Source organism: Virgibacillus sp. L01, from assembly GCF_052246775.1.
In the GTDB taxonomy this organism is placed as follows: domain Bacteria; phylum Bacillota; class Bacilli; order Bacillales; family Amphibacillaceae; genus Lentibacillus.
On record NZ_JBQQCP010000004.1, the window covers coordinates 115,343 to 173,013 of the forward strand.

Here is a 57,671-nt window from a genome sequence, read left to right on the forward strand (position 1 = left end):
AGTTGTCCCGGACGACGCCGGGACAAGAGACTACAAAGAAGTTACTTCGCAGTTTATATAAACTACGTATAAGATTCAACCATTGAATATGAAAATGAACGTTCTAAACACTATCCTGTTATTATGTGTTTAAAGTGGAAAGTTTTAGTTTTGTCCCAGCCATTTAATTAGTTAGTTCTTCAGCAATTTCGTAATGGCTCATTGTACTTGTTAATTCAAAATCACCAAGTTGTACTTTTGTAGTATAACCTTCTTCTTCCATGTATTGGGTAAATTTGTCCTGGTTTTCGATAATTTTATTTTCAGCTAATATGCCGCTAATGGTAGAAGGTGCCATCCCTGATTCAACTGTTAGCGTATAAGTTACTGTACTGTTATTTTTTTCAGTAGTTGAGTCGTTTTCCTCTTCATTATTAGTATTTTCTTCTGCTTCAGTCTCCTGACTTTCATCGGAAGCCGAATCCTTCTGGTTTTCTTTTGTCTGGGAAGAATCGTCAGTTGATTTTTTATTCTCGTCTGACTTTACTGAAACAGAAATATATTCAGTCTCAGTCAGAACATGGTACCCTTCAGCCTCAACACTTTTAATCATGTCATCAGTTGACATATTTTCAGTGTTACTTTTGGGATCATTTGTAAAATAAAACATTACAAGTAAGAGGATACCAGCTGATAAGAGACCAAGTGCGAATGATCTAATTGGTTGTTTCATAATTTTCCCCTATCTCTCTATAAGTTTACTATTAATTATGTACGTTATCATTAGAAAAGTCATCGGTAAGCAGTTCTTCTTCTAATATCTTTATTTTCTTTTTCATTTGGTAATTATCCTGCATAGTTGAAATTGAAAACTGTTCTAATTCACTTTCCAGTTCGTCAAACTTGTCATTCATAAAAAAAGATAATACAAGTAACACCACAGCGATGACAATAATAGTAATTATCGCATACATCATTTTTTTCTTCCCTCCATTCATGTACAATTATATTTATAACATATAATTTAAAAAAGAGAAATCATCAATATTTTACAGCTAGATTCTTGATTGTTTCTCTAACATCTGCTATTATAATTAAGTCTGAATATATTAAAAGATGCCTATTAGAAAGCTTGGCTTATCGTCAAGCATTAGTTGCACTTATGCTGTAAGAGGGAATTTATACTTTCTTATCTGCCAAAGCAAGACTTTATAGTTTGGAGGGAAAATTTATGCGCGTAAATATTACTTTAGCATGTACTGAAACAGGCGATCGCACTTACATTTCAACTAAAAATAAGCGTACTAACCCGGAACGTTTAGAGCTTATGAAATATAGCCCACGTCTAAAAAAACACACATTGCATCGTGAAACAAAATAATTATTTATTGAAATAAAACTCTTGCCATTAAAGAAGGTAAGGGTTTTATTTTTTATCTTCAATTGTATATACTTTTTATAGGGGTGAGCAAATGGATAAAACAGAATTACGCAAGAATGCTATTTCCATGTTAAAGAGTATTTCTAAATCAGAGAGAAAGAATATCGAGGAGAAACTGAAACAAAACGTTGTTGAATCGGATGTTTGGAAGCAGTCAGAAGTTGTCGGTATAACAATTTCGAATGGGTTTGAGTGGAATACAAAGCCAATTATTGAAACTGCCTGGGATGAAGGTAAAGCTATATGTGTGCCAAAGTGTCGACCAAAAGAACGAAAGCTCGATTTTTATAGAATAAATACATATGAACAATTGGAAGTGGTTTATTATAATTTATTGGAGCCAATCCCTGAAGAAACGCAAAGAATAGACAAAGGTATCATCAACTTACTCATCGTACCAGGATTGTTATTCGATAGGAACGGCTTTCGAATTGGCTTTGGCGGAGGGTATTATGATCGGTTTTTAAGTGATTTTCCAAATAATAGAATATCCATGGCTTCCAATGCACAAATAGTAGAAGGATTACCGTCAGAACCGTTCGATATACCGGTAGATAAAATAATTACAGAAAGTGAATTTCTGCGATAAGGAGAGATATAATGTAATGGTATATTCGACACGCTATTCCCGGCAAATGTTATTTACCCCAATACGAGAAGCAGGACAGGAAAAATTGGCAAACAGCACCGTCCTCGTTGTTGGTGCTGGTGCGCTGGGTACTGTTATATGTAATCATCTTGTTAGAGCGGGTGTTGGTCTAGTGCGCCTGATAGACCGTGACTACGTTGAACTAAGTAATTTGCAGCGACAAATGCTGTTTGATGAAGATGATGCTAAAAAGGCAATGCCAAAAGCTATTGCCGCAAAAAATAAACTGGAAAAAATGAATAGTACTGTCTCAGTTGAAGCAATTGTAGGTAACGCTACAAATGAAAATATAACCGAATTAATAAAAGGGATTGATGTGGTATTAGATGGTACAGATAATTTTTCTACGCGTTATCTATTAAACGATGCGTGTTTTAAACATAATATTCCATTCTCATATGGTGGGGTTGTCAGTTCTAGAGGTATGACTGCGTTCTTTATTCCCAATGAGACACCTTGCTTGCGTTGTATTACAAACGAAGGAACCGAAAGCGGACAAACATGTGATACAGTCGGTGTGATTTCACCAGCAGTTGATGTGATTTCTTCTTTACAAACTACGGAAACACTAAAGTTTTTAACTGGTAATAAGCGTAATTTGCGAAATACACTAAAGACAGTTGACCTATGGTTTAACCAGCAATATGATATCAAATTATCAAATCCAGACCCAAACTGCCCTACATGCCAAAAGAATGAATATCCAGCTTTACAAAGAACAGCACAAGATAGCGAAATTGTATTATGTGGACGTGATACGGTTCAAATCCATCACAAAACAGGAATGGACTTGGAATTTTGCGAAAAGCAATTAGCTAAAGTAGCAACAGTGCAGCGAACACCATTTTTATTAAAGGCAACTATTAATGAAACTATTAATCTTGTCATTTTCACGGATGGACGTGTTCTCGTACAAGGTACTGAAGATCCTGTTCAAGCAAGAACCTGGTATGATCGTTATATTGGATCCTGATGCATAAAACTATAGCATGTTGAAAACAATTAATAACACAACATCATTAGCAGAAAAGGGTGGCAGGATGAGAATATTTTTAGTTCTTACATTTTTATTTACCGCAGCAACAATAGTTTTTAAATGGAGATATAGAATTGTAAATACTCTATTAGCGATTAGTTTCTTGCGACGGATTGCAGTTATGATAACAATGAACATGCCAGCAATACGTAACAAAATATTACCTGGCCTGTTCAGCCGACAACCAAACTAAATAGTATTTTTAAAAAAAGAAGCTGTTCTGCGACAGCTTCTTTTACTATATAATTAGAAAACTTAGCTTGTTGACAATACTTACGCTGTAAGAAGGTATTTAAACTTTCATAACTACTAAAAGAAAAATAAATTTATTTTTGGTAAGATGGTCTCAGGGAGGAAAGCGAATGTACCTATTTGAGCAATATACGTTTTATAAATTAGCACATAGCCTAGTTGAAAAAGATGACTTCGAGATACTGCATATAAATGAAAGTGGCCAGGAAATATGGCTTGAAAAATATGAAAATAGAACGTCACATGTGGTTCGATTATTACATAGAGGTTTTGACTGGAAAAATTATTTAAAAGGAGATATAAGAACTGCATTTCAAAAGGCAAAAGCCATGAGACGTTTTTTTCTGGGTAAACATATTGAAATTCATAATGTATATATTTCTACTAATTCACCGGTAGATGATTGGTATATACTAAAGAAACCAATGCAGTTAAATGAAAAGAACCCAATGAAAATGAAAGTATATTACTTGTCAGAGGCTGAAAAAGATGTTGAACTTTCTCGTCTGCAGGATGCGATTGGCAGTTCAAATGTAACAATCTCAGCTGAAGAGTCGGAACTGGATATGGAAGAAAAGGTTGAGTATTTTAGATCCCAATTGGATATTAATCTGAAAAACAAAAAAAATGAGGCGGAAAGTGTATTCTCAAATGGAAAACCATTTTTAACCTACTTTTTACTGGGCATTAATATTATAATTTTTTTATTGCTTGAACTGGATGGGAGCAGTCAATCTACAGAAACACTCATAAAGTTTGGAGCAAAATATAATCCCGCCATTATTGAAAAGGGGGAGTGGTGGCGAATTATTTCCTCTATGTTCCTCCATATCGGGTTTCTGCACTTATTTATGAATATGTTTGCTGTGTATTATCTCGGTACTGCCGTAGAACGAATATATGGTTCGATCCGATTTATTGTAGTATATTTGTTGGCAGGTATTGGTGGGGGTTTAGCTAGTTTTGCGTTCACCACTAACATCTCAGCAGGTGCTTCTGGTGCATTATTCGGGCTCTTCGGTGCACTATTATTCTTTGGTTTAATTCATAAAAAAATATTCTTTCAAACGATGGGTAGAAGCATGCTTTTAATAATTGGGATAAATCTCTTATTTGGATTCATGGTACCGCAAGTTGATAACGGTGCACATTTGGGGGGATTAGTAACTGGGTTTATCGCTTCAGCAATCCTCCATTTACCTGGGCTGAAAAAAATGTCCATGCAACTTCTTGCGCTTATTCTTTACGTAGTTATTATCTTAGGATTAATCATATTCGGTATCCAACATAACCTGAACAGTCCTTCTTATCAATTGATGAAAGTGGAACAGTTAGCTGCAGTTCAGGATTACGAAAAAATAGTTGAAATTACTACAACTGGGTTAAGGAATCCTGATGACCTTGCAGATGAATTATTGTTTCAAAGATCTTATGCTTATGTGAATCTAAACGAGGTGGATTTGGCAATAGATGATTTGGAAGATGCAATACAGACGAACGACGAGTTTGCTGAGGCGCATTTTAATTTAGCGGTTTTGTATTATAACAAGGGACAGGAAAAAAAAGCACAAGAACGCATTAAAAAGGCATATCAAATTAAACCGAATGGTGATAATATTAAAAAGTTATATGACCAGATTATTGATTAATGAACAGAACAGAAGTCCACATTACATCGCAGTCATATCTAACCCCCGTTAATTAAATATAAAATATGCTGGGACATAACTAAAAATTTCCATTTTAATTAACAGGATAGGGTGTATAGAATATTCTTTATTATTGGTTGGATCAAATACGTAGTTGATATATAATGCGAAACACTGTGATAAAAGTTGGGTGCAGTAACACCGCTACGGAAATACACATCGCGCACCTATGGCGGCTGTTGAGCCATCTTCGTGCCGACGCACTCAGATGTCTTATCTAGGCCTTCTGCGCATCATATAGATAATCAGCAACAAGATAAAACCGAACTAATTCGAATTCTATCTCAAGAATTTGAATCATAGTTCGGATTTTACTTTGACTAAAACACTTTTGGTTTGACTTCTTTTTATTGAAATTCAGGATATTGCTGAATCAGTCTTTCTTTTTCACCGTTTATTTCATATAAAACGATTAAGTGTTTATTCTGTTTGTCAAATAAGATTAATGGCACGTAACTTTTTAATTTATTTTTTTCTATGTTCTTAGCATTTATAATATAATTTTTATAAATACCTTCCCAAAGTTGGCCAATAATTTGATCTGTTTGTTTTTGGGTCAGTGATGGAAGAGGTTGATCATTATATTTGTAAAGCTTTGTAAGTGGAACGGAACGATATGATTCACCAGCAATATCAAAGTGACGGATTAGCAATTTCCATGAATATAACAGTTGTTGTTGTGTTGTATGGTCAAGTAATGTTGCCCACTCGGTTTCATATTTATTTTTAGCTTTTTTAAAGGATTCTAATGCAGTATTTGGTGAATCGATTACATATAATTGATCATATGTCATTTTGTGAATGCTTTTAATCTGGTCGTCTGGATAGTGAATCTCCCCATGATGATAAGAAATAGCTTGAAAGTAACTGCTATCCTCTCCAGTAACTTTTTCTTTTGTCTGGATACTATCGGTATCTTCTATCCATTTGCTTCGAATCCCTCTTAACATACCATTATTAAATAACAATGAAGCATCTTGCCTCAGATATATTTCTTTATCACTTTTTGAATCACTTTCCCAGATTATCTCATAGGAATCATTGGTTTTCTCAGCTATCATTTCAAGACGGGTACTTGCTTTTTCAAAGCTTGTCTTTTCATCCATCGGAAAAAACGTAATGGTTGGAACAGTCTTTTCCTGCATGATGTATACAAATACCGGCAAAAAAATAAAAAAGATTACGATGTAAATTAAAAGTCGTTTTTTCATGTCTCTTATCACCCTTTTTGATTTCCACTTAAGATAAAATGTATGAGCTTGGACAACTGTTTATGCTTATTTGAGAATAGAATAAAGGTCTTGTAACAAACTATTTATAGTTTATACTTGAGGGTGAAAAATTTATGGAGAGAGAGAAACAATCGTTATTTTCCTCGTTTCAAAAAAATGTTGATTATATGAAAAACAGGTTGGCTGTTGATAAAAGCTTTGATGTAATTTATTTGGATTTAGAGTATGCAGGAAGAAAAATGGCTTTATTTTTAATTGACGGATTTGCTAAAGATGAGATTCTGCACTATATTATGAAGCTATTGGCACAGCTGGAACCCGAGCAATTGGAACCTGACCCATTAACAAAACTTTTTAAAACATATATCCCCTATATTGAAATAGGTCGGCTTAAAGATTTAAACAAGATTGCTGATCAAGTACTTGGTGGTCCAGCAGCATTAATTGTCGAAGGTATCGATGAAGTTATCATGATTGATGCAAGGACATACCCTGTAAGGGCCCCGGCCGAACCAGATTTGGAAAGGGTTGTGCGCGGTTCCCGAGATGGTTATGTTGAAACGATTGTTTTTAATACTGCTCTCACAAGGAGAAGGGTACGCGACCGATCGTTACGAATGGAATACCTGCAAATAGGCAGAAGATCCATGACAGATATTTGTGTTTGTTACCTTGATGATATTGCAGATCAAGATCGTGTTGAGAAATTGAAAGAAGTATTAAAGATGATAGATACAGATGGATTACCAATGGCTGAGAAAACCATAGAGGAATTTATCAGTGGACGACACTGGAATCCATATCCAACTGTCAGGTATACGGAGAGACCCGATACAGCAGCAGCACATTTGTATGAGGGACATGTACTCATTATTATTGATGGTTCACCAAGTGTAATGATTACACCAGCGACATATTGGCATCATTTGCAGCATGCAGAAGACTACCGGCAAAAACCAATGGTTGGTGCATATTTAAGATTTGTCCGATTTATTGCGGTTTTTGTATCAATTTTTATATTGCCGCTTTACTATCTTTTTTCTGTTAGTCCGGAATTTTTACCGACTGGTTTGGAATATATCGGTCCGTCGGAAGCTGGAACCATTCCGTTGATTGTACAATTTTTAGTGGCTGAGTTAGGAATTGATATGTTAAGGTTGGCAGCAATTCATACGCCATCGTCTTTAGCAACGGCACTTGGGCTGGTTGCAGCTATATTAATGGGGCAGGTGGCGGTAGAAGTTGGCCTATTCTCAAGTGAAGTTGTTCTTTACTTAGCAGTGGCAGCGATAGGCACTTATGCCACACCAAGTTATGAATTGAGTTTAGCAAACCGATTGATCCGAATGTTTTTGTTATTAGTAACAGCATCTTTTGGAGCAATTGGATATGCAGTTGGGATTACCCTATGGATTCTGTACTTAGTACGAATGAATTCGTTCAAAACTGCTTACTTTTGGCCGTTCCTTCCTTTTTCTTATCGGGCTTTTCGTGATGTATTCCTGCGATCACCGATGCCATTGAAAAATAGAAGACCAGCATTTTTACATCCAAAGGATCCAGATCGTTAAATAGTTTCGATCTGGTTTTTTTGTTGTTCCTTATTTCACCATTCTTTGGTATAATTAGAAATGGTGATTTAAATGGAAACCATTTATGATATACAACAATTATTGAAAAGGTTTGGAACGATTATATACATTGGTGATCGATTAGCAGATCTTGAACTAATGGAAGCCGAAGTCAAAGAACTGTATCAAGCACAATTTATTGAAACAAACGAATACCAGATGGCCTTATTACTCCTTAGACAAGAAGCATCACGGGTACGAGATAAAAAAGGAGAGGGTTTCTAATGGGTCAAAACATTATAGGTGTAGATGTTGGTGGCACAACGATAAAAATCGGCATAATAAATGAAGCAGGGAATATTCTAGATAAGTGGGAGATTCCAACTAATGTTACCAACAATGGGACTTCAATTCTGACAGATATTTGGAACTCTGTAAGGCATAAGATCGATTCAGGTCAATTAAACGAAAAACACATTTCTGGTATCGGACTGGGCGCACCAGGTTTTATTCACGAAGATTCAGGAAGTGTATATGAAGCAGTAAATATCGGATGGAAAAATATGGAAATAGCCAGAGAACTAAAAGCAATATCGGGTTTACCTGTATACGTACAGAATGATGCAAACATTGCAGTACTTGGTGAAAATTGGCTAGGTGCAGGTGAGCAAGCAAGAAATCTGATCGCTGTTACCCTGGGGACAGGAGTAGGAGGCGGAATAATTGCCAACGGCACTATTTTAAATGGTGAAAATGGAACAGCTGGTGAGATTGGTCATATTACCGTTGAAGAAAATGGCTATCTATGTAATTGTGGCCGCAGAGGTTGCTTAGAAACAATTGCATCAGCAACTGGCATGGTTCGACAAGCTAAGAATAAAATTGAAATAAATCCAAAAAGCCATTTAGCATCCTTTTATCAGAAGAATGGAAGTTTAACTACAAAGGATATTTTTGAATTAGCAAATCATGGTGATACCTTAAGTACAGAAATTATTGACTATACCGCTGATGTTCTCGGATTAGTAATTGCAAATCTTGCAACAATAATAAACCCCTCTAAGATTCTTGTGGGCGGTGGTGTATCAAAAGCCGGAGAAGATTTTATAAATAGTATAGATTTTGCTTTTCGTAAATATGCCTTGGAAAGAGTAAGTGAAATTTGCGAAATAAAAGTTGCTCAGCTAGGGAATGACGCTGGAATAATTGGAGCGGCCTATTTGGTTCAACAAAAACTAAATAATACTGTATTTTAACCTTTACATTTTAAAGGTCTTCTATTAATATAATAATTTGTTAGCTAATTTAAGAAGATGTAAATTCTATGAAACTTTTTGATACAGAAAAACGTCATATAATAGTGTAGGCTATTTGCTACGTTTTAAAAAAGTAGTTACGGGTATTGGATGAAATGAATATGTATAGTTAGTGTAAAATGATAAATGTATCATTGTAGGAGATGATTTAAAATGAATTTTAAACGAATTAAAATGCCTTTATTTATAATTGCAACTTTATTATTTGGGTTAAAGACTTATTTTATATATCGATTTTTATTTAGTATTGAACTGGAAAATACGATGCAGGAATTCATCCTGCTCATAAATCCATTTGTTTCTGCTTTTTTATTCTTTTCAATAAGTGTATGGTTTAAAAAGCAGTCCCGACAAATGAAATTCTTGCGTTATACAGCATTAATCGGAACACTCATCGTATATTTTAACGTTGTTTTCTACCGTTCCTTTACTGACTTTATAACAATTCCACAGTTATTCCAGGCAAGTAATATGGGGGACTTGGGTTCAAGTATTTTTACGTTGATTGAAGTATACGATATTTTGTTTATTGTCGATGTAGCAATTATTTGGTATCTAAGTAAGAAAAAACCAGAGGCTATGACTGTAAGCTACCCAAAAAGTGGAAGAGTGTTTGCATTAGCAATGTCATTAATGTTACTTGCAGGAAACTTTTTCTTAGCTGAAATGGAAAGACCTCAATTATTCACTCGTGCATTTGACCGTGAATATTTAGTGAAAAATATTGGGTTATTTAATTATCACGTTTATGATTTAGCTGTACATTCAAAAGTTAAAACGCAGCGTGTCTTTGCAGATGGTAATCAACTGCCTGATATAAAAGAGTATGTAAATGAAAATGTCCAAAGTGATAGTAAATCACCGTTACATGGTATTGCAGAAGATAAAAATGTTATCTTTATCTCTGCAGAATCTGTGCAAAACTTTGTAATAAATAATAAAGTAAATGGTGAAGAGATAACACCGTTTTTAAACAGTTTAGTTAATGATGAAAGTACCTATTATTTTGAAAACTTTTATCATCAGACACAACAGGGAAAAACATCTGATTCTGAATTTCTGACCGAAAATTCACTATATCCATTATCGAGAGGTGCAGTTTTCTTCACTCATGGTCAGAATGAGTATAATGCAATGCCAGAGATCTTGAACGAAGAAGGATATTACACGTCAGTTTTTCACTCGAATAATAAAAGCTTTTGGAATCGGGATCAAATGTATGACAGCTTAGGATTCGATCACTTTTATGGTGAAGAAGCATATGAAGTCAATAAAGAGAATTCGATTGGATGGGGTCTGAAGGATAAACCGTTCTTTGAACAGTCCATCAAGTATTTACAGACAATGGAAAAGCCGTTTTATTCTAAGTTTATTACACTAACAAATCACTTTCCATTTGAATTAAGTAAAGAAGATAGCTCTATTGATAAATATGACTCAAATTCCGCTACGCTGAATAATTATTTTCCAACAGTCCGGTATACAGATGAAGCGATTGAAAAATTCTTCAAGCAGTTAAAGGATGCTGGATTATACAAAGATTCTGTCATTGTAATTATGGGAGACCACTATGGTATAAGTGAAAACCATAATAAAGCTATGAGCCAATATTTGGGTAAAGAAAAGATAACACCTTACGATCACGTTCAATTACAGGAAGTACCAATGTTCATTCATATACCAGGACATGAAGATGGAAAAGTTATGTCGCAAGTGTCTGGTCAAATAGATATAAAACCAACATTATTACACATGCTGGGCGTTTCAACAAAAAATGATGTATATTTTGGAAACGACATGTTCCGGAAAGATCGCAAGGGTTATATAGCATTGCGAAATGGAGATTTTATAAGTCAGAAATATGTTTCTACAAGCGGGATCTGCTATAATCGGAAAACCGGTGAGCCAGTTGAAACTAATGAGAATGCAACTGCTGAAAGTAAAGCAGAGTCCGCATGTAAACCTATTAAGGATAAAGTAGAAAAAGAATTAGGTTACTCAGATGAAATTATTTATGGGGATCTATTCAGATTTATGGACTTTTCAAAAAGTAAATAAGTAAATAAAAAAGCTGATTCCATTGTGGATCAGCTTTTTAAATTGCCTAGAAGACTATAAATTATAAGTGTAGTGGATAATTGGACTTCCGAACTACCATTGGTGGTGTTTAGTCAGATTGCTGCTATTCCCATACATCTTGCCTTTGTTCATAAATAAAAAAACTAACTACTAGAGTTAGTTTTAATTGACAATCAGATTTTTCTTTTATTACATAAGTGCTACTTGCTATTTGCTTTGAAGGCCTGAACTTCGTGTTAGGAGTTATTAGAAGGCAAAATATGCTATCTTAAATCTCTTTAACAAGATGGCAAGTTGACTAAATTATATACCGGCTATTTCGGTAATGATGGTTGCAACCGAGAAGAAGCCAAAAGTTAGTGCGGAAATGGCAGAGAAACCAAGCGCGAATACATTTTTAATTTTCAGTTGACGGATTACTGATACTACTGATAACAGAGTAACAAGTAATAGGATTACTGCTAAAATCATTATTAAAATATCCTCCTTGTGAACTTTCTTTGATTGTGATAATTACTATTAGTTCATTAATTTATTATTATGTAACAAGCTGTTTCCTATTCTTATTTTATAGTATAAAATGGGTTTTGTCGAGTTATATTATAGTGAATTTCGTGAACAACTATTTAATGGAGGGTTGATAATGATTTTTAAAGGAATGTCCTTAGGTCCATTAGGAACGAACTGCTATATCGTACACAATAATAACGATGCAATAGTCATTGATCCCAGTGGTGATCCCGAGGAAATTATAACGTATTTAAATAATGAGAAGCTTACACCAAAAGCAATTTTGCTAACCCATGCACATTTTGATCATATTGGTGGAGTTGATAAAGTCAGAAGCTACTATGACATCAATGTATATATTCATGAAGAGGAAGCAACTTGGCTTGAGAATCCAAAGTTAAACGGATCGCTATTATTTACTGGGAACGAGATAAAAACGAAAAGTGCTGAGCATTATTTAGTTCCAAGAAATTTGCAGTTAGGGACAATACAGTTCGAAATAATACATACGCCGGGACATTCACCAGGAAGTGTTAGCTTCATATTTCATAAGCAAGAACACATTATTAGTGGTGATGTATTATTTAACCTAGGAATAGGCAGGACTGATTTGCCTGGTGGAGATATTAAGCAGCTTGAGCAAAGTATACGTAACAAAATGTACACGTTGCAGGATTCTTATATTGTTAGTCCTGGTCATGGACCAGAGACTACAATTGGTGAAGAAAAGCAGAACAATCCTTTTTTCTCAGACAAATAGGATTGAACACATGCATAGTTAAATATGCGGTTTAAAACAACAAAAAGCCCTTCATATAAGAAGGGCTTTAGGGGGGATGTGCTCTGCTCTTTTGTTGGTTAGGGATAAAAGTTAAGCTACTATATTTACTATAAATGGATTTTAACAACATGTCAATAGTGTAAACTAAAAAAACTGATTTCTTAATAGTGTTATATGAATGTTGTTGTCCTAATACGTTTTACTAAGAGTTCTTTGTGTAGTTCGGATTAGCCGCGGGCAACTCTTTTGCTTCATCGAAAGTAAAAGAGGTAGAATAAAAAACCCTGCATTATTATATGTAAGCAGGGTTTTTATTTTAATGCCCGAATCCAGGCACTAATATAAATTCTGAATACCAAGTAAATCCAACCATAAATACTGTACAATAAGCTCCGAATAAATACATATACATGCGTTCTGATAATTTCAGATAACTTACTGTTAGGAAAAATGCTGTTTGAACAAGGAATAGTATTGCTGTTTTTTGCATGTCTCCAACATAAAACATTACTGTGAAAATACCCGTCCAAAAAGCAAGGACACGAAACATTCGATCCATATTTTCCCCCTCCTTTTTAGGTAACCTTATCATTGTTATTATAAACGACGATTTGGATATTGTAAATAAATCTTATTAAACATTTGAAAGTTTTGCCACATACGTGCAATTTTCGCAACCATTGAACATATTTTCATTTTCTATTAAATCTACGTTTGTAAATAATGCTTCAAACATACCCTTTAGAAAATTATTGTGGAGGTTACATACCATTGTGTGGCTAGTAGATGCTACTTCTTTGAAGGGACAGTTTTTTATCTGAAAAGTTATACTGCTATTGTCAGGATTATATTGAAAGTCCGGGTACATCCCAAGCATTGTGCCAGCATCTTCTAATATGTTCATTTTTTGCTCTTCTGTAAATTCCTCAATAAAAGGTCCATTGTGATACCGTTCAATTACTTTGCTCCCATATTTATATCCAGTCTGATATAAAGCATGTATTCCGGCTTCTCCTAATTCAACAAATGACTCTATTGCAATTGAAGACAGTAGTTTATAATCTTGATGTGGAAAGTTAAGCTCAATCACTTCATCAGATAGCCGATATACTCTGCTGGGCCGTCCGCCTTTCCCAGTTTTCTTCGAGTAAGATTCTACAGTATTTATATCTTCCAGCTTTGACAGGTGAAGCCTGGCTACGTTTGGATGGTATCGAACAATTCAGCAACCTCAGTAACACCAACTTGATGATGGTTTTTTATTAAATACTGGTAAATATTAAATCTGGTTGGGTCACTTAGCACGTTCGTTACTTTAAGTGTTTGTTCCACAGATAATCACCTCACTATGTTTGTTACTTTAATTATAGTGAAAAGTATAACGAATTGTGTGAAATCGATAATTTGTTAAAAAATGTACACAACTTAATTGTAGTTATTATGACACATTTTAAAATAATTATTCTAACCATAGTCTATTGGATATCAGAAAAGTAGCGTTGGAGTCTGTTTTAATACTGAAAAGCAGATGATATTCTTTTTCATTTAAGGCAATATACTCAACGTCTACATCGCCATATGGAAAGTGGTAATGTATTGGGTTATCCAAATCATTTCCAAGCGATACTTCTTCCTTAAATGATGTTCGTGCCATTTGAAGTAATGTTTCTATTTTAAGTTGGTTTGTTTGATTATGGGTTATTTGTATTTCGTCCTGGTACATATTAATACTCGCAGTAATTATAATGAACGAAATTGCGATGATAAATAGGACGTAAGGGAGGATAAACCCTTTACTACTACCGGTAAATAATAATTGTCTTTTCAAATTGCTCACCTTTTGCAGATGTGATTGTGACGTGAAAGCCGTATACAGTAGACTTAAAATTAACTGCTTGTACATCGCGTAAAAAAACCTCATGTCCTTTAGAATCAACTTTCCTTCTAATCAGACTTTGATATTTTTCAATTGTAACAACTGAACCATTGGTCTGATGGAGAGTGATCTTGGTTGGTTCGATTTTTATATCGGTTGATTCTATTACTTCATCTCGTAAAAAGTAAAAAAACTGCTGGATGGAAAGTTCATCATAATTAGATGTAAAACTAACCCCTTTTAAAAGGTACCCGGTAAAAGGGATAATTATAAATAAAAGGGAAATCGTTAGGATAACTGATAGGAAAGAAAATGCGTTTTCATTTTTCAGAATATCCATACAGGCAAATCTGATTTGTTTTATTTTTAACATTCTCCCATGTTACACATCCTTTCAAAAATTGGTTTTCAGTTGAAAATTTATAATTGAGTGTTGTAGCATTAATTTCTTTGGAATATTTAATTGGAATGCTATTGTGACCACCCCACAAATATGGTTGCAGTTCATCATGCAATTTATTGGCAAATAGTCGTTTTTGGTGCAGTACTTCTCTCTCATGTATCAATGTATTTGTAATTGGGATAAGGGTTGAAATCATTACCATTAGGAGGGTCGTAGCTACAAGGGATTCAATTAGAGAAAAACCTTTATTGTTTAGCAATGTAGCACCTTCCTTTTCCGAGTGGACAAATAACCTTATACTTGTTATTTTTTGTATTTATCATAATATTTCCAGGTTCTACAATAATTCCCCTGTCATTAAATTCTATAGCTGACATAATCCGTTGATCTATTTTCCACCCTTCAGGAATTTTCCGCTCCACCAGAGTTTTAATATTTTGATCTTTTGTTATGATATAACTTTCATTGCCAGTAAAAGTTAAACGAAAGTAATTTCTTATGCCGTATGATTCGGATTGCATGTATAGTAAATCCATTTGTAATGTATCCATGAAATTATCTTCTTCCTGTTTTTCAAGAATCGAGAAATGTAATGGGGCACTAAGAATCAGTAATACAGACCAAACGGAAAGAACGAACAGAACTTCTATTAAGGTAAATCCGTTTTTAAACTGCATCAGGTTCCGCTGAGGATACTGACAATTGCTTTATCGTCTGTGTTGATGGTTATGTGCAAGTCATTATCGTCAGGGCATTTCTTTTGATCTCCTGTTATATAGCCTGCAGTTTCCAAAGCCTCGAGGTCTACTGGATAACTGTTTGTTTCGATATAATAAGCATCAACCTGTGCTTGGACTACAGTTACCAAAGCATTACACCCTTTATCGTACACTTCTTTGCTCTTGTCACTTAGATTAGGGACCATTAGAATAATCAGTACAGAGATAATCATGAGAACAATGAGCATTTCTATTAAAGTAAAACCTTTTTGATTTTTGAACAAAATTTCCAACTCCTTATATTGTTTTAATTAACTGAAACATAGGCCACATCAGGGTGACGTATATAAAGATAATGAAGATTGCTAATATGATAAAAAAAGCTGGCTGCATATAGGTAATAACTTTCATGGTTTTCCGATGTATTTCTTCTGTTTGTAATTCTGCATAGATTGTTAAGTCTTTCTCCAGTGCATTCACGTCTGCATTTTTTTGGAAAATTATTGACAGCTGTTTATCGAGTAATGGCAAGTTCGCCAATAGGCTTGTAATATAAACTCCACTTGATAACTCTTTGGTCATTAATGAAGCAAAATGTGCAAGGACCGGCTGTTTATCTTGCAGTGAAATATTCGACAGTATTTCCCTGATTGACATCCCTGTTTTTAATAATGAACTAACATGTGTTGCAAATAAAAATGAAATTTGCATTCTTTTATACTGATAATAAATAGGTATTACACGATAAAATTTAATTTGTTTTTCAATACTGACTTTGTGCTTAATGACTTGCCAGATAACAAGAAACAGAACTGTCATTAATGCTAAAACAGTTAAAAATCTTCCTAATAAATCAATCAATATCACAGAGAACATGACAGTTGAAGTTGTTTCGGTACTGTTATTGAATAGATCCATAAAGGAAGGGAGAACGGATTGTTTAACAAAATAAAGCAGTAATGCAAATATGAACAATAAAATTAAAGGATAGCGTGTTGCTTCCTGAAATTTTTTAACATAAAGGACGCGTTGTTCATACATAGATATACATTTCTCAATGTTTGCTTGTAGATTGCCATTAGCCCGAACAAAGTATAAGTAGGATGTGATGATTGGGTTGAAGTTCTCTTTCTCTAATGCTTGATCAAGTGTACTGCCAGACTTTAGGGAATTAATGACGGAAGTGGAAATAGGCTTCAGTTGTTTGTCCCAGCTGATAATTTCAAGAGCAGATATTAATGGATAGCCGTTTGTCAATAATCTTTCCAAGCGTTTTAAAAAACGTAATTGTATTTCCTTTTTGGGTGCTTTATTTCCCAGTTGAGAAATACGTTTCATCAGAGATAAATCCATAAGCAAATGCCTTCTTTCGTAAGTGATGAAATGTATGAAATTGTTCCAAGGAACTAATATCAATACCGTTCAACGTCTTTTCCAGCAGACTTCCATCCAGCAACTCGATTACTGCTGCTCGCCTAGTAGTAGTTTTATTGACTTGAACTGGAAGTAACTGTAATGCCGCAACCGAAATAAGCGATTGTTTTAAATCAGAGCGTTTTAAACCCATCTCCAGTAAACGATGAATTGTTCCCAATGCATTATTGGCGTGTAATGTACTGAGGACTAAATGACCAGTTAAGGAAGCGTCGAAAGCAAACTGTGCAGTAAAAGTGTCTCTAATTTCACCCACCATTATGATGTCGGGGTCATGCCTTAGAGCAGCTTTTAATCCAGTCTGATAGGTGATCCCTGCTTTTTCATTTACTTGGACCTGCAGAATATCATTTATATCCTTTTCAATTGGATCTTCCAAAGTAATGGTCTGATAAGATTTCTCGGTTAAAATGGTTTGAAGTAAGGCGTATAGTGTTGTTGTTTTACCGCTTCCTGTTGGACCTGTAAACAGAATAATGCCAGAGCGATTTGCAATCCATTCTTTAAGTTTCTTTAGTTGGTTTGGAAAAAGAAAGAGTTGTTCTAGGGTAAGGTTTTCTTCCTGCGGGAGAACACGGATGGCAAGGCTTTCTAAATGGTTAACGGGAAGCGTGGATAATCGTAAGGAATAACGACTAGTAATTGTATCATGTTCAATTGTTCCGTTCTGTGGTTTACGAACTTCACCTATATCCATTCCTGATGTAAACTTATAATAAGTTAGCAACAATTGGTACTGATTGATGGGTATCGTTTTGTGTAGGATTCTTTTTCCGAATATACGGAAATAGATGTCTGCTTGATCATGAAAAGGGTAGAAATGAATATCCGAAGCATTGGCAGTAATAGCAGAATGAAGAAGCTTTTCTGAGAGTTTTGAAGCTGTGCTCAATAATATGTCACCTCCTAATATTAGACTATATTCGACACAGTTTGCCAAACTCCTTCTTTTTTAAAAAAATAATTTTTAAGGCGGGTTATAAATATGAAAACACTTTACTTAATTGGATTTATGGGAAGTGGAAAAAGTACAATCGGTGAGATGTTAAGTAATATGCTATGTCTGCCACACATTGATACTGATCATATGGTGGAGGAAGTATATGAACAAACAATCGCTTCTATTTTTCAAAACTATGGTGAAGATACGTTCCGGGTATATGAGTCTGAAGTTCTGAAAAAAACGTCTCAACGAAACCACATCATATCAACAGGTGGGGGAATTGTGGAACAGAAAGAAAATACTCAATATATGAATGATACTGGATGTGTCATTTACTTGAAAACTTCTTTTGAGGAAATCGCTAAGCGGTTAGAAGATGATCAATCAAGACCATTATGGAGTCAGAATTTACAGGAAAAGAAAACTTTATTTAATAGGCGAGAAAAATTATATGAGAGAAGCGCAGACAAAATAATTTATACGGATAATAAGTCAACTAAAGAAATTGTTGAAGAAATTAAGGAGTTATTCGTATGAATTTATAAAGGAGTTATTTTATAAATACTTATAATCACCGCTATTTATCTGAACATTTTTTGAACTAAAGTTTCACCATTCGATACTACTTTCATTGATTTTCACTGCAGGCGGCGGCTCCCTGCGGGAATAACATGATTTCTTGAGACGCCGGAGTGCGATAGTACGATGTTCAATCCATGCTCGGAGGTAAAGAAGACACTGTGAAAGCTTTCGCCTGCAGGGGAAACCAACAGGCCTGGCACATTTGCAAATCGTTTTGATTCATTATTGAATGATAAAATTGCTTCAAAAGAATAAATTTATGCAGGTTGTAAAAAATAATAATAACTACATGAAATGAGGAGGATTTTATGTCCGGAAATGAATATGTGAAGTTTATGACAGAACAGTTTACAGCATATATTGACACTCCAGCGGAAGAAAAGAAATTAAGAAGGACACAGAACAAAACAGAGCCTCCGGTTTATTCGACCAAGTGGCTAGGTGTTTTACCATTTGCTTTCAAGTTATTATTTAAAAAGACCTGATAACAGGCAAGTCTTCCATATTTGCCTGTTATCAATTAATGGTATTTTCAGCTAAGTAAAATATTCCCCCATTTATCACCTTAAAGGTAATACGTGGACTATACCTCTCATTAATTTCTCTTATTTCCTTGTCCATTTCTTGTTGTGTATTTTCCTCATCCTCTTTTGCACTGTAAAAGTGGGTTAGTAATTGAATTTCTTCCTCCATTGTTTTTAATGATTCCTCTGCCCAATCGTGTGTCTGATTATGAATATAGCTTTCAAGAACAGATTCAATTCTGGTAAAGCCACTTTTTATTCTGATTATCGGTGAAATGGTGTAGCAGTAATCTGAGATTGTCATTTGTAATGATTTTTCTTCTAATAGACCCATCATATCTGTTTTCATGGAACCGTTGACCAAGTGCAGACCAATAGAAAAGATCTCATCTCTTTTCTGTTTACCTTGATAGCTGATTTTAATGTTCGTGACAAGCCATGGAAATAAAGCCGTTTTCTGATTGGCGTCAATACGTTCAAATAGTTTGGTATATGTTTCTTCCTGTCTTAGCTTATTGAGAATTTGTTGTAATCGTGGGCTTCCAAAATGAATCCATTCCCCTTTTTCATCCCTTTTTTCAGGGTTTGTGATCAACGTAAGCTGCATTGGGTCTCCAGGGTTACCAATCTTTTTAATATAATGCCAATAAAATGGCCGGTTCATTAAAGCGCGATCCATATTCTCTGTTAACTGTACAGTGAGAACACCTTCATTGTTATAGACAAATTCACAGTGATTTGCTGTGAAATAAGACTCTAAAAAGTGGTGTAAATTTTTAATTGCCATATTGCTGCTCCTTCTGTTCTGTTTGATCATGTGTTAATTTTATGATTGAAGAAAGGTTGTCCAATTTTATTCTTGCCTCACCAGTAGAAGAGGACTCAGAAAAAATGGATTGTATTTCCGATTCAATGTCATTTATATTCAGTTCGGCCAAAATGCTGTCTAATTGGCCAATAACTTGTTCAAATAAATTTATCTTTTCATACAAAAGCGTCATAATATGTTCCTCGACGGTGCCACGGATGGCTAAATTGTAAATATGAACATCATTTTGCTGACCGTATCGGTGTATCCTGCCAATCCGCTGTTCTAGTCGCATCGGATTCCATGGCAAATCATAATTAATTAGATGGTTGCAAAACTGCAGGTTAATCCCTTCGCCTCCAGCTTCAGTTGCGATCAGAACCTGTGCGCGATTCTCAAATAATTGCTTCATCCAATCTTTTTTCCCTTTTTTGAATCCACCTCTAAAAGGTACTGATGTAATATCGTTCTCTTTCAGATACCATTGCAAGTATAATTGTGTAGCACGGTATTCAGTAAAGATTATTACTTTTTCATCGCCTAACTGTTTGATAACTTCTACTGCTTTTTCAGCCTTCACATGCTGCGGCAGCTGTTCAATTTTATCTGTGATTGGTTTTATTACCTCTTCTCTTTCGTTGCTTGTTATCATCTTCTGCAATGATAAGAAGCATGCTTCTCGTGATGAACAGAGCTCTCTAAGTAATGTAATTTTTGAGAATGTAGCAAAGACTTCGGTTACACTTTGCAGGTGTGAATAAACATCTTGTTCTTCTTTTTTAAAATCAATCCATATCGTCTCGATTTTTCTTTTTACCTTATCAAATTCCGTATTTTTTCGTGTATTTCGAATCATTACTTTCTGGACTAATTGTTTCAGGTATTTATCCTGCTTGATTTTTTTACGATCCTTTCCATATTGTTCCAGGAAGCTGTCGTAATCGCCTAGATGACCTGGCTTTAAAATCGAAACCAAATTGAATAGTTCCACTAAACGATTTTGGACTGGTGTAGCAGTTAATAATAAACAATATTTCTTCTTTAACGATCGAACGAACGCAAAGTTTTTAGTTTTGTGGTTCTTCAATTTATGGGCTTCGTCAATTAATATAAAGTCATAGTCAATATCAAGTATATGTTCGCGATGTGGAGAACGCTTAGCTGTGTCAATTGATGTAATCATGATTTCAGTCTGATCCCATGAATAATTTTTTCGGTGTGGAATTGCTGGAATATAGAATTTTTCATTTAATTCTTTGGCCCATTGATTTACCAGGGAAGCAGGAACGAGTATGAGTACTTTTTTTACAAGTCCTCTCAGCATATATTCTTTTAAAATAAGACCAGCTTCTATTGTTTTTCCAAGCCCGACCTCATCAGCTAAAATTGCTCGACCACTCATTTCTTCGATAACTTGATTAGCGCAGGAAATTTGGTGATCAAGGAATTCCATATGTGGTAAATAATCTAATGATTTTAATCCTTCAAACGATGGTGCCATAGTAGTTAACTCGGCTTGATAAGTCATCTGGAAGAGTTCCCAGGAGGAGAGGGTGCCTTCCTTTTCTAGCGTTTTTTCAAATTCATCTATGAAAACAGAATCTTTTTGAAGTTCTATGCGGTCCATAACATACTTCCTTTTAAAAGAGTAATCTTATCCCTACTTTTCACATTGTTCATATGCTATAATGAGACTAATAATAAAGTAGATATTTCTTAGTTACTGATACATAGTATAACCAAAATAACTAATTTCATTATGCGAATGAGTACAAGGGGAGAGCTTACTTTACGTAACGCCGAAGGAGCAAACATTGTGTGAATCTCTCAGGCAAAAAGACTCTTGTATGACGCGACTCTGGAGAGTGTTTACTATCGTAAACCACCAACGAAGCAAGTGCTGTTAGGAATTTGTATCCGGTTCCAAGGCACGCAACTTTCAGGTTGAAGGACAGAGATTTCCCTGTATATCAGAGAAATCTCTATTTTTATGTAGAAAATTTAAAGGAGTGGATGGAATGAGTGAGCTGAAGAGAACCCCATTGTTTCCTGAATATGAAAAGGCAGGAGGAAAGACAGTCGATTTTGGCGGCTGGGACTTACCGGTACAATTCAAGGGAATAAAACATGAACACGAAGTTACCAGAACAAAAGCAGGGTTATTTGATGTTTCGCATATGGGCGAAATTTTGGTTAAAGGTCCAAATAGCAAATCTTTTTTAGAGAAGGTAACGACCAATGATGTTTCCTCATTAACTCCAAAGCGTGCACAATATACATTTATGTGTTATCACGATGGTGGAACAGTTGATGATTTTATTATTTACATGCTTGAGGAAGACCACTATTTATTAGTTATGAATGCAGCTAATACAGAAAAAGACTTTGATTGGCTAACAGAAAACAACAACACAGGGGTTTCTATTGAAAATGTATCATCTGAGTATGTACAGTTAGCACTTCAAGGGCCACAGGCTGAAGTTATTCTCCAACGCCTGACGGATACTGATTTAAGTGAAATAAAGTTTTTCCGTTTCGAAAACCCTGTTTATTTCTCTACAATTGATTCAGATGCAATTGTTTCAAGGACTGGGTATACAGGAGAAGATGGGTTCGAGATCTATATCGACGCTGAACAGGGAAGTAATCTGTGGAACTTGATACTTGAAGCAGGCAAAGATAATGGTGTGGAACCAATTGGCCTTGGCGCAAGAGATACACTTCGTTTTGAGGCTAAACTAGCATTATACGGTCAGGAGCTCTCAAAAGACATCACACCAATTGAAGCCGGTATGAAGTTTGCGGTTAAAGTCAAAAAAGAAGCAGACTTTATTGGAAAAGAAGTGTTGAAGCAGCAGGCAGAAAATGGACCTGACAGAAAGCTTGTTGGAATTGAAATGATTGATAAAGGTATTCCTCGTACGGGGTATCAGGTGTACGACGAAGAATCTAAAGTAGGATTTGTTACTTCTGGAACACAGTCACCTACATTACAAAAAAATGTGGGGCTGGCCCTAGTGAAAAGTGAATTTGCTGAACTAGGTACTGAGCTGTTTGTTCAAGTACGCAAACGAAAACTAAAGGCAGAAATTGTTAAAACACCATTTTATAAACGGGATAAATAGGGAGGGTTTTTTACATGGAATTTCGTTATTTACCAATGACTGAAACAGATAAAAGGGAAATGCTTGAAACGATTGGTGTCGGATCATCTGAAGAATTATTTTCAGATATACCAAGTCAGGTTCGTTTTAAAGGTGAGTTAAATCTTAAAAAACCGGCAAATGAAGCACAGTTGAAAAAGGAACTTGCAGGTATGGCCAAGAAAAACGCTAACCTGATAGAATATAGTTCATTTCTGGGCGCTGGTGTTTATGATCATTTTATTCCATCAGTCGTTCATCATGTGATTTCAAGATCAGAATTTTATACGGCATATACGCCTTACCAGCCAGAAATTTCACAAGGGGAACTGCAAGCAATTTTCGAATTTCAGACAATGATATGTGAGTTAACTGGTATGGGGGTTGCCAACTCATCCATGTATGATGGCGGCACAGCATTGGCAGAGGCTGTAAACTTAAGTGCTGGTCAAACAAAGCGCAAGAAGATTCTTGTCTCAAAGGCAATCCATCCTGAGTCAAGATCTGTCATTGATTCATATGCAAAAGGACCAAACCTTGAAATTGTTGAAATTGATCATCATAATGGGCGGACAGATTTACAGCAACTAAATAATGAATTGGATGAAAATACTGCGAGTGTCGTATTGCAGTACCCAAACTTCTTTGGTCAAGTTGAGCCACTGCATGAAGTGAATGAAATGATCAGTCAACAAAAGAAAACGATGTTTATTGTCTCCAGTAACCCGTTATCACTAGGATATTTAACACCTCCAGGTGAGTTTGGTGCGGATATTGTTGTAGGAGATACTCAAGTATTTGGCATACCTGCACAATTTGGCGGTCCACATTGTGGTTATTTTGCAACAACTCATAAATTAATGCGTAAAGTACCTGGACGATTAGTTGGCCAAACAACAGATGAAGACGGGCAGCGTGGGTTTGTACTCACACTGCAGGCAAGAGAGCAGCATATTAGACGTGATAAAGCCACATCGAATATATGTTCAAATCAAGCGTTAAATGCACTTGCAAGCTCTGTAGCAATGAGTTCAATTGGCAAGAATGGAATCAAAAAAATGGCTGTATTAAATATGCAAAAAGCGCGTTATGCGAAGGAAAAATTAAAGGAAACTGGTATTGAAGTAATATCAGAGGGGGCATTTTTCAATGAATTAGTTATAAAACTCCCTGAAAATATTGCAATTGTAAATGAAAAGCTCTTAGATAAAGGCATAATTGGTGGGTATGATCTTGAACAAGCCTATCCTGACTTGAAAGGTCATATGCTAATTGCAGTAACAGAAATTCGTACAAGAGAAGAGATCGATACTTTTGTAAAAGAATTGGGGGATATTCATGGCTAATACAGACTTTCCGTTAATTTTCGAACGTAGTAAGGAAGGAAGAACTGGTTATAGTTTTCCAGAATTTGATGTTCCGGAATTTGATCTAGAAAGCGAATTTGAGGGTTCTTATATTCGTAAAGATGCACCAGATTTACCTGAAGTAAGTGAACTGGAAATCATGCGTCATTATACAGCTTTATCAAAACGAAATTATGGTGTGGATTCCGGATTTTATCCACTGGGTTCTTGTACGATGAAATATAATCCTAAAATAAATGAAGATGTAGCAAGACTTGACGGATTTAGTCATATTCATCCACATCAGGATCCAAAAAGTGTGCAAGGTGCAATGGAAATGATGTATGATCTGCAGACGTCATTAAGAGAAATTACTGGAATGCATGAAGTTTCCTTGCAGCCTGCAGCAGGAGCTCAGGGTGAGTGGACTGGATTGATGATGATTCGTTCATTCCATGAAGCAAATGGCGATTATAATCGGACAAAAGTAATTGTACCTGATTCGGCACACGGAACAAACCCGGCATCAGCCAAAGTAGCGGGTTTTGATGCTGTTACAGTCAAAACAAATGATAAAGGTTTGGTAGATTTAGAAGATCTTAAAAGAGTTGTTGGTGAGGATACCGCAGCCTTAATGCTAACAAATCCGAACACATTGGGTTTATTCGAAACAGAGATCCTGGAAATGGCTGGAATCGTTCATGGTGCTGGAGGTAAGTTGTACTATGATGGAGCAAACCTAAATGCAATTATGGGATATACCAGACCTGGGGATATGGGATTTGATGTTGTTCATTTAAACCTGCATAAGACCTTTACCGGCCCACATGGTGGCGGTGGACCAGGATCAGGGCCAGTTGGTGTTAGCAGTGAATTGGCTGCATATTTGCCAAAGCCTTTACTTGTTAAAAAAGATGATTTATATACGTTTGATTATGACCGTCCTGAATCAATCGGGCGAGTTAAACCTTATTATGGGAATTTTGGTATTAATTTACGTGCATATACGTACATTCGCACGATGGGGGCTGAAGGGCTCAAAAAGGTTAGTGAGTACGCAGTTGTAAATGCTAACTATATGATGCGTAAACTGGAGAAGGAATACGTGCTACCATACCAGCAGCATTGTAAGCATGAATTTGTTATATCAGGTAAAAAACAGAAAAAACTAGGTGTACGAACATTGGATATTGCCAAACGCTTGCTTGATTATGGCTATCATCCACCTACAATCTATTTCCCGTTAAATGTGGAAGAGGCATTAATGGTTGAACCTACAGAAACGGAATCAAAAGAAACGCTGGATGGCTTTATCGATACAATGATACAAATTTCCGATGAAGCGAAAAATGATCCGGAATTAGTCCAGGAAGCACCTTTTAATACGGTTGTAAAACGTATGGATGAAACAACAGCCGCTAGAAAGCCGATTTTACGATATACTAAATAATAAGAACGGATGAGGTCATAACCTCATCCGTTCTTAATCTTTCCTGTCCATTTCTTAAAGCCGCCTTTAAGCTGATTTAAATCTGTGTAACCTTTTTTATGCAGCAGCTGAGCAGCTCTTGCTGATCTGGAACCACTTTGGCAATAAAGGTATAATGGCTTATCTTTGCGCATTTCTACAAGTCGTTGCTTCATTTGTGTCACTGGAATATTTCTGGCCCCAAGAATATGACCTTTCTTGAATTCCTGTGGTTCTCTTACATCAATTAGCTGTGCCTTGCGATAACCTTCACGAAACTGATCTTCGGTTAATATGGTGACGACGTTTTTTTGTCTGAAATAACGGAATACTCCTACCGCGACTAAAACGACAATTCCGATTACTAAAAATTCCATTGCTTATCCCCCGTAACTTTCATTTGTGTCTATTCTATTATATTGTGGTTTCGTTATTTTTTCAAAGTTTTTTTCTTGCAGTTACAAAAGAAAGGTAGGTCTTTTTACTTAATTTTATATTGCCTGGCTTTATTAAAATTCCTAAATCGCTGTTGTGCAGTACCAAAACTATGTTTCATTTAGTAGGATTTTGAGACTTTAAGTGGTTTAAATAAAAAAGATTAGGAATGCTGGATTTTTAGTAATTTCCTTAATATATCTCTATTTTACTTCATATACAATTGCTTATTGATGATTGACAAATATATATTTATTCGTTCAATTTTCAATATATAGTGTTTATTTTAAAATATGAATACTATATATTGTTTTTAGTATAGCAATTATGATATCTTATAGTATAACAAATAAATAGTTAAAGGAGCGATCAAAAAATGTCGATTGCTGTTGAAAGCGGAAAAGGTATAGATATTAACATGCTGAATGAAGATATCAAATCGTTTCCGCAAGTACATCCAATAACTGATGATATGAAAATCACACACAAAGGTGTATCCCGTTTGGTTATGCTTGATCGATATGCTTTTAAGGACACGGAAAAGAAGACGTTGCAGGAGGGAGACTTTGTCGTATTAACTGTGAAAGCAGATCCTAAATTTCCTGCACGTGGCCTAGGGTATGTTAAATCAATAGATTGGACACATAAAGAAGCAGATATTCAAGTAGATTCACAGTTTGTATCTGTACTGGATAATGAGCAGGAAGCTTCTACAGGTATTGTAAAACGTTCACTAGATGTAATAGATAAACCGTTGGAAGTTTATTATGAACAAATTGCCAGGAGAAATGCCACAGGACTCTCCAGTGTTGAAACGACAGAAGGAAAGCAGAAAGAGTGGTTTGAAAAGTTTACCGACGAGTTAAGCTCGTTGAATTTTATTCCAGCTGGACGCGTGTTATATGGTGCAGGTGCTAACACTGATGTTACGTACTTTAACTGTTATGTCATGCCTTACATTAAAGATTCTCGAGAAGGTATATCTGACCATCGTAAGCAGGTAATGGAAATCATGAGCAGAGGTGGTGGAGTTGGAACCAACGGATCAACTCTGAGACCTCGTAACACGTTAGCAAGAGGTGTGAACGGAAAGTCATCAGGATCAGTATCTTGGTTGGATGATATCGCAAAACTTACACATCTGGTAGAACAAGGTGGATCAAGACGTGGTAAACATAAGTGCCTCGTCTATAAACTAACCTCGTGAATTGCTGGGAACTCTTTAATGACTTGCTGGCTACAACGTAACTGGAAACGGTAAGCGTGAATGCTAAAAAACAGCAAGTGGAAAAAGACAATCAGCAGCCAATCTTCGTATAGAAGAAGGTTCAACGACCATCGAAAGCACGTCTCAGACGGAAGTGAGTAGAGTAGAAATCAAGTGATTTCGAAGCGCGAGGACACATTTAAATGTGTAAGATATGGTCTGAACTCTAAGGTAACTTAGAGAGTTGGTTTAACGAATCAACGTAACAAATTGGCTCAAATGATTATGTTGGTAGATTCTCACCCTGATATTATTGAATTTATTATCTCGAAAATGCAGAATCCGAGAATTCTTCGCTATCTGATCGAAAATACCGAAGATGAACAAATTAAGCGTCTGGCACAGGAAAAACTGCAGTTCACTCCATTGACGGAGACAGAAGTAGATTTGTATCAAGGTATATTGAACTATAATACAATGCCAGGACAAGGTGGCTTTACAGATGCTTCTATCCGTGAAGCGGAAGAAAAGTTAGTAACTGGGGGAACCTATTCTGTCCATAACCCAGAGTTCTTAACAGGAGCGAACATTTCTGTCTGTATAACCAAGGAATTAATGGATGCAGTTGAAGTTGATGATACGTATGATTTGCGTTTTCCTGATGTTGAAAATTATACAAAAGAAGAAATGAAGGCATATAACGAGAACTGGGACAAAGTTGGCGATGTTCGAAAATGGGAAGAAATGGGCTATGGTGTACGTGTTTATCGTCGAGTAAAAGCTAAAGAACTCTGGAATCTGATTAATATTTGTGCAACATACTCAGCAGAACCAGGAATATTCTACATTGATAATGCTAATGAAATGACAAATGCAAAAGCGTATGGTGACCAAGTAGTAGCAACAAATCCATGTGGGGAACAACCACTTGCGCCATATTCTGTTTGTAATCTTGCGGCAGTTAATTTGGCAGAAATGGCTAACAAAGATACGAGCACTGTAGACTTTGAAAAATTGAAACAAACCGTTAAAACCGGAGTGCGTATGCAGGATAATGTAATCGATGCAACACCATACTTTTTAGAGGAAAATAAAAAGCAAGCACTTGGCGAGCGTAGAGTTGGGCTAGGTGTTATGGGGATGCATGACCTTCTGATCTATTGCGAAACAGAGTATGGATCATCTGAAGGCAATGAGTTGGTTGACCAAGTTTTCGAGGCTATTGCAACTACTGCATATCGAGAATCAATTGAGATAGCTAAAGAAAAAGGGAGTTTTCCATTCCTTATTGGGAAAACGGATGAAGAAACAAAATTGCTGCGTGAAGCATTTATTAATACCGGTTATATGAAGAAAATGCCTGAAGATATTAAAAAAGGCATTCTTGAAAATGGTATTCGCAATTCACATCTTCTGACTGTGGCTCCAACTGGTTCCACAGGCACGATGGTCGGTGTGAGTACGGGATTAGAACCATATTTTTCCTTTTCTTACTATAGAAGTGGTAGGTTAGGGAAGTTTATTGAAGTTAAGGCCGAAATTGTACAAGAATACTTGGATAGGAACCCTGACCAAGATTCAGAAAACCTGCCTAAATTCTTTGTAACAGCGATGGACCTAGCACCAGAAGCGCATGCGGATACTCAGTGTGTTATCCAGCGTTGGGTTGATAGCTCGATTTCCAAAACAGTGAACGCACCAAAAGGGTATACCGTTGATCAAGTAGAAAATGTATACCACAGACTCTACAACGGTGGCGCTAAAGGTGGGACTGTTTATGTAGATGGTAGTCGGGATTCGCAGGTTCTGACACTTAAAGCTGAAGAGAGCTCAGAAGGTGAACAGACTGAACTATTCCAGGAAACTGAAAAGCCTAAAGTTGTGCTGATGGATACTATACAGGAATTAGATAAAACTAACGTTATGATTGGCTCCGAAGTTGGTGATACTTGTCCTGTGTGCCGGGAAGGCAGCGTAGAAGATATTGGTGGTTGTAATACATGTACAAGCTGTGGAGCTCAGCTTAAATGTGGTTTATAAATTGTTTAAGAGAAGAATCAACTATAAGTTGGTTCTTCTCTTTTGATTTGGCAGTTAAGTTTGTCTAACTTTCGGACTTAGAGGTAAATTGCAACAAAATGAGGAAAAACACATGAACACTATACACAGCTACGGGAATACAACTAGCTTTCACCACTCCGGGAACAAAGGTAACATCTGCCCAAGCTGATGTTTCACAGTATCTTCTCAGGCGCTGGCATTTACTCAGTTTTCCTGGAAGCAAAAACAGTTTCAACAAACAGGAAGCTCTAGCACCGGCGTTGGTAACAGGACTTGCGCGACAAGAGGCCAAATTCGCGCGTCAAGGCAGAAACTCGCACAACAACGCGTAAGAGTCTTTTGCCGGGCCGGTGATCCATAGGAGTCTCGACTTCACTGTGTCACAGCTTATAGATTTTTGCCAGTTATGAGATTAAAAATAATTTCATAACTGCGTAAATGCAACTATGATATTCACCAATAAGGTCGGTTAATATCAGTTTTCTATTCAATAACAACAATCTTGTAAGAAACAGCTTTTCATTTTGGTACCTAATAGAATACTTGTTTAATTCGTGGATATCTTGTATTATTTTTATAGAAACATTGTTGCACATACTAAAAATTTATTCTTTGAAATGAGTTGATTTTATGCCGACACCGAGTATGGAAGATTACATTGAACAGATTTACAATTTAATTGAAACAAAGGGGTATGCACGCGTATCCGATATTGCAGAAGCTTTGATGGTTCATCCGTCATCAGTGACCAAAATGGTACAAAAGCTTGATAAAGATGAATATTTAAATTATGAGAAATATAGAGGATTTATCTTAACATCGAAGGGAAAGAAAATCGGTGAGCGATTAGTGTTTCGTCATGAATTACTAGAGGACTTTCTTGAAATTATTGGTGTAGATACTGACAAGATATATGAAGATGTTGAAGGTATAGAACATCATCTAAGCTGGAATTCAATCGACCGTATTGGTGACTTAGTACAATACTTTAAAGCAGATAAAAATCGTATTGACGACTTGAAGCAGCTAAAAGTAAGCGATGAGCGTTAGCTAAAGTTACAAATGTATATGAGTTCTAATTTTACCTGTATTCTTCTAGTATATAATAGAGGTTTTTTTAAAGGGGAGAACTCATGAAAATTGATGGTGTGTTTTCTGGCGGTGGAGTGAAGGCATTTGCACTTATTGGTGCACTTAAAAGTATTGAAGCAAAAGGTTTATCATTTGAACGATTAGCTGGAACATCTGCAGGAGCGATAATATCCACCTTGATTGCAGCCGGGTATAACATTAATCAAATTGAAAGATTAATACAGGACCTAAATGTGCAAAAACTTATGGATGCACCAAAGTGGACTACTTTAATTCCATATTCAAAATGGTTTTTTTTATATTTCCAAATGGGGATATATAAAGGAGATAAGCTGGAGAACTGGTTATATAGAAGGTTAGCTGATAAGAATGTGTATACGTTTAAAGATTTGAAACCTGGCTATCTTAAAGTTGTGGTTAGTGATATCTCACTTGGGAAATTGGTTGTTATACCAGATGATTTAGAACGTATTTATGGAATTGACCCTAACTATTTTTCTGTTGCAAAGGCTGTCTGAATGAGTGCAGGGTTTCCTTATTTTTTTATGCCGAAAAAAATACCAGGTAAATCAAAACAAAAGAGCCTAATTGTTGACGGAGGCCTTTTAAGTAACTTTCCATTATGGATTTTTGAAAATGAAAATAGCCGAAATAAACGGCCAATCTAGGTGTGAAATTGAACGGCTATCCTGAACAGCAGTCCCCTCGTAAAATAAGTAATGCACTTGATATGTTTCACGCTTTATTTTCAACGATGATCCAGGCACATGATGCACGTTATATTTCTAAATCTCAAATAAATAATATAATATTTATCCCGGTTGAGAATGTTGAATCAACGAATTTTAATGTTAGTGAATTAACGAAAGAACAATTAATTAAAATGGGTAAAGAAAGGGCTGATCAATTCTTAAAATATTGGCCAAAATAAAAACCGAGCTATCTAAAAAGTAACGGGTTCACTTCAGAGGTGCAAACATTAAAAACGCATCATAAAACACACGGATTTTCACAAGGAAAATCTCGTGTGTTTTCTAATTGCTATATCAATGTTTGAAAGAGTTTTGAACGTCTATTCACAGAATAATTCACTACTTAATTCACAAGAGTGAAATATTTATTGTAGTGTATGCGATTTTATTGTGATTGCAATATTTAGTAAATTCATTTAAGGGAGTATAGGTAATTATGTTAAAATAAATATAGATATTTTGAACAATTACACTAACGACACAGTTTAGTGTAGTAAGGGTTCTTCTTGCACGAACAGTTTTGGAGGGGATATTTATTAAAATTTTTTCTTATTTATTAACCGTCTTAGGTGGTATTTCTACTGTATTTGGCTTATTTCCTGTATTTTTTTTATATCCTTATAAGTTCAGTCAAACAACGGATTATTTAACATTTATATTTTTTGAAACTGAAGATAGATGGTTTTGGCAAATTGGGATTATCATATTAGTTGTAGGAATAATTTTACTTTATAAAAACAAAAGAGAAAAACGTGATAAGTGAATGTTTTAAAGTAACCGGTGCTTTAGTTTAACAACAGATATTAGAAAGAAAAATGGCTTGGATATTTTTCCAAGCCATTTTTACTGTGAATTTAATAGTGAAAGTAATGTGATTATAGATGAGATTTAACTTGTGAATCGTTGCTTTGCACCTCACAAGTGAACCCGTTATCTAAAAAGTAGCTCGGTTTTTTCTTTTTGATTTATTACCGTCAATCACTCGTAAATGAGATGCACGTTTGTTTAGCTTCTTTTTCATTTGAATTGGCTGTGGACGTTTAGAAGTAGGACGTGGTTTTTCATTCTGGCTTGAGTACTTTGATTTTGATTGTTTCACTGCTTGCTTATATTTCTTATTATCGTGGGAAGGGCTTCGTTTTTTCAGAAAGACAAAATAGATTACCGCAAAAACTGCTACACCAAATCCAAGCATCATCAGCAAGTTAGTAAGGAAGGAAGCTGTATTTGTAAATAACTGTGCAATCACACCAACAACAGCCAAGCCTATTATTATATAAACAAACACGGAGAATTTTTTGCGAACCATCTGCACGACCTCCTTTCGAATATTACGTTACTGACCTATACCACTATCCTCTGTATTTATATCATCATTTACAAAAATGTTTTACTACTTTAAATTCTTTCCGTTAATGCTCAAAATATTCAATACTGTATTCTTTTTCTTTTTAATACTTGCATTCCATTTTAAATTGTTGTATTAATCCTATTTTACTAGAAAATATTTAATTTAACTACATAAAAGTAAATGTATTAGAATGAGGTGATTGGTTTTATGGCAATTGGTAACAATACAAATGGAGGTGTTTGTATTGGAAGAGGATAAAAAATTAGAGCAAAATAAGCAGGAACAGCCAATGTCTCTTCTGTCCAGATCTTTAATTACAGGATTTGTTGGTGGATTATTAGCAGGGTTCTTTGGGATAGTTATTTATTATTTTAATTTCTCCGAAGTTTCACCTAAAAGTTATTTAATACGCTCGTGGGTAACTGCTGATTGGACAGATGGCTGGCTTGGTAATGTTTTATCCATTGTCATGGTGGGTGTTCTTTCACTGCTAACCGCGTTTATTTATTATGGGGTATTTAAGAAAATAACCTCACTTTGGATGGGGGTTGGATATGGAATTATACTGTGGGGAATTGTCTTTTATATTGTACAGCCAATATTCCCGAACATACCTGATTTAATGGAGCTGAACAGATATACAATTGTTTCTACATTATGCCTTTTTATATTATATGGAACTTTTATTGGATATTCCATCTCATATGATTATGCTGATACAATAAGAAAGGAAGAAGAAATAAAAGAAAAGCAAAATTAATCTGGACTGTTACCATTATTCAAACGTTTTAGTTTATGATAAACTAAAAAGTGCGTAAATTAAATGAATTATAAGGGAATGAACAAACTGATGAATCGTCTGTTGCTATTAAACGGACCTAATATTAATTTGTTAGGAAAACGGGAAAAAGAAGTTTATGGGGAATTTACGTTACAGGACATTGAGACAGAGGTAGCAGAATTAGCAGAGAATCATAGGTACGATCTGGATTGCTTTCAGTCAAACCATGAAGGGGAATTGATTGATCGTCTGCATCAGGCTAACGGGAAATATAGTGGAATAATTTTCAACCCAGCTGCGTACACCCATACAAGTATTGCCCTGCGTGATGCTATTATGGCAATTGAAACTCCTGTAATTGAGGTTCACATTTCAAATGTACATAAACGTGAGACTTTTCGACACCAGTCAATGCTTGCTTCAGCATGTTATGGACAAATAGTAGGCTTTGGAATGAAAAGTTACCGCTTGGCAGTACTAGCGTTTATGGAAAAATAAATAGAAAGGAATGGTACGATGGAGAAATTGGATAAACTACGGAAGGCTTTACAGGAAAATAATCTTGACGCCATATTAATTACTAGTCCAATCAACAGGACTTATATAACAGGATTTACTGGAACAGCAGGTGCAGTGATAGTAAGCAGAGACGAAGCACGCTTTATTACAGATTTTCGTTACATAGAACAAGCTAACGAGCAGGCTTTAGGTTTTTCCGTAATAGAACATAAAAAGTCAATTCATGAAGAAATTAATAGTCAATTGAATCAAATAAATGTTAAACGTGTTGGTTTTGAAAAAGATCATGTAACTTTTTCTACTCATGAGATTTATAAAAAAGAATTTGACGTGGAGTTAATACCAGTTAGCGGATTAATAGAAGAGCTTCGTTTGATTAAAACAGACGAGGAACTAACCATCTTAAAGCAGGCTGCTAAGATTGCCGATGACGCATATGAACATATTCAGCGTTATATTAAGCCTGGTGTGAAAGAAATAGATATATCAAATGAACTAGAATTTTTTATGAGAAAACAAGGAGCAGCATCATCCAGTTTTGATATAATTGTGGCATCGGGGTATCGTGCTGCACTACCTCATGGAGTAGCTTCACAAAAAAAGATTGAATCAGGTGAGCTTGTCACACTGGATTACGGTGCACTTTTTAATGGTTATTGCTCAGATACTACCAGAACTGTTGCTGTTGGAGAAATTAATCATGAGCTGAAAACGATTTACAACACAGTTCTGGAAGCGCAGTTACTTGGGGTTAAAGGTGTGAAGCCAGGAATAACTGGCAAAGAAGCAGATGCACTTACTAGAGATTATATTAAAGAAAAAGGTTATGGCGAATATTTCGGGCATTCAACCGGTCATGGGCTTGGTATGGAGGTTCATGAAGGACCAGGTCTATCATTCAGATCAGATAAGATATTAGAGCCTGGAATGGTTGTAACTGTTGAACCAGGAATTTATGTGCCAAATGTTGGTGGATGCCGTATTGAGGATGATATTGTTATTACAGAGAATGGAAGTGAACGACTAACACATTCATCTAAGGAATTAATTCATCTATAGGACAGAGGAGGAATTAGAGATGATTTCAGTAAATGATTTTAAGACAGGATTGACGATTGAGGTTGATAATGATATTTGGCAGGTTATGGACTTTCAGCATGTAAAACCAGGAAAAGGTGCAGCGTTTGTCCGTTCGAAATTACGTAACTTACGGACTGGGAATATCCAAGAAAAAACATTTCGCGGCGGGGAAAAAGTAAATAAGGCACACATCGAACAGAGGAAAATGCAGTATTTATATGCGTCCGGTGATAGTCATGCATTCATGGATACAAACACATATGACCAGTTGGAGTTACAAACCAGCCAGTTAAAAGATCAACTGCCTTATATAAAAGAAAATATGGAAGTATCTATCATCACTTATGAAGGCGAAGTAATTGGTGTAGAACTTCCAAATAATGTGGAGCTGGCCGTAACAGAAACAGAGCCAGGTATAAAAGGTGACACTGCTAGTGGTGGTACAAAACCTGCTACATTAGAAACTGGCCTAATTGTGCAAGTTCCATTTTTCATTAATCAAGGAGAAGTATTAGTTATTAATACATCCGACGGTAAATATGTCTCAAGAGCCTAGAAAAAGATAAGTTGAGAAGGACGGTCCTATAAAATAGGATCGTTCTTTTTTTATTGTATAGGAAATTATAAAATTTAAGTACTGTGGATAACTGGACTTCCAAACCAGCGACATCCAGCTCCGACGTACAGGACGTACTAGTGCCTAGTGGACTTCCCTCCCCGTGTCTACGATAAAGAAATAAAGGATGTTCGACTAAAACCACCACATCCTGGCAACGTCTAACTACCCCACGTCCTGTGGGGCAGCTTACGCTCTTCGTGTATCCTTTATCTCAAGTAAAAGGAAGATCGACTAATACCGCAGCTTTGCGCGGCAACGTCGACCTACCCGCAGCGCTGAGCACAGTCCATACTACTGAACAGGAGCTTGCGCTTTTGTTCTGGCATTTAAGAAAGCCAGAATACTTTCTTATTGATCAGGACACGTGCTATTCCCGCAGGAGCATAGTGTGTTTCGGGACCGGCATAATAGCACTCATGTATTTTTTTACTTTACGTCGCAGTCTATATATTTTGTGTTAATCATAACAATCATTTAGAAAAAGCCCTCATAAAATAACTGTAAGCCTAAACTAAGTTTTCTAAAGGCTTTTCCTTAGTCATAATCTGTCCTTAAAAACATATATCTATTAAAAAGATACTATAAAAAATGGGGACATGTTATGGAAGAGATATTACGCTTATTTCCAGAAGGCATTAGACAAGCTGTACACTACAGAATTAAAGATCGCTGGAAGACTATGCAAGAAATTCGTTTTCGCCTAAATCAACCGGTCGAACTGATTTTTGATGATCATACTGAGTGGATTGAGACAATAAAACCTGATCGTAAAGAAAGTATTTTTGTGCTTAATCAGCTAAGTGAATTCTCATTGTACCGAATGGAAGATGAATTACGTGAGGGTTATGTCACTATTGAAGGTGGCCATCGTGTTGGATTATCAGGCAAGGTAAACACATTACATGGTGCGGTTAAAGCCATTCAGCATATAGCATTTTTTAATATACGTATAGCTAAGCAGAAAATAGGGTGTGCTTTACCGATTATTCCATACCTGTACACAGATAATTATCAAAACACACTTTTTATCGGTGCCCCACAGACAGGAAAAACAACGTTAATACGTGATGTTGCACGTTTAATTAGTACAGGATGGCGTGATGTGACAGCACAAAAAGTAGGGATAATAGATGAGCGATCAGAGATAGGCGGATCTAAAAAGGGGATACCACAGCATAACTTAGGGTTAAGAACTGATGTAATGGACGCATGCCCAAAAGCAGAAGGTATGATGATGATGATTCGATCCATGTCACCTGAAGTACTTATAGTAGATGAAATTGGCAGCGAAAATGATGTACAAGCACTAATGGAAGCAATTAATACTGGTGTAACGGTTATTTGTACCATACACGGAAGAACCCTTGAAGAGTTAAAAAAACGTCCATCATTAAAGCCACTGTTTGACTATAATGTCTTTCAACGAATTGTCTTGTTAGATAGACAAAACCATCCTGGAAATATTCATCGTATATTTAATCAAAAAGAAGAAAATATTTTGCAGAAAACGGGGTGCTTTAAAAATGAAGTGGATTGGAGCGCTTCTTTTCATAGGCACAACAACATTAATAGGGTTTGAGTTTAGTAGAAAATTAAATGCAAGACCGAAGCATATCAGACAGTTGAAAAATGCACTTCAGATTTTAGAGGCAGAAATTTTATATAGTCAGTTAACCTTACAAGATGCTTTTCAGACCATTGCAAAGCAAATTCCTGAACCAGCAAGATCATTTTTCGACGGATTAAGTAGTTCACTAGTTAATGAAACAGGTGTTGATTTATTTAATGTTTGGGAACACCAAGTGAACAAATTACTGAAAGATTCAGCTCTTGGAACAAATGAGGAAGAAATTCTGAAGCAATTCGGACGAACACTTGGACAGCATGATTTCGAACAACAGCAAAAGAATATCCACTTAACAATTAAACACCTGGACCGAGAGTTGGAAGAAGCAAGAGACAATCAATATAAATACAGTAAAATGGCAAAAAGTTTAGGGTTATTGTGTGGATTATTCATTGTATTATTGCTCATTTAGAGGGAAGGGAGTACACCCATGGCTGTTGATGCATCAATCTTATTTCAAATTGCAGGTATTGGAATTATCGTAGCTATCATTCATACCATTTTAAAACAAATGGGCAAAGAGGACATTGCACACTTTGCAACAGTTGTCGGATTTGTAATTGTATTGGTAATTGTTGTTAATCAGCTTTCAGATCTATTTCAGCAGATAAAATCTGTATTCCTTTTCCAGGGGTAAGGTAAATGGACATTATACAAATTGTCGTTCTAGGAATTGTTGCAAGCATTCTATATATTGTATTGAAAGATATCAATTCTTCTTTTGCATTTTTCGTGATTGTTATTACCGGTGTCCTGATATTTCTGGCTATCATCAAACAAATCAGCGTTATTTTCCAATTAATTGAGTCTTTAGGGAATAAGGCAAATATTGATGGTATGTATATGAGGACCATTTTAAAAATAATTGGAATAGCTTATATCGCTGAAATTGGAGCAAGTTTAACGAAAGATGCCGGCCTTAGCTCAGTAGCAGCCAAAATTGAACTTGCTGGAAAGATATTCATACTGCTATTAGCGATACCAATAATAACTGCTGTCATCGAAGCTATATTAAGCTTTATACCTTCAGCTTAGAACGGACAGGAAACCTGAAAGGAGTACGTATGCTGAATGGTACAAAAGAAGTGGGTTATCGTTGTTCTTCTGATACTGCAAATACTCTTGATTGGACAACAAGCTGTTTCTGCTGAGCCAAAATCAAATAACGTTCAAGACAAAATGCTGAACGATATTTCACTAGATGGCATGCAATCTTTTTGGCATACCTTAGTTGATGATTATGGAGGCTATTTGCCGGAGCTTGAGAAAACAAGCATCGCCGAATTCATTAAGGATAACGGCTCATTTTCAATTAAAAATACGTTATGGGGTTTTGTCGAGTATTTTCTTCATGAGCTCATTATGAATGGAAAGCTACTTGGACTTTTACTGATGCTTACATTATTTTCAATGGTTTTGCAGACCATGCATGCTGCTTTTGAAGAGAGTACCGTTAGTAGAGTTGCATATTTCGTAGTCTACATTGTATTAATTTTTTTGGCATTGAATAGTTTTTACTTGGCGGTATCTTATGCTAAAGGAGCAATTGAAACGATGAGTGGTTTCATGATCGCCTTACTTCCTTTGGTATTAAGTATTATGGCTACGCTTGGAAATGTTATTACTGTCTCGTTTTTTCAGCCTCTTGTAATTTTTCTTATAAATTTTAGCGGTGTGTTAGTTTCAAAGTTTGTTTTACCTTTATTATTTTTATCAGCTCTTTTATTAATTGTTAGCAGCTTAAATGATAACTATAAAGTGACACATTTGGCAAACTTATTTAAAACAGTTGGTTTAGGAGCTTTAGGGGTCTTTTTAACAGTGTTTGTAGGAGTAATGTCAGTCCAGGGGGCATCCAGTGCCATAAGTGACGGGGTAGCAATGAAAACAACTAAATTTGTTACTGGAAACTTTATCCCGGTAGTTGGGAGAACCTTAACTGATGCCGCTGATACTATTTTAAGTGCGTCGTTGCTGCTAAAAAACTCCATTGGAATTGTTGGTGTCTTAATTATTGTTTTAATAGCAGTATTTCCTGCACTGAAGATATTTGCTATAGCATTGATATATAAGCTGGCAGCAGCTATCCTGCAGCCAATTGGAGACGGCCCTGTAATAACAAGCCTTAACACAATAAGTAATTACATTGTATATATTCTAGCCTGTTTGCTAGCGGTAACAATAATGTTTTTTTTGGCTATCGTTATTTTGGTTGCAGCAAGTAATATTACACTTCTCCTACGCTAGGGGGCCAGGAAATGGAAATTCTTACTCAATGGGTTACGCAAATTATAATTTTTCTCTTACTTGCTTCCATAGTTGATTTATTAATTCCAGCAACTTCCATGAAAAAATACATCAAACTAGTTGTTGGATTAATATTAATTTTAATTTTTTTGAAGCCATTATTTTATTTGTTCGACTTTGATGCCCAACAGGCTCTAGAGAGGTCATATTCACAAATTATGAACCAGCAAATAGAGGGAGAACGAGTAGAAAGTTCAATTAAAATGCAAAAAAGTGAAATACTAGAGTCTCAGAATGCATATATTTTAGAACAAACGGTTGTCCAATTAAAAGAACTGGCAAAAAAACCATTACAGGAAGATTATCAGGTAGAAATATCAGATATTAAGTTTCCACAGACTGAACATTCTGCAGAAACGGAGCTTTCAATTGAGAATCTGGATGAAGTTATTGTGTTTTTAGCTGAATCAGATAAGGAGGAGGGATCTGTGAGTGCTGTTGACGATATTGTTATAAGTACGGACAAGCCGGTCACTAATGATAAAAAAGTGGATGTGAATGGAATCAAATTACTATTACAGGATACATGGGAAATAGATACGAAGAAGCTAACGATCTTGTGGAAAGGAGGTACAACTTGAAAAATCAAATTAAAAACTTTTTACAAACAAAAAAGTCAGAATCTGGTGGCAGGCTATCTAAAAAAGCAGGATATATTGTAGTCGTTGGTTTAATTGGACTATTATTACTCATTATTGGAAACATTTTTTCTAGTTCAACAACAGATGATGATCAATCCATTAGCAATGTAGCGAGTGAAGTTGAAAAACCAGCAGAGGAAACTTTTTCAGATAAATCAAAAAGCACCTCAGATGTGGATGATATTGAATCGAGTTATGAAGATAATTTGAAAGAAATGCTTAATAATATTGAAGGTGTTTCAGATGTTGAAGTGATGGTAAATCTTGAATCTACTAAAGTTAAAGTTTATGAAAAAAACTTAATCGCTGGGCAACAATCTACAACTGAAACAGATAAAAGTGGCGGGACAAGAGAAATTGAAGATAACACGAAAGAAACACAAGTTGTATTAGTAAGACAAGGAGACAAAGAAGTCCCGTTACTTATTCGAACAAAAAAGCCTGAAGTAAGAGGAGTTTTTGTTGTCGCGAAGGGGGTAGATCATGCAACGGTAAAAAAGTGGGTAGTTGATTCGGTATCTCGTGTACTCGATGTTCCAACACATAGAGTCTCAGTAATGCCAAAAAATTAGGAGGATTTATTTATGTTAAAAAAACAAACTGTATGGCTTCTAACGATGTTAAGTTTAATGATTGTGTTGAGTGTCTATTATATTACAACCCCGGATAGTGGTGATCTTGCTTATTTACCTGAGGGAGATGATTCATCAGAAGAGGCTTCGTCACCTGATTCAGCTGCAAGTGATGCAAGTGATACCGATGCTGACGTAGATGACATTTCTAATCTGGGACAGGATGAGTTATTTACAACGCTTCGAATGGAAGTTCAGAATGAGCGAAGTGCTGCCAAAGACCGTCTGGATGATATTGTTGCATCAAGCAGTGCAAGTATTCAAGAGAAAAATGAAGCTAGGAATAAAATCAACCAGCTGGAAAGTATATCTTCAAAAGAATTAATTTTGGAAGAATCCATTGTGGCATCAGCTGATTATGAGGATGTTCTGGTTCGACATGATGAGGATAAGGTTCACGTACATGTAAAAGTTGATCAGCTAACCAAAACAGAAGCAGTTAACATTATGCAGATGGTTAAGGATGAATTTGGCGAGATAACAGTAAATGTAGATTTCCAGCCAACTGAAAGCTAAAGGACATCATATAAAACCGGACGAAATTAATCGTCCGGTTTTTCCGTGCAATAAAAGTATTCGCATAAAACAGATAAAATTGATATAATTGTTAAAGTGAAAACGTTTTACATATTAAGAGAAGATTAATAAACATACTGCATTCTATTATGGGTTGAAGTTTCACTTATACTTGTCGTAGAATGTTAAGAGGAGTTATTAGTACCTGTTATTAAAATGGAATAAATGAAGGGGTGCCAGAAATGTTAAAAGTACAGGAAATACGTGAATTAATAAAATTGGTAGACCAATCTACAATTGATGAGTTTAGTTACGAAACAGATGGAACAACTGTTTCAATGAAAAAGTCTAATGAAAACACAGTCGTTAAGTCAAACGTAACTTACGAAGCTCCTGCAGAAAAACCTGCAGAAAAAATTAAAGTAGAAGAACCTAAAGTTAAAGCAGAAGAAAGCCAAGTAAAAACACCAGAAAATGAACCGGCTGAAGAAGAAAGAACAACAGACTTTGATCATGAAATTGTCTCGCCAATGGTAGGTACGTTATATAGCTCTCCCAATCCGGAAAGTGATCCGTATGTAAAGAGTGGATCAAAAGTTGAAAACGATTCTGTTGTTTGTATTGTTGAAGCAATGAAACTATTTAATGAAATTGAAGCAGAAGTTTCAGGTGAGATTGTTGAAATTTTAGTGGAAGATGGCGAATTAGTAGAATATGGTCAGCCACTATTTAGAGTAAAGACTAAATAAGGGGATGTAGCGTGTGATTAAAAAGCTGTTAATTGCAAACAGAGGAGAAATAGCTGTTCGAATAATACGGGCATGTAAAGAAATGGATATTGAAACAGTTGCTGTATTTTCTGAAGCCGATAAAGAGGCATTACATGTTCAATTAGCAGATGAGGCGTATTGTATTGGACCAACTTCAAGTAAAGACAGTTACTTGAATTTTACTAATATCATGAGTGTGGCAACCTTAACCGAGGTTGACGCTATCCATCCTGGCTATGGATTTCTCGCTGAAAATGCTGATTTTGCAGAAATCTGTAAGGCATGCAATATTAAGTTTGTAGGTCCTACAGCTCAAGCAATTCAAAAAATGGGAATAAAAGATGTTGCGAGAGAAACAATGAAAGCTGCTAATGTACCTATTGTGCCTGGGTCTGAAGGGATTATCGAAAACGAAGATGAAGCCATTAAAATTGCAAATGAAATTGGCTATCCTGTAATCATCAAAGCAACAGCTGGTGGTGGAGGAAAAGGTATACGAATTGCTGAATCAGAAGAAGATTTGATTAAAGGAATTCGCGTGACACAAAAAGAAGCCGAAACTGCTTTTGGAAATCCAGGTGTGTACATAGAGAAATTCATAGAGGATTTTCGACATGTAGAAATCCAGGTATTAGCCGACCAGCATGGAAATGTTGTACACTTGGGTGAGCGGGATTGTTCAATTCAACGAAGACTTCAAAAGCTTATCGAAGAAACACCATCCCCGGCAATCACTCCTGAAATCCGAGCTAAAATGGGTGATGCTTCTGTAAAAGCTGCTAAGGCAGTTGATTATGTTGGTGCAGGTACAATTGAATATATTTTCGATCGGACTAGCCAATCATTTTATTTTATGGAAATGAATACAAGAATCCAAGTCGAGCACCCTGTAACAGAAATGGTTACTGGAGTAGATTTGATTAAAGAGCAAATTAGAATTGCAAATAATGAAGAGTTGTCGTTCAAACAAGAAGAAATTGAATTTGATGGATGGGCAATTGAGTGCAGGATTAATGCAGAAAATCCCTTTAAAAACTTTATGCCATCACCTGGAAGAATTGAAATGTACTTACCACCTGGTGGGTTAGGAGTACGAATTGATTCTGCTGCATATCCTGGTTATAGCATTCCTCCATTTTATGACTCGATGATCGCTAAGTTAATAACATATGGTCCCACTCGTCAAGAAGCTATTAGCAGAATGAAGCGCTCTTTGGATGAATTCGTTGTAGAAGGTATAGATACGACAATTCCATTTCATCGTCTTATTATGGAAAACAATGTATTTGTAAAAGGTGACTTTAATACGAAATTCCTTGAGGAAAATCCAATTGTACAAAAGGAAGATTAAAGGAGTGAAAAGATGAGCGAACAGCCATTGTTAAACGTAAGTGACGATTCAAACTTAGGTAAAGTTGAAATTGCACCAGAGGTAATTGAAGTAATAACTGGTATAGCCTCTTCTGAAGTAGAAGGTATATCATCAATGCGGGGTAACTTTGCAACAGGTGTTGTAGAACGCTTTGGCAAAAAATCGCATGGTAAAGGTGTTAAAGTTGAACTTACCGAAAACGGAATACTTATCGACTTATTTGTTGTCTTAAACTTTGGGGTATCGATTCCAAAGGTTGCGCAGCAGCTACAGGATAATATCAGGCAAACATTAAAAAATATGACAGCACTTGAAATTGATGAAATCAATGTACATGTGGTTGGTATCCATATGGAAGGTGCAGAAGAAAGCGAATAATTTTAAGGTCAAAAGAAGGTATCTTCTTTTGACCTTAATTTGTTTCCGGTGAAGGATTTCGTCATATAGGTTTGAACCACTATAAAAGGAATTCTTAGAAAGAAGAATCCCTTTTTCGATGTATAGGAAATTATAAAATTTAAGTTCTGTGGATAATTGGACTTCCGAATCAGCGACGTCCAGCTCTGACGTGCGGGACGTGGCGTCACCTGCCAACGCCTAGCGCCTAGTGGACTTCCCTCACCATGTCTACGATTAAGAAATAAAGGATGTTCGACTAACACCGCCGCTTTGCGCGGCAACGCGATGCGCGGGCACAGTCCATACGGCGCTGAACAGGCGCTTGCGCCTTTGTTCATTTGCTAGGATTTTTATGATTGGTTTCATTCTAGCTTTGCCCACATAATCATGTTATTATTTGGGATAGATATGGAATAAAAGGAGCTATGAAAGATGAATCGACATTCAGCTAGAGAAAAGGCATTTCAAGTCCTTTTTCAATTAGGAATTAATGACAACAACCCTGATAAAGCAGTAGAAGAACACCTTGAAACAGCAGAAATAGATGCGTTTTTAATGAGTCTTGTTAAAGGTGTAACAGAAAATAAGGCGGCACTTGACGATGTTATTTCCATGAACCTGGAAAATTGGACAATCGATCGTATCGCTTCAGTTGAAAAAACAATCTTACGTATTGCTATTTTAGAAATTAACTATATAGATGATATACCAACAAATGTATCTATAAATGAAGCAGTTGAATTAGCGAATATGTACGGTGATGAAAAATCAGGAAAGTTTGTAAATGGTGTTTTGTCAAAAATTATCGCATGAGAGGGGAGATAGCTTTGTCTGCTGACATAATTAATGGAAAAGAGTTAGCACATAAACTAAAAGAGGAAATGAGTAAGGAAGTACTGCAGCTAAAGGAACAAGGGTTAATACCCCATTTAACTGTAATATTAATAGGAGATAATCCTGCTTCAAGGTCATACGTGAAAGGCAAGAAAAAAGCCTCTGGTGAAACCGGTATATCTTCTGACGTAATAGAAATGCCGGTATCTACTTCCGAGAATGAATTGCTGCAAAAAATCCATGAATTAAATAACGATCGATCCGTCCATGGCATTTTGGTACAACTTCCGCTTCCGGAACACATAGATGAAAAACATGTGATCGAGGCAATTAGTCCTGCTAAGGATGTTGATGGATTCCACCCAATTAACATTGGACGAATGATTACTGGTGAGGACACGCTTTTACCTTGTACCCCATATGGAATATTAACCATGTTAAAATCATACGATGTTACAATTGAAGGAAAACATGCTGTTGTTATTGGCAGAAGTAATATTGTTGGAAAACCAGTTGGCCAGTTGTTGTTAAATGAAAATGCTACTGTTACATATTGTCATTCGAAAACAACTAACTTAATAGATTTTACATCTAAAGCAGATATATTAATCGTCGCTGTTGGGAGACCTAATGCAATACGTGAAGAACATATTAAAGAAGGTGCTGCAGTTATAGATGTAGGAATTAATCGCCTGGATGATGGTTCACTAACTGGAGATGTTGATTTTGATGCTGTATCTGAAAAGGCTTCTTATATTTCACCCGTTCCTAGGGGTGTAGGACCAATGACTATAACTATGCTGTTGAAAAATACAATTAAAGCAGCTAAAGGATTATCTGAAAGTGAAGGATAATTACTTAACAGTTACGGCGTTAACTAAGTATATTAAGCGAAAATTTGACACCGATTCCCATTTGAAAGACATTTGGCTAAAAGGCGAAATTTCCAATTTTAAACATCATAGCCGGGGACATATGTATCTCACAATTAAGGATGATAATACTAGAATTCAATCAGTAATGTTTGCCGGCAATAACCGAATTTTAAAATTCACACCTGAAAATGGTATGAATGTGTTAATCAAAGGAGAAATCGGTGTTTTTGAACCCTATGGTCAATATCAGCTGTATATCAAGCAAATGGAACCGGATGGAATCGGATCCTTATATTTAGCATTTGAACAGCTTAAAGAAAAGTTGCATAAACAAGGTTTTTTTGATAAGAGTCATAAAAAAGAACTACCAAAATTTCCTCAAAGTATTGGTATTATCACTTCGCCTACCGGGGCAGCTGTTCGTGATATTGTTACAACTATAAAAAGAAGATATCCTATTGTCAAAACTACGGTAATCCCTGTACTTGTGCAAGGGCCAAATGCAGTACATTCAATTTCCAATGCTATAAACTCGGCTAATCAGCAAGGTGATTATGACGTTTTAATTGTTGGACGTGGCGGAGGTTCTATTGAAGATCTATGGAGTTTTAACGAGGAAAAGGTTGCAAATACAATTTTTCAATCATCGATTCCTGTCATATCCGCAGTAGGACATGAAACAGATATCACGATAAGTGATTATGTCGCTGATTTACGTGCTCCTACCCCTACTGGAGCAGCAGAAATTGCAGTACCATCCCAACTTGAATTGATTGATAGGATCAACGGAATTAAACGCTCATTAACAAGAATGATGAATGAAAATGTACTAAGTTCTAAGCAACATCTTAATCGTATGAAGCAATCTTATGCATTCCGATATCCCGAACATTTAATAACCCAAAAAGAACAAGAACTGGATAAACATGTGGAACGTCTTGAGAAAACGTTTAACTCAGAATGGAAAAGGAAAAAAGATGCACTTATTAATATAAACACACGATTCGAAGCACAGCATCCAGATCGGCAACTTGATAGGGCCCGAAAAGAACTTAAACTGTTCATAAAGCAAACTAGTTATTTGATGGATAAAATAGTAGAACAAAAAACAAACAGGCTAAATAGTGCTATTGATAAGTTATCGCTATTAAATCCACTTGAGACCATGAAACGTGGCTATTCCATACCATATACACAAACAGGAAATATAATTAGTTCTACAAATGATGTCATTAAGAACGATCAAATTGTTGTCAGGCTAGCCGATGGCACCCTTGAATGCCGTGTTATGGATATAAAGGAGGATAATAATGGATAAGGAAGATAATATTTCATTTGAAGAAGCAATGGTACAACTGGAAAAGATTGTTGGAAAATTAGAAGAGGGCGATGTTCCTTTGGAAAAAGCTATAACTTATTATCAGGAAGGTATGAAACTTTCTAAGGTATGCAGCGATAAATTAACAAATGTTCAAGAGAAAATGACACAAATTATGAATGAACAGGGTGAACTTGAACCGTTTGAGGTACAGGAGGAAGAGTAATTGTGCAGCAAAAATTAAATGACTTTATTAATGATAATAAATTAATGATACAGGAAGAAATGAAGACCCATATGCACAATTTGGACATCCCAAGCCGCTTAAAAAAATCCATGATTTATTCTATTGAAGCTGGCGGAAAACGACTTAGACCAATTTTATTACTGGCTGGTTTTAATGCATATGGAAGTAATGTTAATAAGGTATTATCCACAGCGATAGCCCTCGAAATGATTCATACGTACTCGTTAGTTCACGACGATTTACCAGCAATGGATGATGATGACCTTCGTCGTGGCCAGCCGACAAATCATAAAGTTTTTGATGATGCTACAGCTATCTTAGCAGGAGATGCTTTATTAACATACAGTTTTGAGCTAATAACCAATGATTCCTATTTAACAAACGATCAGAAAGTTTATATTGTTAAACTTCTTGCAGAAGCAAGTGGTCCTAAAGGTATGGTTGCAGGTCAAATACTTGATATGGAAGCAGAAAAGAAAGAGATTAATCTACAGGAACTGGAGACAATTCATACACTTAAAACAGGTGAATTACTCAGGTTTGCAATTAGATCTGGAGCATATATTGGGGAAGCCACGAACGAACAGGTTGAATACTTGGATGAATTTGCTTATTACTTAGGGTTAATATTTCAAGTACAGGATGATATTCTGGATGTTACTGGAGATCAGGAAAAAATCGGTAAACCTGTTGGCAGTGACGAAGCCAATCAAAAAAACACATACCCTAAGTTACTGGGATTAGATGGAGCTATCGAGAAAAAACAGCATTATGTAAAAATGGCGAAAAATGCATTGAAAAATGCGAATGCGGAGACATCATATTTAATGTTACTTACGGATTATTTTAGTAATCGTGATCACTAAGCACATATTAGAATTATCTCTAATAATATGATATAATAAAAATATATTAGGAATGGTGCAGTATTCTAGTCAGTCTTCCGTTTCTGAAGGCGGGCCTAAAAATCCGCCAAAGGGCACATCGATGAAGTTCCTTGTGTTGGCTTGAGGCGCCCAGCCTTGGGTCAGTGCTGGGAGTTAAGGTTTTCGGGCGATCCACAAAGGCATGTGGGCGTTGACCCGATTACCGCGGAGGCCCATATCTGTGGTGATAACTAAGCCTAGGGATCATTATGGAATGGGGTATGAACCTGTAGAATAGGGAAAGGGACACCTTATTTGCAGCGTAGCCTGCCTTGAGTGGTGGTGAGGGGATTAGAGTCGTAAGTAACAAGCGAAGTGGCCACTAGCTTGATTATTTTTATCTCTATGAAATCAATACTGCAAAAGAGGCTAGGGAATGGTTAAAGACTGCTGAGGAAATCTCCTAGACTGTTCCAAAGACATTTAAAAGGGAATATAGTGCGGACTAAGTGGTAATCCAGTCTAGCTTTGGGAAACTAAGCTAAGATGATATTAAAGGGGAACCGCCTGTTTGGTAACAATGGGTTGTCATCTGGGAAAACCTACTGGACCTAAAGCCGCAATTTTAACCTTTTAGGTGACCATTCCTTTTTTACATAACTAAATTAGTTAGAGGTTGAAAATGAAATCACAAATAAGAAAATCAGTTAAATTTAGTTTAATTATTGCCGTTATCACATTTGTGTTAGCGGCTATTTTTTCAATAGTCTCTTCCTCAATCCTGAGTGAAGTGGCATGGATTGTAGGATTAATCATCGTATTTATTATCGTCTTAATTGGTGTCGTTTTTGACATGTTAGGTATAGCATCAACTGCTGCAAGTGAAGCTCCATTTCATGCAATGGCTGCTGAAAAGGTAACAGGTGCTAAAGAATCAGTAATCATTATTCGGAATGCAGATAAGTTTGCCAGTTTTTGTAATGATGTGATTGGCGACATATCTGGAATTGTCAGTGGTACAGCATCTGCTATTGTTGTATTGCAAATTGCAGCTATTTTCGATAAGGGTGAAGGATCAACAATACAAATTGTATTATCAGTTTTAATTACAAGTTTTGTAGCAGCATTTACAGTGGGTGGAAAGGCAGTCGGTAAATATCTAGCAATAAACGCTTCGACAAAAATAATATCTTTTGCTGGAAAGGTTATTGCCTTTATAGAAAATAATTTTAAAATTCGTATACTGCCAAAAGAAAAAAAACAATTGGATAAACAAATTTAATCTCACATATTTTAAACATACAAATAATTTTGGAAGAGGAAACTTTTTAAATGAGTAAAAAACGCTTAGATATTATGTTAGTGGACAGAGAATTAATCGAAACAAGGGAAAAAGCAAAACGAGTAATAATGGCCGGGCTTGTTTTCTCTGAGCAGCACCGATTAGACAAACCTGGAATGAAAGTTGATGAAGATATCCCAATAACCGTTAAGGGCAAATTATTTCCATACGTGGGCCGCGGTGGGTTGAAGCTTGAAAAAGCATTAACTTATTTTGCAATTTCTCTTAAAGACAGAATTATGGTTGATGTGGGGTCTTCAACGGGTGGCTTTACGGATTGTGCATTGCAAAATGGTGCACAACTTAGTTATGCAATTGATGTAGGGTATAATCAACTTGATTGGAAATTAAGAAATGACGATCGTGTGGTTGTAATGGAAAGGACCAACTTTCGTTATGTTACCCCTAACATGATAAATTATGGCACACCGGACTTTGCAACAATAGATGTATCATTTATTTCTTTAACCATAATTCTACCCGTTCTAAGTCAGCTATTAAAAAGCGATAGTGATATAGTTGCATTAATCAAGCCACAATTTGAAGCTGGAAGAGATCAAGTCGGGAAAAAAGGGATTGTCCGTGATAAAAGCATACACCTAACTGTACTAAGAAAAATTGCAGACTTTGCTGAAAAAGAAGGTTACCAATTATTTAATCTTACATACTCCCCTATCACAGGTGGCGAAGGCAATATAGAATTCCTTGCTCACTGGGGATGGAAAAGTGATAAAGAAGGATTCAGACCAACAGATGTAGAATTAGGAACAATAGTAGACGATGCCCATCATGATTTAACAGTAGATAAGAAAAATTATTAGGAGTAGATGGAGGCTTTCCATGAGTAAAATCCAACGTCATATTAAAATTCGCGAACTAATAACGGATAGTGAAATAGAAACGCAGGACGATCTTGTTGATCGGTTGAAATCACTTGGCTACAATGTCACTCAAGCAACAGTGTCACGTGACATTAAAGAACTTCATCTTGTAAAAGTTCCATCAGTTAATGGTGACTACAAATATAGTCTTCCAGCAGACCAACGATTTAATCCATTAGATAAATTGAAGCGCTTAATTACAGACGCTTTTGTTAAAATTGAGCATGCAAGTCATTTTATTGTCTTAAGAACGTTACCTGGAAATGCTCACGCAATTGGTGTTTTAATTGATAATCTGGAATGGGAAGAGATTATGGGAACTATTTGTGGTGATGATACATGTTTAATTATTTGCAGGACTGAACAAGATTCAGATTCCATTAAGAATCGCTTTATAAGTATGCTTTAGTAATGGGGGGACATATGTGTTAACAGAACTGTCTATACAGGACTTCGCTATTATTGATAAACTTTCTATTACTTTTAATGACGGTTTAACTGTTTTAACTGGGGAAACAGGTGCAGGAAAATCAATTATAATTGATGCTGTACAATTACTTGCTGGTGGCCGAGGATCAGTTGAATTTGTTCGGCATGGGACAAGTAAGGCCGCGATTGAGGGTTTGTTTACACTCGACTCTAAAGATCACAAAATATATGCTACAGGCAATTATTATGGTATTGATATCCAAGATGGAATGGTTGTACTTCATAGAACCATTACAGCAAGTGGAAAGAGTATTTGTCGTGTAAACGGAAAATTAGTAACACTGGCAATACTAAAAGAATTTGGCAAGAATCTAATTGATGTACATAGTCAGCATGAAACACAATCACTTATGAACTCTGAAAATCATATTGATTTACTTGACTTATTTGATGAAAAGAAAATTACTAAATCGAAAAATGAGTACACGAAATTATATAATAAGCTTTTGTCGTTAAAAAAGCGTTATAAAGAGTTAAGCGAAAATGAACAGGAAATGACACATCGCTTGGATTTACTGCAATTCCAAATAAATGAACTAGAACAAGCTGCGTTAGTTCCAAATGAGGATGTTGAATTAAGTGAAGAACGTAATCAATTAGCAAACTTTGAGCGAATTTACACAGGGCTGCAGGATGCATATAATGCTCTTTATGGTGAACAAAAAGGCATTGATTGGTTAAATAAAGCAAACCAGGCACTTCAGGATAATCAGGATTACGATTCATTTATTGCTGAAAAAGCTGAGGAAATGTCAAATCATTACTTTTTGGTCGAAGAACTAATGTATGATTTACGCAACTATACTGATACATTACAATATGATCCAGATCGATTAAACGAAATTGAATCAAGGTTAAATGAGATTAATCGTTTAAAGAAAAAATATGGGACATCTGTAGATGAAATATTGGAGTATATGGGTAAAATAGAAGAAGAAATCGAACAGATAACTAATAAAGATTCGCATTTATCCAAATTAGCAGAGCAAATTAATGAAATAAGTCAAGATGCATACCTGGAAGCAAAACAATTACATGATTTGCGAAAAAAAGCATCGCATTCACTGAAAAAAGACATTCAAAAAGAATTAAAAGGTCTTTATTTAGAAAAGGCTTCTTTTTCAGTCGCATTTAATACGAAAGAAAATCCAGAGCAGGAAAACTTTAAAGAAGATGTTAAGTTACATAAAAATGGTTTTGATTACATTCATTTTCTAATTTCAACTAATCCCGGCGAACCACTAAAAGAATTAAATAAAACTGCTTCAGGTGGTGAATTATCCCGGATTATGCTCGCATTAAAAAAGATATTTGCACAGCATCAAGGTGTCACTAGCGTTATTTTTGATGAAGTTGATACAGGTGTAAGTGGCCGAGTTGCCCAAGCTATAGCTGAAAAAATTTACCAAATATCAAATCAGTCACAGGTGTTATGCATTAGTCATTTACCACAAGTTGCAGCAATGTCAGATACACATAAGCTTATTAAAAAAACGGAAAAAAATAAACGAACATTTACTGAGGTAGTAGAGCTGTCTGTGAATGAGAAGACAGATGAACTGGGAAGAATGATAACGGGAACAAAATTAACAGAAACTGCTAAAAAACACGCTACTGAATTACTTGAACTTGCTTCAGGCTATAAAAATAAAATTTAGTGGATAAACTAGAAACAAAAGCCAGATGCTATACTATCTGGCTTTTTATTATGGTTAAATAAAGGAATACTAAGAAAGCAAAAATATGCTCCTTAACGGAAAACAGTAAGTATGTAATATACACCTATTCCCCAATTTACTTAAAAGGAAATGTTACACATCTTTTCTTATTTTTCACCAGTTTAAAACATATGAAGTTAGGTCAAATTAGAAGTACAGAGATGAATTACTAATGGTATGGGTTAGGAAACGAGGAGAGTGAATTGGGTGAAGCACACAAATAATATTCGATTATGGGTAGGTGTCCTGCTGCTAATCACAGTTTTGGCAATACCATTTATAACACCATTTAAAGATTACCTTGCAATTCCTAATCAGGTTGTAACATTTGATAACCAATCTTCGTCTATAGATGTTCCAGTGCTCGGTAATAGTGTAAATGTAGGTTCCTCGGGTAATAGTAACCACACTGTTGATTCCTCCGAATTTTATGCAAAAGAACCCGGAAATAGTCAGCTTATTTACGAAGTCGCTGGACTTCCGATAAAAAAAGTAGATGTTTCGGTACTTGAGGATATTCGTGTAATTCCTGGTGGACAATCCATTGGTGTTCAATTGCATACATTGGGAGTACTTGTAGTTGGTCACCACCAAATTAAGGGTGAAAATGGCATGTTATCACCAGGAGAAGATGCAGATATCCAGGTAGGTGACGTGATTTTGAAAATAAATGGCAATAAGATTAAAAAAATGCAGGATGTAAAGCCATTTGTGGAAAAGGCAGGAAAACAAGATAAAAAACTTACACTAACAATTAAACGGGGAAAGGAAACCCTTGAGACTACTTTAGATCCTGTTAAGGATAGTAAGGAAAAAGAATATCGTATAGGGCTTTATATAAGGGACTCAGCAGCAGGAATTGGGACGATGACCTTTTATGACCCTAAGTCTAAAAAATATGGCGCACTTGGTCATGTAATTTCCGATATGGATACACAAAAGCCAATTGAAATTCATAACGGTACCATTGTCCAATCAAATGTCACTTCAATTGAAAAAGGAAATAATGGAACACCTGGTGAAAAACAGGCGAAATTTTCGGTGAAGGACAATAAAATTGGAAGCATAACCAAGAACAGTCCGTATGGCATCTTTGGTGAACTAGACAGTCCGATAAAAAATGGTAAATATGATAAACCAATGCCAATTGCACTTTCACATCAGGTTAAAGAAGGTCCAGCTAAAATCCTGACAGTCGTTGAAGGTGAAGAAGTTGAAGAGTTTGAGGTTGAAGTCGTAAGTAGTGTGCCACAAAATTTCCCGGCAACTAAAGGAATGATAATTCAAATCACTGACCCTGAATTATTAAAGAAAACTGGAGGTATTGTTCAGGGAATGAGTGGAAGTCCCATAATTCAAGATGGAAAAATAATTGGTGCAGTGACGCACGTTTTTGTTAATGATCCAACGAGTGGCTATGGAGTACATCTTGAGTGGATGCTTCAAGAAGCCGGAATAAATATTAAAGATAAGAAAGATAAAGCAAGCTAATAAAAGGCTTGTTATAGGGATTCAACCTATGACAAGCCTTTTTTTGTGGTATACTTGATATATATTTTTCGACAAAGTATAACTTTCATGTCAGATTTTATCGAATTATATCGATAATAAGAGGTAATGAGCGAAAATTAAAGTAAATTCAAAAAAAACCAAAGTTTTTTGATAAAAAAAAGGATATTTGGAACTTATGTCGAATATGTTACTTGGATGAAATCCGAAATACATAAAAGGAGGAAGTTTTTAGTGGAAAAAATTTCAGTTTGTTTAGTTGATGATAACAGAGAGCTTGTGCAGTTGATGGAAGAGTATTTTGAGGATCAGCAGGATATTGAAGTTATTGGAGTCGCACACAATGGGAGAGAATGTTTGGAAATGCTGGAAGAAATGGAGCCGGATGTGTTAGTTCTGGATATTATCATGCCCCATGTAGATGGCTTAGGAGTGTTAAATACTATTCGCGGCACTGAAAGAAAAAAGTATCCTAATGTTATTATGCTTACTGCATTTGGACAGGAGGAGGTCATGAAAAAAGCAGTTGATTTAGGGGCATCATATTTTATATTAAAACCGTTTGATTTAGATAATCTTTCTGACCAGATTCGGCAAGTACAAGGTAATGTTACCTTACAATCCAGTCCTAAGAAAGCAAATAATAAAGAGCGTAAGAAAAAGGATCTGGAAGCAAGTATAACAAATATTATTCATGAAATAGGTGTTCCTGCACATATTAAAGGTTATATGTATTTGAGGGAAGCAATTACAATGGTTTATAATGATATAGAACTTTTAGGATCCATTACAAAAGTTCTTTATCCAGATATTGCAAAGAAATTTAACACTACAGCTTCGCGTGTAGAGCGTGCTATCCGGCATGCAATTGAAGTAGCATGGAGTCGTGGTAATATTGATTCTATATCGGCCTTATTCGGTTATACCGTCAGTATTTCTAAAGCAAAGCCCACAAATTCAGAATTCATCGCAATGGTAGCTGATCGATTGCGATTGGAGCATAAGGCAAGTTAAAATAAAAAAACTGTATGTGAATTGAATTCACATACAGTTTTTATCTGTTAAAAAACGTTGACTTATCGCCAAGCCGAATTATGCAGCTAGATATTATTTAATTTATACGTTCTTACTGCCAAAAAAGGCATTGTATAAGGACCGTATTGCACGATCCAATCCTTCAGACTGAATACCAAACATAATTGACACTTCAGATGATCCCTGGTTGATCATTTCAATATTAACATGTGCATCCGTAAGTGCGGTTGTTGCTTTTTGTGCTATACCTAATGTACTTACAATACCCTCACCAACAATCATTATCATAGCGAGGTCACGATGAAACGTAATTCTGTCAGGGTGTAACTCATCCTTGATTTTGTTTACTATTATTTCCTCTTTAGCAGCTGATAGTTGACTATTCCGAATGATTACAGACATTTCATCAATTCCCGATGGAGCATGTTCGAAAGAGATATCTTCTCTCTCTAATATTTGTAAAAGTTTTCGTCCAAATCCAACTTCGCGGTTCATTAAATATTTACTTACATATAAACTTGAAAAACCTTTTGAACTTGCAATTCCAACGACACATTTACTGCTTCTGTTTTTTTCAGAAACGATCATTGTTCCTGGAGCATCCGGGTTATTTGTATTCTTTATACATACCGGTATTTTCTGTTGGAATGCAGGAATGAGTGCTTCATCATGAAATACAGAAAAACCAGCATATGATAATTCACGCATTTCCTTATATGTTAAAGTAGTAATCTCTTTAGGATTTGATACAATACCCGGGTTTACAGTGTAGACAGAATCGACATCTGTAAAGTTTTCATATAATTTCGCTTTGACACCAGCTGCAACAATTGATCCGGTAATGTCTGATCCACCTCTTGAAAAAGTCATCAGTTTTCCTTCAATTGTAAACCCGAAGAAGCCAGGTATAACTGCTATCTCATCGTACTGCCGTAGTTTGTAGAGCTCTGAAAAGCTTTCTGGTAATATCTGTGCATTACCAGGTTCATTGCTAACGATGATTCCTGCATCCTTTGGATTTAAATAACGTGCGTTTAATCCAATTATTTTTAGGTATTCGCTTACAAGTTTAGCACTGCTGTCTTCTCCTATGGATTTCAATGCATCCATCTTCATTTGATTTGATTCATTGTTATCAATAATTGCTTGAATATTATCTCTGATGTCATTCAGGATTGACGGGGAAATTCCGAGTTCCTCTACAATCTCTGAAAAACGATCCATTATAACAGTCAAATTATCCATATAAGGCCTATTTTGAAAGGCTATATTACCTAATTCAATAAGAAGATCTGTCATTTTCGTATCATCTTGGTTCCTTTTACCTGGAGCTGATACAATCACAAATTTTCTTTCAGGATCACTTTTAATAATCGCTCCAATTTTCTCAATTTGGTTTCCATTCGCTACAGAACTTCCTCCGAATTTTGCTACTTTCATTTCTTCTACCACTCCAATAAAATTTTTTATTTCTTTTTATAGTACAAATTACCTTTTCTTTTTCCTATTCTGTTGTCTTTTTCGATCACGGTGGACAATAAATCCACCAATGAAGGCAATCCCACCTGCAAATAATATAAAACCAGCTACAAACTGAATTCCAACATTGAAAAATAGTGGGTGAACATCGTCAAACAACGTGTCACGTATAAGCTTTATACCATATGCAGAAACAAGTCCTGGGATAAGCAATAATAAAACTGCAATAATACGAATCATGTTTCTTCCCCTTTATTAGTAAATCATCATTTTTTTAGTATAGCAAATATTACAAGAAATAGGAATAAATCAAAATTTGCTTAAAACTGCACAATAAAGTATTATTAAAGTTGCAAAATATTGCAAGGTGGGATACATATGAAACGAGTTCTTATTGTTGGTGCTGGTAAAGGTGGTAGTACTTTATTAGAAATCCTAAATAATACAGACCGTATGAAAGTTGTTGGTGTAGTTGATAGGAAAAGTACAGCACCAGGTATTCAAAAAGCACAAGAGTATGGTATTCCTTCCGATTATACTTGGGAAAAATGGATTAATAAAGATATCGATATCATTATTGAGGCAACAGGTGATGAGAAAGTTCTGGAAAATCTACTGGAGAAAAGAAACCGTAAGACTGTTGTTATACCTGGTACTGTAGCATACATAATATCCGAGTTATTCGAAGAGAAAGAATCGTTACTGGATCGATTAAGGATCCAGACGAATAATCAGGAGTTAATTCTGAATAACATTCGTGACGGTATGATAGTTATAAATAACCAGGAAATTGTTCAGTTCGTTAACAAAGGAGCTGAACGTATCGTCGGTATCTCGAAGGATAAATTTAAAGGTCAGGATATATCAAGTGTGATTGCTGATACAAGATTGCCTCATGTCCTACGCAGCAGAAGGAGAGAAGTGAATCAAAAGCTTGTATTAGAAAATGACAAAAAAGTCATTACCACAAGAATTCCGATTATAAATGCTGATGATCGACTTATTGGTGCTTTTGCTGTTTTTAAGGATATTACTGAAGTAATGAATTTAGCTGAAGAAAATACTGATCTTAAAGAAATAAAAACAATGTTGGAAGCTATTATACACTCCTCTGAT

Annotated in this window: 61 protein-coding genes, 4 pseudogenes and 1 riboswitch (1 of these 66 cut by a window edge); of the genes and pseudogenes, 45 read left to right on the forward strand and 20 right to left on the reverse strand. The window is 35.7% G+C overall.

The annotated features are described in order from the left end of the window. Positions 1–163: 163 nt before the first annotated feature. On the reverse strand, positions 164–712 hold the full coding sequence (locus tag ACTWQM_RS09325) for a hypothetical protein (protein ID WP_443257911.1): 549 nt from the start codon (positions 710–712) through the stop codon (positions 164–166). 31 nt (positions 713–743) lie between these two features. Next, on the reverse strand, positions 744–956 hold the full coding sequence (locus ACTWQM_RS09330) for a hypothetical protein (protein ID WP_443257912.1): 213 nt from the start codon (positions 954–956) through the stop codon (positions 744–746). Positions 957–1,210: 254 nt separating this feature from the next. On the opposite strand from ACTWQM_RS09330, the gene rpmG reads away from it, so the two are divergent. From rpmG to ACTWQM_RS09345, 3 genes are all read left to right on the forward strand, one after another. After that, the gene (gene rpmG, locus ACTWQM_RS09335; protein ID WP_209482345.1) at positions 1,211–1,360 is read left to right on the forward strand and encodes a 50S ribosomal protein L33; all 150 of its coding nucleotides are present in this window, start codon (positions 1,211–1,213) and stop codon (positions 1,358–1,360) included. Positions 1,361–1,451: 91 nt separating this feature from the next. Further along, positions 1,452–2,009 (forward strand): 5-formyltetrahydrofolate cyclo-ligase, encoded by a 558-nt coding sequence (locus ACTWQM_RS09340; protein WP_443257913.1) that lies wholly within the window; start codon positions 1,452–1,454, stop codon positions 2,007–2,009. A 16-nt stretch (positions 2,010–2,025) separates the two neighbouring features. Then, entirely contained in the window at positions 2,026–3,042 is a 1,017-nt protein-coding gene (locus ACTWQM_RS09345; RefSeq protein WP_443257914.1) for a ThiF family adenylyltransferase, read from the forward strand. A 9-nt stretch (positions 3,043–3,051) separates the two neighbouring features. Here ACTWQM_RS09345 and ACTWQM_RS09350 read toward each other — a convergent pair whose 3' ends face one another. Next, complete coding sequence (locus ACTWQM_RS09350; RefSeq protein ID WP_443257915.1) at positions 3,052–3,261, reverse strand: hypothetical protein; 210 nt, start codon at positions 3,259–3,261, stop codon at positions 3,052–3,054. Between the two features lie 206 nt (positions 3,262–3,467). Here ACTWQM_RS09350 and ACTWQM_RS09355 point away from each other — a divergent pair, with 206 nt between their 5' ends. Further along, a complete protein-coding gene (locus ACTWQM_RS09355; protein ID WP_443257916.1) occupies positions 3,468–5,006 on the forward strand; it encodes a rhomboid family intramembrane serine protease in 1,539 nt (512 codons plus the stop codon). A 407-nt stretch (positions 5,007–5,413) separates the two neighbouring features. Here ACTWQM_RS09355 and ACTWQM_RS09360 read toward each other — a convergent pair whose 3' ends face one another. After that, entirely contained in the window at positions 5,414–6,277 is an 864-nt protein-coding gene (locus ACTWQM_RS09360) for a hypothetical protein (protein ID WP_443257917.1), read from the reverse strand. Between the two features lie 134 nt (positions 6,278–6,411). On the opposite strand from ACTWQM_RS09360, the gene ACTWQM_RS09365 reads away from it, so the two are divergent. From ACTWQM_RS09365 to ACTWQM_RS09380, 4 genes are all read left to right on the forward strand, one after another. Further along, complete coding sequence (locus tag ACTWQM_RS09365) at positions 6,412–7,869, forward strand: spore germination protein (protein WP_443257918.1); 1,458 nt, start codon at positions 6,412–6,414, stop codon at positions 7,867–7,869. 72 nt (positions 7,870–7,941) lie between these two features. Continuing rightward, positions 7,942–8,154 (forward strand): YqgQ family protein, encoded by a 213-nt coding sequence (locus tag ACTWQM_RS09370; RefSeq protein ID WP_443257919.1) that lies wholly within the window; start codon positions 7,942–7,944, stop codon positions 8,152–8,154. Continuing rightward, positions 8,154–9,125 carry an ROK family glucokinase gene (locus ACTWQM_RS09375; protein ID WP_443257920.1) on the forward strand — a complete coding sequence of 324 codons (972 nt, stop codon included), beginning with the start codon at positions 8,154–8,156 and terminating at the stop codon, positions 9,123–9,125. The genes ACTWQM_RS09370 and ACTWQM_RS09375 overlap by 1 nt, the downstream gene beginning before the upstream one ends. Positions 9,126–9,338: 213 nt before the next feature. Next, positions 9,339–11,243 carry an LTA synthase family protein gene (locus ACTWQM_RS09380; RefSeq protein WP_443257921.1) on the forward strand — a complete coding sequence of 635 codons (1,905 nt, stop codon included), beginning with the start codon at positions 9,339–9,341 and terminating at the stop codon, positions 11,241–11,243. A gap of 324 nt (positions 11,244–11,567) precedes the next feature. Here the strand turns inward: ACTWQM_RS09380 and ACTWQM_RS09385 are convergent, their stop codons facing one another. Further along, a complete protein-coding gene (locus ACTWQM_RS09385; RefSeq protein WP_443257922.1) occupies positions 11,568–11,735 on the reverse strand; it encodes a DUF2759 family protein in 168 nt (55 codons plus the stop codon). A gap of 172 nt (positions 11,736–11,907) precedes the next feature. On the opposite strand from ACTWQM_RS09385, the gene ACTWQM_RS09390 reads away from it, so the two are divergent. Next, the gene (locus ACTWQM_RS09390) at positions 11,908–12,534 is read left to right on the forward strand and encodes an MBL fold metallo-hydrolase (RefSeq protein ID WP_443257923.1); all 627 of its coding nucleotides are present in this window, start codon (positions 11,908–11,910) and stop codon (positions 12,532–12,534) included. 337 nt (positions 12,535–12,871) lie between these two features. Here ACTWQM_RS09390 and ACTWQM_RS09395 read toward each other — a convergent pair whose 3' ends face one another. The 9 genes and pseudogenes from ACTWQM_RS09395 to comGA form a co-directional block, all read right to left on the reverse strand. Beyond that, the gene (locus ACTWQM_RS09395) at positions 12,872–13,114 is read right to left on the reverse strand and encodes a DUF2626 domain-containing protein (RefSeq protein WP_375050431.1); all 243 of its coding nucleotides are present in this window, start codon (positions 13,112–13,114) and stop codon (positions 12,872–12,874) included. 75 nt (positions 13,115–13,189) lie between these two features. Then, a pseudogene (locus ACTWQM_RS09400) lies at positions 13,190–13,887 on the reverse strand (helix-turn-helix transcriptional regulator). A 127-nt stretch (positions 13,888–14,014) separates the two neighbouring features. Then, the gene (locus ACTWQM_RS09405; RefSeq protein ID WP_443257924.1) at positions 14,015–14,278 is read right to left on the reverse strand and encodes a hypothetical protein; all 264 of its coding nucleotides are present in this window, start codon (positions 14,276–14,278) and stop codon (positions 14,015–14,017) included. Positions 14,279–14,354: 76 nt separating this feature from the next. Next, a complete protein-coding gene (locus tag ACTWQM_RS09410; protein ID WP_443257925.1) occupies positions 14,355–14,771 on the reverse strand; it encodes a competence type IV pilus minor pilin ComGF in 417 nt (138 codons plus the stop codon). Continuing rightward, positions 14,752–15,093, reverse strand: a complete 342-nt coding sequence (locus ACTWQM_RS09415; RefSeq protein ID WP_443257926.1) for a prepilin-type N-terminal cleavage/methylation domain-containing protein — start codon at positions 15,091–15,093, stop codon at positions 14,752–14,754. Before ACTWQM_RS09415 ends, ACTWQM_RS09410 begins: the two co-directional genes overlap by 20 nt. Then, positions 15,080–15,511: a competence type IV pilus minor pilin ComGD gene (comGD, locus tag ACTWQM_RS09420; RefSeq protein ID WP_443257927.1), complete on the reverse strand. Its 432-nt coding sequence runs from the start codon at positions 15,509–15,511 to the stop codon at positions 15,080–15,082. The genes ACTWQM_RS09415 and comGD overlap by 14 nt, the downstream gene beginning before the upstream one ends. Then, positions 15,511–15,837 carry a competence type IV pilus major pilin ComGC gene (gene comGC, locus ACTWQM_RS09425; protein ID WP_443257928.1) on the reverse strand — a complete coding sequence of 109 codons (327 nt, stop codon included), beginning with the start codon at positions 15,835–15,837 and terminating at the stop codon, positions 15,511–15,513. Before comGC ends, comGD begins: the two co-directional genes overlap by 1 nt. A 13-nt stretch (positions 15,838–15,850) precedes the next feature. Continuing rightward, positions 15,851–16,906 (reverse strand): type II secretion system F family protein, encoded by a 1,056-nt coding sequence (locus ACTWQM_RS09430; protein WP_443257929.1) that lies wholly within the window; start codon positions 16,904–16,906, stop codon positions 15,851–15,853. After that, positions 16,863–17,879 (reverse strand): competence type IV pilus ATPase ComGA, encoded by a 1,017-nt coding sequence (gene comGA, locus ACTWQM_RS09435; RefSeq protein ID WP_443257930.1) that lies wholly within the window; start codon positions 17,877–17,879, stop codon positions 16,863–16,865. Before comGA ends, ACTWQM_RS09430 begins: the two co-directional genes overlap by 44 nt. A 93-nt stretch (positions 17,880–17,972) precedes the next feature. Between comGA and ACTWQM_RS09440 the strand changes: the two genes are divergently transcribed. Both ACTWQM_RS09440 and ACTWQM_RS09445 read left to right on the forward strand, forming a co-directional pair. Beyond that, positions 17,973–18,467, forward strand: a complete 495-nt coding sequence (locus ACTWQM_RS09440) for a shikimate kinase (RefSeq protein ID WP_443257931.1) — start codon at positions 17,973–17,975, stop codon at positions 18,465–18,467. Positions 18,468–18,820: 353 nt separating this feature from the next. Beyond that, positions 18,821–18,997, forward strand: coding sequence for a YqzE family protein (locus ACTWQM_RS09445; RefSeq protein WP_443257932.1), 177 nt, complete (start codon positions 18,821–18,823; stop codon positions 18,995–18,997). A gap of 31 nt (positions 18,998–19,028) precedes the next feature. Here ACTWQM_RS09445 and ACTWQM_RS09450 read toward each other — a convergent pair whose 3' ends face one another. Together ACTWQM_RS09450 and ACTWQM_RS09455 are read right to left on the reverse strand one after the other, a co-directional pair. Further along, positions 19,029–19,823: a YqhG family protein gene (locus ACTWQM_RS09450; protein WP_443257933.1), complete on the reverse strand. Its 795-nt coding sequence runs from the start codon at positions 19,821–19,823 to the stop codon at positions 19,029–19,031. Then, positions 19,813–21,471, reverse strand: coding sequence for a DEAD/DEAH box helicase (locus ACTWQM_RS09455; protein WP_443257934.1), 1,659 nt, complete (start codon positions 21,469–21,471; stop codon positions 19,813–19,815). The genes ACTWQM_RS09450 and ACTWQM_RS09455 overlap by 11 nt, the downstream gene beginning before the upstream one ends. A gap of 138 nt (positions 21,472–21,609) precedes the next feature. Continuing rightward, positions 21,610–21,697: riboswitch (glycine riboswitch) on the forward strand. Positions 21,698–21,862: 165 nt separating this feature from the next. On the opposite strand from ACTWQM_RS09455, the gene gcvT reads away from it, so the two are divergent. Genes gcvT through gcvPB form a run of 3 tightly spaced genes read left to right on the forward strand, consistent with a single transcriptional unit; the run spans position 21,863 to position 25,783 of the window. Continuing rightward, positions 21,863–22,969, forward strand: coding sequence for a glycine cleavage system aminomethyltransferase GcvT (gcvT, locus tag ACTWQM_RS09460; protein WP_443257935.1), 1,107 nt, complete (start codon positions 21,863–21,865; stop codon positions 22,967–22,969). Between the two features lie 14 nt (positions 22,970–22,983). Beyond that, on the forward strand, positions 22,984–24,333 hold the full coding sequence (gene gcvPA, locus ACTWQM_RS09465) for an aminomethyl-transferring glycine dehydrogenase subunit GcvPA (protein ID WP_443257936.1): 1,350 nt from the start codon (positions 22,984–22,986) through the stop codon (positions 24,331–24,333). Next, the gene (gene gcvPB, locus ACTWQM_RS09470) at positions 24,326–25,783 is read left to right on the forward strand and encodes an aminomethyl-transferring glycine dehydrogenase subunit GcvPB (RefSeq protein ID WP_443257937.1); all 1,458 of its coding nucleotides are present in this window, start codon (positions 24,326–24,328) and stop codon (positions 25,781–25,783) included. The genes gcvPA and gcvPB overlap by 8 nt, the downstream gene beginning before the upstream one ends. 23 nt (positions 25,784–25,806) lie before the next feature. Here the strand turns inward: gcvPB and ACTWQM_RS09475 are convergent, their stop codons facing one another. Beyond that, positions 25,807–26,178, reverse strand: coding sequence for a rhodanese-like domain-containing protein (locus tag ACTWQM_RS09475; protein ID WP_443257938.1), 372 nt, complete (start codon positions 26,176–26,178; stop codon positions 25,807–25,809). Between the two features lie 434 nt (positions 26,179–26,612). Between ACTWQM_RS09475 and ACTWQM_RS09480 the strand changes: the two are divergent. The 4 genes and pseudogenes from ACTWQM_RS09480 to ACTWQM_RS09495 all read left to right on the forward strand — a co-directional run. Further along, positions 26,613–27,407 (forward strand): annotated as a pseudogene (locus tag ACTWQM_RS09480) (ribonucleotide reductase N-terminal alpha domain-containing protein); the annotation flags it as partial. Between the two features lie 309 nt (positions 27,408–27,716). Further along, positions 27,717–29,483 (forward strand): annotated as a pseudogene (locus tag ACTWQM_RS09485) (vitamin B12-dependent ribonucleotide reductase); the annotation flags it as partial. A 651-nt stretch (positions 29,484–30,134) separates the two neighbouring features. Beyond that, positions 30,135–30,554, forward strand: coding sequence for a transcriptional regulator MntR (mntR, locus tag ACTWQM_RS09490; RefSeq protein WP_443257939.1), 420 nt, complete (start codon positions 30,135–30,137; stop codon positions 30,552–30,554). Between the two features lie 83 nt (positions 30,555–30,637). Further along, a pseudogene (locus ACTWQM_RS09495) lies at positions 30,638–31,527 on the forward strand (patatin-like phospholipase family protein). A 755-nt stretch (positions 31,528–32,282) separates the two neighbouring features. On the opposite strand, the gene ACTWQM_RS09500 reads toward ACTWQM_RS09495, so the two are convergent. Further along, entirely contained in the window at positions 32,283–32,657 is a 375-nt protein-coding gene (locus ACTWQM_RS09500; protein ID WP_443257940.1) for an SA1362 family protein, read from the reverse strand. Between the two features lie 286 nt (positions 32,658–32,943). On the opposite strand from ACTWQM_RS09500, the gene ACTWQM_RS09505 reads away from it, so the two are divergent. From ACTWQM_RS09505 to spo0A, 26 genes are all read left to right on the forward strand, one after another. Further along, on the forward strand, positions 32,944–33,459 hold the full coding sequence (locus tag ACTWQM_RS09505; protein ID WP_443257941.1) for a YqhR family membrane protein: 516 nt from the start codon (positions 32,944–32,946) through the stop codon (positions 33,457–33,459). Between the two features lie 90 nt (positions 33,460–33,549). Beyond that, entirely contained in the window at positions 33,550–33,978 is a 429-nt protein-coding gene (aroQ, locus tag ACTWQM_RS09510; protein WP_443258108.1) for a type II 3-dehydroquinate dehydratase, read from the forward strand. Positions 33,979–33,996: 18 nt separating this feature from the next. Next, the gene (locus ACTWQM_RS09515) at positions 33,997–35,058 is read left to right on the forward strand and encodes a M24 family metallopeptidase (RefSeq protein WP_443257942.1); all 1,062 of its coding nucleotides are present in this window, start codon (positions 33,997–33,999) and stop codon (positions 35,056–35,058) included. A gap of 19 nt (positions 35,059–35,077) precedes the next feature. Further along, a complete protein-coding gene (efp, locus tag ACTWQM_RS09520) occupies positions 35,078–35,635 on the forward strand; it encodes an elongation factor P (protein WP_443257943.1) in 558 nt (185 codons plus the stop codon). Between the two features lie 664 nt (positions 35,636–36,299). Further along, the gene (spoIIIAA, locus tag ACTWQM_RS09525; RefSeq protein ID WP_443257944.1) at positions 36,300–37,277 is read left to right on the forward strand and encodes a stage III sporulation protein AA; all 978 of its coding nucleotides are present in this window, start codon (positions 36,300–36,302) and stop codon (positions 37,275–37,277) included. Further along, positions 37,222–37,737 (forward strand): stage III sporulation protein SpoIIIAB, encoded by a 516-nt coding sequence (gene spoIIIAB / locus ACTWQM_RS09530; RefSeq protein WP_443257945.1) that lies wholly within the window; start codon positions 37,222–37,224, stop codon positions 37,735–37,737. The genes spoIIIAA and spoIIIAB overlap by 56 nt, the downstream gene beginning before the upstream one ends. Before the next feature lie 18 nt (positions 37,738–37,755). Continuing rightward, positions 37,756–37,962: a stage III sporulation protein AC gene (gene spoIIIAC / locus ACTWQM_RS09535; RefSeq protein ID WP_092492599.1), complete on the forward strand. Its 207-nt coding sequence runs from the start codon at positions 37,756–37,758 to the stop codon at positions 37,960–37,962. Between the two features lie 5 nt (positions 37,963–37,967). Further along, the gene (gene spoIIIAD / locus ACTWQM_RS09540) at positions 37,968–38,360 is read left to right on the forward strand and encodes a stage III sporulation protein AD (RefSeq protein ID WP_443257946.1); all 393 of its coding nucleotides are present in this window, start codon (positions 37,968–37,970) and stop codon (positions 38,358–38,360) included. Between the two features lie 36 nt (positions 38,361–38,396). After that, a complete protein-coding gene (gene spoIIIAE / locus ACTWQM_RS09545) occupies positions 38,397–39,572 on the forward strand; it encodes a stage III sporulation protein AE (RefSeq protein ID WP_443257947.1) in 1,176 nt (391 codons plus the stop codon). A gap of 11 nt (positions 39,573–39,583) precedes the next feature. Then, positions 39,584–40,213, forward strand: a complete 630-nt coding sequence (spoIIIAF, locus tag ACTWQM_RS09550; RefSeq protein ID WP_443257948.1) for a stage III sporulation protein AF — start codon at positions 39,584–39,586, stop codon at positions 40,211–40,213. Continuing rightward, positions 40,210–40,845, forward strand: coding sequence for a stage III sporulation protein AG (gene spoIIIAG / locus ACTWQM_RS09555; RefSeq protein ID WP_443257949.1), 636 nt, complete (start codon positions 40,210–40,212; stop codon positions 40,843–40,845). Before spoIIIAF ends, spoIIIAG begins: the two co-directional genes overlap by 4 nt. Before the next feature lie 12 nt (positions 40,846–40,857). Next, complete coding sequence (locus ACTWQM_RS09560) at positions 40,858–41,421, forward strand: SpoIIIAH-like family protein (RefSeq protein WP_443257950.1); 564 nt, start codon at positions 40,858–40,860, stop codon at positions 41,419–41,421. A gap of 242 nt (positions 41,422–41,663) precedes the next feature. Beyond that, a complete protein-coding gene (gene accB, locus ACTWQM_RS09565; RefSeq protein WP_443257951.1) occupies positions 41,664–42,170 on the forward strand; it encodes an acetyl-CoA carboxylase biotin carboxyl carrier protein in 507 nt (168 codons plus the stop codon). Positions 42,171–42,183: 13 nt separating this feature from the next. After that, positions 42,184–43,542, forward strand: coding sequence for an acetyl-CoA carboxylase biotin carboxylase subunit (gene accC, locus ACTWQM_RS09570; RefSeq protein ID WP_443257952.1), 1,359 nt, complete (start codon positions 42,184–42,186; stop codon positions 43,540–43,542). A gap of 12 nt (positions 43,543–43,554) precedes the next feature. Further along, complete coding sequence (locus tag ACTWQM_RS09575) at positions 43,555–43,941, forward strand: Asp23/Gls24 family envelope stress response protein (protein ID WP_443257953.1); 387 nt, start codon at positions 43,555–43,557, stop codon at positions 43,939–43,941. 453 nt (positions 43,942–44,394) lie between these two features. Continuing rightward, the gene (nusB, locus tag ACTWQM_RS09580; protein ID WP_443257954.1) at positions 44,395–44,775 is read left to right on the forward strand and encodes a transcription antitermination factor NusB; all 381 of its coding nucleotides are present in this window, start codon (positions 44,395–44,397) and stop codon (positions 44,773–44,775) included. Positions 44,776–44,789: 14 nt separating this feature from the next. Beyond that, positions 44,790–45,650: a bifunctional methylenetetrahydrofolate dehydrogenase/methenyltetrahydrofolate cyclohydrolase FolD gene (gene folD, locus ACTWQM_RS09585; RefSeq protein WP_443257955.1), complete on the forward strand. Its 861-nt coding sequence runs from the start codon at positions 44,790–44,792 to the stop codon at positions 45,648–45,650. Then, positions 45,640–46,989 (forward strand): exodeoxyribonuclease VII large subunit, encoded by a 1,350-nt coding sequence (gene xseA / locus ACTWQM_RS09590; RefSeq protein WP_443257956.1) that lies wholly within the window; start codon positions 45,640–45,642, stop codon positions 46,987–46,989. Before folD ends, xseA begins: the two co-directional genes overlap by 11 nt. After that, on the forward strand, positions 46,982–47,215 hold the full coding sequence (locus tag ACTWQM_RS09595) for an exodeoxyribonuclease VII small subunit (RefSeq protein ID WP_443257957.1): 234 nt from the start codon (positions 46,982–46,984) through the stop codon (positions 47,213–47,215). The genes xseA and ACTWQM_RS09595 overlap by 8 nt, the downstream gene beginning before the upstream one ends. A 2-nt stretch (positions 47,216–47,217) precedes the next feature. Beyond that, positions 47,218–48,102 (forward strand): polyprenyl synthetase family protein, encoded by an 885-nt coding sequence (locus ACTWQM_RS09600; RefSeq protein ID WP_443257958.1) that lies wholly within the window; start codon positions 47,218–47,220, stop codon positions 48,100–48,102. A gap of 682 nt (positions 48,103–48,784) precedes the next feature. Beyond that, complete coding sequence (locus ACTWQM_RS09605; protein ID WP_443257959.1) at positions 48,785–49,384, forward strand: hypothetical protein; 600 nt, start codon at positions 48,785–48,787, stop codon at positions 49,382–49,384. Between the two features lie 50 nt (positions 49,385–49,434). After that, on the forward strand, positions 49,435–50,265 hold the full coding sequence (locus tag ACTWQM_RS09610; RefSeq protein WP_443257960.1) for a TlyA family RNA methyltransferase: 831 nt from the start codon (positions 49,435–49,437) through the stop codon (positions 50,263–50,265). Positions 50,266–50,284: 19 nt separating this feature from the next. Continuing rightward, positions 50,285–50,734 carry a transcriptional regulator AhrC/ArgR gene (ahrC, locus tag ACTWQM_RS09615; RefSeq protein WP_443257961.1) on the forward strand — a complete coding sequence of 150 codons (450 nt, stop codon included), beginning with the start codon at positions 50,285–50,287 and terminating at the stop codon, positions 50,732–50,734. Between the two features lie 16 nt (positions 50,735–50,750). Further along, positions 50,751–52,472 (forward strand): DNA repair protein RecN, encoded by a 1,722-nt coding sequence (recN, locus tag ACTWQM_RS09620; protein WP_443257962.1) that lies wholly within the window; start codon positions 50,751–50,753, stop codon positions 52,470–52,472. A gap of 267 nt (positions 52,473–52,739) precedes the next feature. Next, positions 52,740–54,023: a SpoIVB peptidase gene (spoIVB, locus tag ACTWQM_RS09625; protein WP_443257963.1), complete on the forward strand. Its 1,284-nt coding sequence runs from the start codon at positions 52,740–52,742 to the stop codon at positions 54,021–54,023. 252 nt (positions 54,024–54,275) lie between these two features. Continuing rightward, positions 54,276–55,055, forward strand: coding sequence for a sporulation transcription factor Spo0A (gene spo0A, locus ACTWQM_RS09630; RefSeq protein WP_443257964.1), 780 nt, complete (start codon positions 54,276–54,278; stop codon positions 55,053–55,055). 102 nt (positions 55,056–55,157) lie between these two features. Here the strand turns inward: spo0A and ACTWQM_RS09635 are convergent, their stop codons facing one another. Both ACTWQM_RS09635 and ACTWQM_RS09640 read right to left on the reverse strand, forming a co-directional pair. Beyond that, positions 55,158–56,516 carry an aspartate kinase gene (locus tag ACTWQM_RS09635; protein ID WP_443257965.1) on the reverse strand — a complete coding sequence of 453 codons (1,359 nt, stop codon included), beginning with the start codon at positions 56,514–56,516 and terminating at the stop codon, positions 55,158–55,160. Positions 56,517–56,564: 48 nt separating this feature from the next. After that, positions 56,565–56,795: a DUF2627 domain-containing protein gene (locus tag ACTWQM_RS09640; RefSeq protein WP_443257966.1), complete on the reverse strand. Its 231-nt coding sequence runs from the start codon at positions 56,793–56,795 to the stop codon at positions 56,565–56,567. Between the two features lie 138 nt (positions 56,796–56,933). Here ACTWQM_RS09640 and ACTWQM_RS09645 point away from each other — a divergent pair, with 138 nt between their 5' ends. After that, a protein-coding gene (locus ACTWQM_RS09645) for a sigma 54-interacting transcriptional regulator (protein ID WP_443257967.1) crosses the window boundary here: on the forward strand, positions 56,934–57,671 show its 5' end (the start). 1,341 nt of this gene lie beyond the right edge of the window; the window shows 738 of its 2,079 coding nt (coding positions 1–738); it begins with the start codon at positions 56,934–56,936; its stop codon lies beyond the right edge, outside the window.

Coding starts and splice junctions, on each gene's coding strand:
- ACTWQM_RS09325 (WP_443257911.1), bottom strand. CDS start 712: ATGAAACAACCAATTAGATCATTCGCACTTGGTCTCTTATCAGCTGGT.
- ACTWQM_RS09330 (WP_443257912.1), bottom strand. CDS start 956: ATGATGTATGCGATAATTACTATTATTGTCATCGCTGTGGTGTTACTT.
- rpmG (WP_209482345.1), top strand. CDS start 1,211: ATGCGCGTAAATATTACTTTAGCATGTACTGAAACAGGCGATCGCACT.
- ACTWQM_RS09340 (WP_443257913.1), top strand. CDS start 1,452: ATGGATAAAACAGAATTACGCAAGAATGCTATTTCCATGTTAAAGAGT.
- ACTWQM_RS09345 (WP_443257914.1), top strand. CDS start 2,026: ATGGTATATTCGACACGCTATTCCCGGCAAATGTTATTTACCCCAATA.
- ACTWQM_RS09355 (WP_443257916.1), top strand. CDS start 3,468: ATGTACCTATTTGAGCAATATACGTTTTATAAATTAGCACATAGCCTA.
- ACTWQM_RS09360 (WP_443257917.1), bottom strand. CDS start 6,277: ATGAAAAAACGACTTTTAATTTACATCGTAATCTTTTTTATTTTTTTG.
- ACTWQM_RS09365 (WP_443257918.1), top strand. CDS start 6,412: ATGGAGAGAGAGAAACAATCGTTATTTTCCTCGTTTCAAAAAAATGTT.
- ACTWQM_RS09370 (WP_443257919.1), top strand. CDS start 7,942: ATGGAAACCATTTATGATATACAACAATTATTGAAAAGGTTTGGAACG.
- ACTWQM_RS09375 (WP_443257920.1), top strand. CDS start 8,154: ATGGGTCAAAACATTATAGGTGTAGATGTTGGTGGCACAACGATAAAA.
- ACTWQM_RS09380 (WP_443257921.1), top strand. CDS start 9,339: ATGAATTTTAAACGAATTAAAATGCCTTTATTTATAATTGCAACTTTA.
- ACTWQM_RS09385 (WP_443257922.1), bottom strand. CDS start 11,735: ATGATTTTAGCAGTAATCCTATTACTTGTTACTCTGTTATCAGTAGTA.
- ACTWQM_RS09390 (WP_443257923.1), top strand. CDS start 11,908: ATGATTTTTAAAGGAATGTCCTTAGGTCCATTAGGAACGAACTGCTAT.
- ACTWQM_RS09395 (WP_375050431.1), bottom strand. CDS start 13,114: ATGGATCGAATGTTTCGTGTCCTTGCTTTTTGGACGGGTATTTTCACA.
- ACTWQM_RS09405 (WP_443257924.1), bottom strand. CDS start 14,278: ATGTACCAGGACGAAATACAAATAACCCATAATCAAACAAACCAACTT.
- ACTWQM_RS09410 (WP_443257925.1), bottom strand. CDS start 14,771: ATGGATATTCTGAAAAATGAAAACGCATTTTCTTTCCTATCAGTTATC.
- comGD (WP_443257927.1), bottom strand. CDS start 15,511: ATGCAGTTTAAAAACGGATTTACCTTAATAGAAGTTCTGTTCGTTCTT.
- ACTWQM_RS09430 (WP_443257929.1), bottom strand. CDS start 16,906: ATGGATTTATCTCTGATGAAACGTATTTCTCAACTGGGAAATAAAGCA.
- ACTWQM_RS09440 (WP_443257931.1), top strand. CDS start 17,973: ATGAAAACACTTTACTTAATTGGATTTATGGGAAGTGGAAAAAGTACA.
- ACTWQM_RS09445 (WP_443257932.1), top strand. CDS start 18,821: ATGTCCGGAAATGAATATGTGAAGTTTATGACAGAACAGTTTACAGCA.
- ACTWQM_RS09450 (WP_443257933.1), bottom strand. CDS start 19,823: ATGGCAATTAAAAATTTACACCACTTTTTAGAGTCTTATTTCACAGCA.
- ACTWQM_RS09455 (WP_443257934.1), bottom strand. CDS start 21,471: ATGGACCGCATAGAACTTCAAAAAGATTCTGTTTTCATAGATGAATTT.
- gcvT (WP_443257935.1), top strand. CDS start 21,863: ATGAGTGAGCTGAAGAGAACCCCATTGTTTCCTGAATATGAAAAGGCA.
- gcvPA (WP_443257936.1), top strand. CDS start 22,984: ATGGAATTTCGTTATTTACCAATGACTGAAACAGATAAAAGGGAAATG.
- gcvPB (WP_443257937.1), top strand. CDS start 24,326: ATGGCTAATACAGACTTTCCGTTAATTTTCGAACGTAGTAAGGAAGGA.
- ACTWQM_RS09475 (WP_443257938.1), bottom strand. CDS start 26,178: ATGGAATTTTTAGTAATCGGAATTGTCGTTTTAGTCGCGGTAGGAGTA.
- mntR (WP_443257939.1), top strand. CDS start 30,135: ATGCCGACACCGAGTATGGAAGATTACATTGAACAGATTTACAATTTA.
- ACTWQM_RS09500 (WP_443257940.1), bottom strand. CDS start 32,657: ATGGTTCGCAAAAAATTCTCCGTGTTTGTTTATATAATAATAGGCTTG.
- aroQ (WP_443258108.1), top strand. CDS start 33,550: ATGAATCGTCTGTTGCTATTAAACGGACCTAATATTAATTTGTTAGGA.
- ACTWQM_RS09515 (WP_443257942.1), top strand. CDS start 33,997: ATGGAGAAATTGGATAAACTACGGAAGGCTTTACAGGAAAATAATCTT.
- efp (WP_443257943.1), top strand. CDS start 35,078: ATGATTTCAGTAAATGATTTTAAGACAGGATTGACGATTGAGGTTGAT.
- spoIIIAA (WP_443257944.1), top strand. CDS start 36,300: ATGGAAGAGATATTACGCTTATTTCCAGAAGGCATTAGACAAGCTGTA.
- spoIIIAB (WP_443257945.1), top strand. CDS start 37,222: ATGAAGTGGATTGGAGCGCTTCTTTTCATAGGCACAACAACATTAATA.
- spoIIIAC (WP_092492599.1), top strand. CDS start 37,756: ATGGCTGTTGATGCATCAATCTTATTTCAAATTGCAGGTATTGGAATT.
- spoIIIAD (WP_443257946.1), top strand. CDS start 37,968: ATGGACATTATACAAATTGTCGTTCTAGGAATTGTTGCAAGCATTCTA.
- spoIIIAE (WP_443257947.1), top strand. CDS start 38,397: ATGGTACAAAAGAAGTGGGTTATCGTTGTTCTTCTGATACTGCAAATA.
- spoIIIAF (WP_443257948.1), top strand. CDS start 39,584: ATGGAAATTCTTACTCAATGGGTTACGCAAATTATAATTTTTCTCTTA.
- ACTWQM_RS09560 (WP_443257950.1), top strand. CDS start 40,858: ATGTTAAAAAAACAAACTGTATGGCTTCTAACGATGTTAAGTTTAATG.
- accB (WP_443257951.1), top strand. CDS start 41,664: ATGTTAAAAGTACAGGAAATACGTGAATTAATAAAATTGGTAGACCAA.
- ACTWQM_RS09575 (WP_443257953.1), top strand. CDS start 43,555: ATGAGCGAACAGCCATTGTTAAACGTAAGTGACGATTCAAACTTAGGT.
- nusB (WP_443257954.1), top strand. CDS start 44,395: ATGAATCGACATTCAGCTAGAGAAAAGGCATTTCAAGTCCTTTTTCAA.
- ACTWQM_RS09595 (WP_443257957.1), top strand. CDS start 46,982: ATGGATAAGGAAGATAATATTTCATTTGAAGAAGCAATGGTACAACTG.
- ACTWQM_RS09605 (WP_443257959.1), top strand. CDS start 48,785: ATGAAATCACAAATAAGAAAATCAGTTAAATTTAGTTTAATTATTGCC.
- ACTWQM_RS09610 (WP_443257960.1), top strand. CDS start 49,435: ATGAGTAAAAAACGCTTAGATATTATGTTAGTGGACAGAGAATTAATC.
- ahrC (WP_443257961.1), top strand. CDS start 50,285: ATGAGTAAAATCCAACGTCATATTAAAATTCGCGAACTAATAACGGAT.
- ACTWQM_RS09635 (WP_443257965.1), bottom strand. CDS start 56,516: ATGAAAGTAGCAAAATTCGGAGGAAGTTCTGTAGCGAATGGAAACCAA.
- ACTWQM_RS09640 (WP_443257966.1), bottom strand. CDS start 56,795: ATGATTCGTATTATTGCAGTTTTATTATTGCTTATCCCAGGACTTGTT.